This window comes from Gordonia sp. NPDC058843 (genome assembly GCF_042743165.1).
Classification (GTDB): Bacteria; Actinomycetota; Actinomycetes; order Mycobacteriales; family Mycobacteriaceae; genus Gordonia.
The window spans coordinates 1-45,994 of sequence record NZ_JBHYNC010000041.1 but is presented as its reverse complement, the minus strand read 5'-3'; the positions used below and the strand labels follow the sequence as shown (position 1 = coordinate 45,994).

40 protein-coding genes and 1 tRNA gene are annotated in these 45,994 nt (G+C 67.9%); 20 read left to right on the top strand and 21 right to left on the bottom strand.

Features of this window, described 5'->3' with window-relative positions:
• Nucleotides 1-162 precede the first annotated feature (162 nt).
• The 5 genes from ACFW3F_RS20820 to ACFW3F_RS20800 form a co-directional block, all read right to left on the bottom strand.
• Nucleotides 163-1,392, bottom strand: coding sequence for an ABC transporter permease (locus tag ACFW3F_RS20820; RefSeq protein ID WP_388060775.1), 1,230 nt, complete (start codon nucleotides 1,390-1,392; stop codon nucleotides 163-165).
• Nucleotides 1,389-2,285 carry an ABC transporter ATP-binding protein gene (locus ACFW3F_RS20815; RefSeq protein WP_388060773.1) on the bottom strand — a complete coding sequence of 299 codons (897 nt, stop codon included), beginning with the start codon at nucleotides 2,283-2,285 and terminating at the stop codon, nucleotides 1,389-1,391. Before ACFW3F_RS20815 ends, ACFW3F_RS20820 begins: the two co-directional genes overlap by 4 nt.
• Nucleotides 2,282-2,926, bottom strand: coding sequence for a hypothetical protein (locus tag ACFW3F_RS20810; protein ID WP_388060771.1), 645 nt, complete (start codon nucleotides 2,924-2,926; stop codon nucleotides 2,282-2,284). Before ACFW3F_RS20810 ends, ACFW3F_RS20815 begins: the two co-directional genes overlap by 4 nt.
• Nucleotides 2,923-3,255: a helix-turn-helix transcriptional regulator gene (locus ACFW3F_RS20805; RefSeq protein WP_388060769.1), complete on the bottom strand. Its 333-nt coding sequence runs from the start codon at nucleotides 3,253-3,255 to the stop codon at nucleotides 2,923-2,925. The genes ACFW3F_RS20810 and ACFW3F_RS20805 overlap by 4 nt, the downstream gene beginning before the upstream one ends.
• Before the next feature lie 63 nt (nucleotides 3,256-3,318).
• A complete protein-coding gene (locus tag ACFW3F_RS20800) occupies nucleotides 3,319-4,461 on the bottom strand; it encodes an NAD(P)-binding domain-containing protein (protein ID WP_388060767.1) in 1,143 nt (380 codons plus the stop codon).
• A gap of 86 nt (nucleotides 4,462-4,547) precedes the next feature.
• On the opposite strand from ACFW3F_RS20800, the gene ACFW3F_RS20795 reads away from it, so the two are divergent.
• Nucleotides 4,548-5,279 (top strand): enoyl-CoA hydratase, encoded by a 732-nt coding sequence (locus ACFW3F_RS20795; protein WP_388060765.1) that lies wholly within the window; start codon nucleotides 4,548-4,550, stop codon nucleotides 5,277-5,279.
• Nucleotides 5,280-5,293: 14 nt separating this feature from the next.
• Here ACFW3F_RS20795 and ACFW3F_RS20790 read toward each other — a convergent pair whose 3' ends face one another.
• From ACFW3F_RS20790 to ACFW3F_RS20775, 4 genes are read right to left on the bottom strand one after another with little or no spacing between them, the layout of a single operon-like run.
• Nucleotides 5,294-6,388 (bottom strand): XdhC family protein, encoded by a 1,095-nt coding sequence (locus ACFW3F_RS20790; protein WP_388060763.1) that lies wholly within the window; start codon nucleotides 6,386-6,388, stop codon nucleotides 5,294-5,296.
• A gap of 59 nt (nucleotides 6,389-6,447) precedes the next feature.
• Nucleotides 6,448-7,779, bottom strand: coding sequence for a D-arabinono-1,4-lactone oxidase (locus ACFW3F_RS20785; RefSeq protein WP_388060762.1), 1,332 nt, complete (start codon nucleotides 7,777-7,779; stop codon nucleotides 6,448-6,450).
• Nucleotides 7,767-9,056 carry an amino acid deaminase/aldolase gene (locus ACFW3F_RS20780; RefSeq protein WP_388060760.1) on the bottom strand — a complete coding sequence of 430 codons (1,290 nt, stop codon included), beginning with the start codon at nucleotides 9,054-9,056 and terminating at the stop codon, nucleotides 7,767-7,769. Before ACFW3F_RS20780 ends, ACFW3F_RS20785 begins: the two co-directional genes overlap by 13 nt.
• The gene (locus ACFW3F_RS20775; RefSeq protein ID WP_388060758.1) at nucleotides 9,040-9,663 is read right to left on the bottom strand and encodes a TetR/AcrR family transcriptional regulator; all 624 of its coding nucleotides are present in this window, start codon (nucleotides 9,661-9,663) and stop codon (nucleotides 9,040-9,042) included. Before ACFW3F_RS20775 ends, ACFW3F_RS20780 begins: the two co-directional genes overlap by 17 nt.
• A 105-nt stretch (nucleotides 9,664-9,768) precedes the next feature.
• On the opposite strand from ACFW3F_RS20775, the gene ACFW3F_RS20770 reads away from it, so the two are divergent.
• The 3 genes from ACFW3F_RS20770 to ACFW3F_RS20760 are packed head-to-tail and all read left to right on the top strand — an operon-like array spanning nucleotide 9,769 to nucleotide 13,753.
• On the top strand, nucleotides 9,769-10,953 hold the full coding sequence (locus ACFW3F_RS20770; RefSeq protein WP_388060779.1) for an MBL fold metallo-hydrolase: 1,185 nt from the start codon (nucleotides 9,769-9,771) through the stop codon (nucleotides 10,951-10,953).
• The gene (locus ACFW3F_RS20765) at nucleotides 10,950-13,448 is read left to right on the top strand and encodes an HAD-IC family P-type ATPase (protein ID WP_388060756.1); all 2,499 of its coding nucleotides are present in this window, start codon (nucleotides 10,950-10,952) and stop codon (nucleotides 13,446-13,448) included. Before ACFW3F_RS20770 ends, ACFW3F_RS20765 begins: the two co-directional genes overlap by 4 nt.
• Nucleotides 13,449-13,501: 53 nt before the next feature.
• A complete protein-coding gene (locus ACFW3F_RS20760) occupies nucleotides 13,502-13,753 on the top strand; it encodes an antitoxin (protein ID WP_388060754.1) in 252 nt (83 codons plus the stop codon).
• On the opposite strand, the gene ACFW3F_RS20755 is transcribed toward ACFW3F_RS20760, so the two are convergent.
• Nucleotides 13,750-14,379 (bottom strand): DNA-3-methyladenine glycosylase, encoded by a 630-nt coding sequence (locus ACFW3F_RS20755; RefSeq protein WP_388060752.1) that lies wholly within the window; start codon nucleotides 14,377-14,379, stop codon nucleotides 13,750-13,752. The two genes, ACFW3F_RS20760 and ACFW3F_RS20755, sit on opposite strands and share 4 nt — an antisense overlap.
• Here ACFW3F_RS20755 and ACFW3F_RS20750 point away from each other — a divergent pair.
• The 6 genes from ACFW3F_RS20750 (at nucleotide 14,357) to ACFW3F_RS20725 (ending at nucleotide 20,276) form a co-directional block, all read left to right on the top strand.
• Complete coding sequence (locus ACFW3F_RS20750) at nucleotides 14,357-14,794, top strand: SRPBCC family protein (protein WP_388060750.1); 438 nt, start codon at nucleotides 14,357-14,359, stop codon at nucleotides 14,792-14,794. The genes ACFW3F_RS20755 and ACFW3F_RS20750 overlap by 23 nt on opposite strands.
• A gap of 110 nt (nucleotides 14,795-14,904) precedes the next feature.
• A complete protein-coding gene (locus ACFW3F_RS20745) occupies nucleotides 14,905-16,641 on the top strand; it encodes a substrate-binding domain-containing protein (RefSeq protein ID WP_388060748.1) in 1,737 nt (578 codons plus the stop codon).
• 68 nt (nucleotides 16,642-16,709) lie between these two features.
• Complete coding sequence (locus tag ACFW3F_RS20740; protein WP_388060746.1) at nucleotides 16,710-17,258, top strand: FMN-binding protein; 549 nt, start codon at nucleotides 16,710-16,712, stop codon at nucleotides 17,256-17,258.
• A gap of 38 nt (nucleotides 17,259-17,296) precedes the next feature.
• Nucleotides 17,297-18,142: an FAD:protein FMN transferase gene (locus ACFW3F_RS20735; RefSeq protein ID WP_388060777.1), complete on the top strand. Its 846-nt coding sequence runs from the start codon at nucleotides 17,297-17,299 to the stop codon at nucleotides 18,140-18,142.
• Entirely contained in the window at nucleotides 18,139-19,719 is a 1,581-nt protein-coding gene (locus tag ACFW3F_RS20730) for an oxidoreductase (protein ID WP_388060744.1), read from the top strand. Before ACFW3F_RS20735 ends, ACFW3F_RS20730 begins: the two co-directional genes overlap by 4 nt.
• An 8-nt stretch (nucleotides 19,720-19,727) precedes the next feature.
• Nucleotides 19,728-20,276: a molybdenum cofactor biosysynthesis protein gene (locus ACFW3F_RS20725; protein WP_388060743.1), complete on the top strand. Its 549-nt coding sequence runs from the start codon at nucleotides 19,728-19,730 to the stop codon at nucleotides 20,274-20,276.
• 82 nt (nucleotides 20,277-20,358) lie between these two features.
• Here ACFW3F_RS20725 and ACFW3F_RS20720 read toward each other — a convergent pair whose 3' ends face one another.
• Both ACFW3F_RS20720 and pruA read right to left on the bottom strand, forming a co-directional pair.
• The gene (locus ACFW3F_RS20720; protein WP_388060741.1) at nucleotides 20,359-21,309 is read right to left on the bottom strand and encodes a proline dehydrogenase family protein; all 951 of its coding nucleotides are present in this window, start codon (nucleotides 21,307-21,309) and stop codon (nucleotides 20,359-20,361) included.
• Nucleotides 21,309-22,955: an L-glutamate gamma-semialdehyde dehydrogenase gene (pruA, locus tag ACFW3F_RS20715; RefSeq protein WP_388060739.1), complete on the bottom strand. Its 1,647-nt coding sequence runs from the start codon at nucleotides 22,953-22,955 to the stop codon at nucleotides 21,309-21,311. Before pruA ends, ACFW3F_RS20720 begins: the two co-directional genes overlap by 1 nt.
• Nucleotides 22,956-23,029: 74 nt before the next feature.
• On the opposite strand from pruA, the gene ACFW3F_RS20710 reads away from it, so the two are divergent.
• Together ACFW3F_RS20710 and ACFW3F_RS20705 are read left to right on the top strand one after the other, a co-directional pair.
• A complete protein-coding gene (locus ACFW3F_RS20710) occupies nucleotides 23,030-24,652 on the top strand; it encodes a PucR family transcriptional regulator (protein ID WP_388060737.1) in 1,623 nt (540 codons plus the stop codon).
• Between the two features lie 24 nt (nucleotides 24,653-24,676).
• Nucleotides 24,677-25,588: an SDR family NAD(P)-dependent oxidoreductase gene (locus ACFW3F_RS20705; RefSeq protein WP_388060735.1), complete on the top strand. Its 912-nt coding sequence runs from the start codon at nucleotides 24,677-24,679 to the stop codon at nucleotides 25,586-25,588.
• A gap of 109 nt (nucleotides 25,589-25,697) precedes the next feature.
• On the opposite strand, the gene ACFW3F_RS20700 is transcribed toward ACFW3F_RS20705, so the two are convergent.
• The 4 genes from ACFW3F_RS20700 to ACFW3F_RS20685 all read right to left on the bottom strand — a co-directional run bounded on the left by ACFW3F_RS20700 (nucleotide 25,698) and on the right by ACFW3F_RS20685 (nucleotide 32,480).
• Complete coding sequence (locus ACFW3F_RS20700) at nucleotides 25,698-27,194, bottom strand: SulP family inorganic anion transporter (RefSeq protein ID WP_388060733.1); 1,497 nt, start codon at nucleotides 27,192-27,194, stop codon at nucleotides 25,698-25,700.
• Between the two features lie 233 nt (nucleotides 27,195-27,427).
• A complete protein-coding gene (locus ACFW3F_RS20695) occupies nucleotides 27,428-29,599 on the bottom strand; it encodes a glutamine synthetase III (protein ID WP_388060731.1) in 2,172 nt (723 codons plus the stop codon).
• A 199-nt stretch (nucleotides 29,600-29,798) separates the two neighbouring features.
• Nucleotides 29,799-31,736 carry a gamma-glutamyltransferase family protein gene (locus ACFW3F_RS20690; protein WP_388060729.1) on the bottom strand — a complete coding sequence of 646 codons (1,938 nt, stop codon included), beginning with the start codon at nucleotides 31,734-31,736 and terminating at the stop codon, nucleotides 29,799-29,801.
• A gap of 48 nt (nucleotides 31,737-31,784) precedes the next feature.
• Nucleotides 31,785-32,480 (bottom strand): TetR/AcrR family transcriptional regulator, encoded by a 696-nt coding sequence (locus ACFW3F_RS20685; protein ID WP_388060727.1) that lies wholly within the window; start codon nucleotides 32,478-32,480, stop codon nucleotides 31,785-31,787.
• Between the two features lie 128 nt (nucleotides 32,481-32,608).
• Here ACFW3F_RS20685 and ACFW3F_RS20680 point away from each other — a divergent pair, with 128 nt between their 5' ends.
• Both ACFW3F_RS20680 and ACFW3F_RS20675 read left to right on the top strand, forming a co-directional pair.
• Nucleotides 32,609-34,174 carry an MFS transporter gene (locus tag ACFW3F_RS20680; protein ID WP_388060725.1) on the top strand — a complete coding sequence of 522 codons (1,566 nt, stop codon included), beginning with the start codon at nucleotides 32,609-32,611 and terminating at the stop codon, nucleotides 34,172-34,174.
• Between the two features lie 33 nt (nucleotides 34,175-34,207).
• Nucleotides 34,208-34,654, top strand: coding sequence for an SRPBCC family protein (locus ACFW3F_RS20675; protein WP_388060723.1), 447 nt, complete (start codon nucleotides 34,208-34,210; stop codon nucleotides 34,652-34,654).
• Nucleotides 34,655-34,664: 10 nt separating this feature from the next.
• Here ACFW3F_RS20675 and ACFW3F_RS20670 read toward each other — a convergent pair whose 3' ends face one another.
• Nucleotides 34,665-36,278 (bottom strand): MFS transporter, encoded by a 1,614-nt coding sequence (locus tag ACFW3F_RS20670; protein WP_388060721.1) that lies wholly within the window; start codon nucleotides 36,276-36,278, stop codon nucleotides 34,665-34,667.
• Nucleotides 36,279-36,330: 52 nt separating this feature from the next.
• Entirely contained in the window at nucleotides 36,331-36,996 is a 666-nt protein-coding gene (locus ACFW3F_RS20665; RefSeq protein ID WP_388060719.1) for a TetR/AcrR family transcriptional regulator, read from the bottom strand.
• Nucleotides 36,997-37,144: 148 nt separating this feature from the next.
• On the opposite strand from ACFW3F_RS20665, the gene ACFW3F_RS20660 reads away from it, so the two are divergent.
• A complete protein-coding gene (locus ACFW3F_RS20660; protein WP_388060717.1) occupies nucleotides 37,145-38,368 on the top strand; it encodes an oxygenase MpaB family protein in 1,224 nt (407 codons plus the stop codon).
• A gap of 7 nt (nucleotides 38,369-38,375) precedes the next feature.
• Here ACFW3F_RS20660 and ACFW3F_RS20655 read toward each other — a convergent pair whose 3' ends face one another.
• Nucleotides 38,376-39,704, bottom strand: coding sequence for an acyltransferase (locus tag ACFW3F_RS20655; protein ID WP_388060716.1), 1,329 nt, complete (start codon nucleotides 39,702-39,704; stop codon nucleotides 38,376-38,378).
• A gap of 183 nt (nucleotides 39,705-39,887) precedes the next feature.
• On the bottom strand, nucleotides 39,888-42,386 hold the full coding sequence (locus ACFW3F_RS20650) for a LuxR C-terminal-related transcriptional regulator (protein ID WP_388060714.1): 2,499 nt from the start codon (nucleotides 42,384-42,386) through the stop codon (nucleotides 39,888-39,890).
• A 95-nt stretch (nucleotides 42,387-42,481) separates the two neighbouring features.
• Here ACFW3F_RS20650 and ACFW3F_RS20645 point away from each other — a divergent pair, with 95 nt between their 5' ends.
• Both ACFW3F_RS20645 and ACFW3F_RS20640 read left to right on the top strand, forming a co-directional pair.
• Nucleotides 42,482-42,697, top strand: coding sequence for a hypothetical protein (locus ACFW3F_RS20645; protein ID WP_388060712.1), 216 nt, complete (start codon nucleotides 42,482-42,484; stop codon nucleotides 42,695-42,697).
• A gap of 80 nt (nucleotides 42,698-42,777) precedes the next feature.
• Nucleotides 42,778-42,853: transfer RNA gene (locus ACFW3F_RS20640), tRNA-Arg, on the top strand.
• A 49-nt stretch (nucleotides 42,854-42,902) separates the two neighbouring features.
• Here the strand turns inward: ACFW3F_RS20640 and ACFW3F_RS20635 are convergent.
• Nucleotides 42,903-43,865, bottom strand: a complete 963-nt coding sequence (locus ACFW3F_RS20635) for a GlxA family transcriptional regulator (protein WP_388060710.1) — start codon at nucleotides 43,863-43,865, stop codon at nucleotides 42,903-42,905.
• 82 nt (nucleotides 43,866-43,947) lie between these two features.
• Between ACFW3F_RS20635 and ACFW3F_RS20630 the strand changes: the two genes are divergently transcribed.
• From ACFW3F_RS20630 to cobF, 3 genes are read left to right on the top strand one after another with little or no spacing between them, the layout of a single operon-like run.
• Nucleotides 43,948-44,172 (top strand): hypothetical protein, encoded by a 225-nt coding sequence (locus tag ACFW3F_RS20630; protein WP_388060708.1) that lies wholly within the window; start codon nucleotides 43,948-43,950, stop codon nucleotides 44,170-44,172.
• A 54-nt stretch (nucleotides 44,173-44,226) separates the two neighbouring features.
• Nucleotides 44,227-45,036 carry an SDR family oxidoreductase gene (locus ACFW3F_RS20625; RefSeq protein ID WP_388060706.1) on the top strand — a complete coding sequence of 270 codons (810 nt, stop codon included), beginning with the start codon at nucleotides 44,227-44,229 and terminating at the stop codon, nucleotides 45,034-45,036.
• A gap of 2 nt (nucleotides 45,037-45,038) precedes the next feature.
• A complete protein-coding gene (cobF, locus tag ACFW3F_RS20620; protein ID WP_388060704.1) occupies nucleotides 45,039-45,800 on the top strand; it encodes a precorrin-6A synthase (deacetylating) in 762 nt (253 codons plus the stop codon).
• The last annotated feature ends 194 nt before the right edge of the window (nucleotides 45,801-45,994 follow it).

The window sequence follows — 45,994 nt, the reverse complement described above, 5'->3', positions numbered from 1 at the left end:
TCACCAGGCCCTTCGAGGCTCGTCGACCTCGACGCGCTCCTTCGTCGCTTGCTCGGCCCGGCGGCTTGCGCTCCTCGCACCTCAGGGAGCAGGGGCTATGCGGTTCTTTCGGATGGAAGCAGAGGCGGAGGCTTCGCTCGCACCTCAGGGAGCAGGGGGTGCTCAGCGCGCGAGCTTGAGCACCTCACCCCAGCCGATGCGCGAACCGGTGCGCAGGATGGACCTCTGGTAGATCCGCGCTGCGATCCAGGTGGCTGCCGCACACGCAGCGCCCATCAGGCCGAAGGTCACGATGATCTGGACGGCGTCGGTGTCCCCGGTCGCGATGCGCATCGGCATGAGTGCCGCACTGAACGGCGGTATCCAGCTGAGGACCTCGATCAGCGTCGAATCCATCGCCTGCACTCCGAAGATGCCCGAGTACAGCACGGCGACCGCGAGGAACGTCAGCGGCGCCGACGACGAGTTCAGTTCTTCCTGCCGGGAGACGATGGCCCCGGTCGCCGCATAGAGCGAGGAGAAGAACAGGAAGCCGAGGAGGAACCAGGCGATGACCGCAGCAAACATCCCGATGGCGGCGCCGGGGAGGGTGAGGATTCCGGTGGCGGTGCCCGCGATCAGGGCGGTGGCGCCGAGTAGGACCACCTGTCCGAGGGCGACGACTCCGATGCCGATGATCTTGCCCCACAACAGATGCAACGGTTTGATCGTTGCCAGGAGTAGCTCCACGACGCGCGATGTCTTCTCTTCGACGACGCCGACGGCGACCATCGTGCCGCCCATCATGATCGCGGTGACGAGCAGCACCACTCCGACCATCGCGATCAACAGGCGCTGACCCTCGTCGGGTTTGTCTGGTTCGGTTTGCGAGACCGTGATGTCGACGGTGGGCAGCGCCGTGGCATCGATGCCTCGCTCGGCCAGCGCAGCCGACAGATTCGCCTGTGACACGGCGGTTCTGATGGGACCCTCGACGGTCGGGTCGGGACTGCTCTTGCTGATGATCACATACGAGCCGGGTGTCTCGCCGGGGACGAGTGCGGCCGCCACGTCGCCGCTGGTGACTCGTTCTCGCGCCTGCTCGACGGTGTCGGCCGGTTCGGTGGCGATGGTCGTGCCGGACGCTTCGCCGACCGCCACGATGGACTCGGTGACGGCCGATGGCTGGCCGACGACGGCGACCTTCTCGGTGTCGTCGCCGCCGGAGAACAGGTTGATGATGATGGCGCCGGCGACGATGACGATCATCAGCAGGGCGGTGCTGACGACGAAGGACTTCGTCTTGGCGCGAGTGGCGATCTCGCGGCCGGCGACGAGTCGTATCGCCTGTGCGGCAGAGGCTCTGGGATCGGATCCGGTGGCGGCCACCGGGGTGTCGGGTAGCGTGGTCATGCGGATACCACCTCTCGGAACAGGTCGGTCAGGGAGGGTGTCGAGGTCGCGAACCGGTGCACCGGCCCGTTCTGGAGCGCGGTCGACAGGATCAGCTGATCGTCGGCGACGTCGGGATCGATGAGGAGGCGGGTGGTCTCGCCGTAGTCGACGCGACGCACACCGGGGAGGGTGTCGGCCCACGCGACATCGGCTCGCGGCCCGGTGATCTCGAGGGTGATGCCCTCACGCGCGCGCAGGTCGTCGACGGTGCCGAGCGCACGCATCTCGCCGCGCGCGATGATGCCCACACGATTGCAGAGTCGCTGCACGAGGTCGAGCTGGTGCGAGGAGAAGATGACCGGGATGCCCTCGGCTGCCTTCTCTTTGAGCACGTCGCTCATCACGTCGACGGCGACCGGATCCAGCCCCGAGAAGGGTTCGTCGAGTACCAGGACGCTGGGGTCGTGGACCAGGGCTGCGGCGAGCTGGACGCGTTGCTGGTTGCCCAGGCTGAGGTCGGCGACGTTGTCGTCGTAGCGGGTACCCACGCCGAGGCGGTCGGTCCATCGCTTCACGGAGTCCTGGGCCTCGGCGGCCGACATTCCGTGCAGCCGTGCGAGGAAGGTCAGCTGCTCGCCCACCTTCATCTTGGGATACAGGCCGCGTTCCTCGGGCATGTACCCGATCCGTCGGCGCAGGTCGAGGTCGATCGGATCGTTGCCCAGGCGGACCTCGCCGGCATCGGCCGCCAGTACGCCGAGGATGATCCGCATGGTCGTGGATTTGCCGGCGCCGTTGCTGCCGACGAAGCCGAAGATCTCGCCGGGATCGACGGCAAAGGTCATGTCACGCAATGCGACGAGGTCTCCATAGCGTTTGTGGAGCCCGTCGACGATCAATGGTGCGGTCACGGCGCACTCTCCTCACTCTCGGTGGTCGTGGTCGTTGCTGACGTGGTGGGACGGGTGGTGTGTTCGCGGTGCAACGCTTCGAGATCTTCCGGATCGGGATCGGCCATCCACCAGGCGGTGAGCATGGAGGGCACGCAGATCGCCGCCAGGACGAGCGAGATGAGCAGGACGGCCGCGCCGTAGACGGCCTGCCCGGGCACCTCGTCCCGGAAACTGAGGACGATCAGTATCGCGTATGGGATGAACATCAGGCAGTACAAGACGGTGAAGCCGATGGAGCGCGCCGAGTTTCGTTGTGCCACTTGCATCTCGTCGAGCGCGGTGACCGGAGTGTCGGCGATCGATCCGGTCACGACGCGGAGCAGGTAGAGCGTCGTGATGATCCCCAGCAGCCCGATGATGAAGGGGACGAGGAACCATTTGTTCGTGAAGAAGGCGATGACCGAACTGATGAGGAGGAGAATTGCGAAGAACGTCTGGATGAGCACCAGTCGGCGGAACGTGCGCCGGGTTCGCCACGAGGTGAGGCGATGGGCGTTCTTGTCGTTGAACTCCTGGTGCCGCTGCCCACGCCACTCCTCGTAGCGGCGCCACAGGGCTGGCGTGGCCTCTTCGGGGATGGCCGAGTACGGATCGGTCATCGTTCACCTCCGGTGTCGTCGGTGTGGATGCTGGGGACGGGTTGTGCGCCGGGCGAGGTCGGGGACGGTTCGCGCCGGTAGAGCGCTGCGGACATGGCGCCGAACTCGCGCCGACTGAACACTGCCTCGACCGGCAGGTCGAAGACATCGCAGATGCGGAATGCGAGATCGAGGCTGGGGTAGTTGTCGCCGCGTTCGAGTGCGCCCACCGACTGAACGTTGATGCCGACGGCCGCCGCGAGTTCTGCTCGCGACATCCCGCGTTCCGCGCGCAGCACGCCGATGCGGTTGTAGATGGGGAGCTTTTCCCCACGGCGTATTGGACTCACCTGATCTAGTGTTGTGAAAACACAACATCCTGTCAAGTGCTGGCAATGAAACGATGTCCAGAGTCAGCGCGCCGTCACTCCCAGGAGTTCCGCGGCGACCCGGGCGGCCTCGCGCCCGGCGCGATTGGCTCCGATCGTCGACGCCGACGGGCCGTAGCCCAGCAACTGAATCCGCGGGTCGGCATCGACGACCGTCGCGAGGCGACCCGTCATGGTGATGCCCCCGCCCGGCGCCCGCAGGCGCAACGGGGCGAGGTGGTCTATGGCGCTACGGAATCCGGTGTTCCAGAAGATGACGTCGACGTCCAAGTGGGTGAAGTCGTCCGAGTGTCCGGATGAGGCGGAGCCGCAGTCCCAACAGACGCCGGTCTCGGTGATGCGGGTGAACATCGGACGCCACGACAGGATTCCGTCCCGCCTTGCCGCTGCTATCGAGGGTGTGAGCGCCAGCCCGGTCACCGACACCACCGACGTGGGCGGGAGGCCGGCGCGTACGCGGCGTTCGACACGTGCGACGGCCTCGCGACCCTGCGCCGGAGTGAACGGTTCGGGGTTGAAGACCGGCTCTCGGCGGGAACACCAGAAGGTCTCACTGTCGTGCGCCTCGCGGGCGATCTCGATCAGCAACTGGATCGCGGAGATGCCCGCGCCGACCACCAGGACGCGCTTGCCCGCGAAGTCGCCGGGCGTGGTGTAGTCGTGGGTGTGCAACTGCCGGCCGCGGAAGTCGGCGGCCCCGGGGATGTGCGGGATGAACGGTCGGTCCCAGGTACCCGTGGCGTTGACGATCAGGTTCGACGTGACCGAACTGCCGTCGCCCAGCTCGGTACGGAAGCCGTCCCCTTCGCGACGCACCGAGCGCACATGCACGGGACGATGGACGGTCAGGCCGAACTTCTCTTCGTATCTGCCGAAGTAGTCGGGGACGGCGGTGGCGGCGGGCAGCTCGTCGCAATCCAGTCCGAGCGCCTCGACCAGGCCCCAGCCCGGCAGGTCGTGGACGCGGTTGGCGGTGGCGAGGGTCAGCGTCGGCCACCGGAACTGCCACGCACCGCCGGGTCCGGGGGCGTGGTCGAGCATCTGATAGCGATCACCGAGACCGAAGCGATGGAGAAAGTAGGCCGCCGACAGGGCGGCTTGTCCGCCGCCGATGATCAACACATCCGAATGTCGAGCGGGCTGTGCGCCGGTCCGGGAGATCTGCACGTCACCACCTTGTCACGACCGACCGCGTTCACGCCGTGCCGCTGTCACGACCAACTGCGAGGGTGCGGTCGGTAGGGTTGGGGCCCATGATCCACTCCACCACCGACGGGTCGGTAGTCACGATCGAGCTGGACCGGGTCGACAAGCGCAACGCCCTGAACGACGAGATGCTGTCCGGCCTGTCCGGCGCGTTCGTCGCCGCGCTCGACGCCGGTGCGCGCGCCATCGTGGTGACGGGGCGGGGACCGGTGTTCAGCGCCGGCGCCGACCTGTCGGGCCCCGTGTACGACAAGGGTTTCCTCGACAATCTGGTCGCGACGCTGCAGCGGATCGAGGCCGCGCCGGTGCCCGTCATCGCGGCGCTGAACGGCTCGGCCATCGGGGCGGGTCTGCAGCTGGCGATGGCCGCCGACCTCCGGGTCATGGCGCCGGACGCGATCGCCGGCATCCCCGCCGCCAAAATCGGTGTTGCCGTGGATGAATGGACGATCCGGCGGCTGGTGTCGCTGGTGGGGGCAGGCCAGGCGCGCGGGATGCTGATCGGCTGCGACCCGTTGACCGCCGACCGCGCGCACACGCTCGGGTTCGCCAACCGCATCGGCGATCTCACGGATGCGCAGCACTGGGCGCACACCATCGCCGACCTCGCCCCGCTCACATTGCAGCACTACAAGCTCGTCCTCAACGGCGACGGTGCCCGCGATGTTGCCCCGGAGGACAGGGCGGCGGCGATGCTGCGCGCGTGGGAGAGCGACGATGTGCAGGAGGGCCGGGCGGCCCGCGCCGAGAAGCGCGCGCCCCGGTTCGTCGGGTCCTGAGCCCGGCTCGGCGCCTACCGGCGGTGAATGGGTCCGTCGCCGGTGTGAAGGGGCTTGGCGGTCGCGCGGTGCCGCTCGGCGATCAACTGTGCCGCGATGGCCACGGCTGCCTCGCCGGGGGTGTGCCCACCGAGGTCGAGGCCCAGGGGTGAACGCAGGCGCTCGAGCTGTTCGTCGGTGATGCCCGCATCGCGAAGGCGCTGGTTGCGGTCGTCGACCGTCCGCCGTGACCCGAGTGCGCCGATGAAGCCGAGCGTCGGTGACGCCAGCGCGATCGCCAGCGTCGGGACGTCGAACTTCGGATCGTGCGTCATCACGCAGATCGCGGTCGATGCGCCGATTCGGCCCTCCCGGATCTGGGTCGCCAGGTAGCGATCCGGCCACGCGACGACGACCTCGTCGGCATCGGGGAAGCGTGCGCGGGTCGCGAACACCGGTCGAGCGTCGACGACCGTCACCCGCATCCCGAGACTCGTCCCAAGCGAACTGAGTGCGCGCACGAAGTCGTTGGCGCCGACCAGGATCAGCCTGGCTGACGGCCCGAAGGTCTGCACGAAGGTCCGGGGACGGTCGTCGGACGGGGCATCGCAGTCGTCGACCCCGATCAGTCCGCTGCGGCCGGTTGTCAGGAGGTCGGCGACATCGCGGTCGAGCCGGCGCCACGACGGCTGGGACGCCGGAGTCGCCAGATACCACTCGGGATCGTCGGTGAGAGTCGTCGCCCAGGAGATCGGTTCGTCGTCGTCGAGTGCCGTGATGAGGCGTCTCAGGTGCCGACGGCGCTCGGCGGTCGGCGCCACACGCTCGACGAGGACCTCGATCTGCCCACCGCAGGTGAGGCCTGGCGCGGGATCGTCGGGATCGTCGACCCCGTAGTGTTCGACCACCGCAACCCCGCTGGTCAGGACGTCGCGTGCACTGTGAACGAGTGCGGATTCGACGCACCCGCCCGACACCGAGCCGATGACGGTGTCGTCCTCGGTCACGATCATCGCGGCGCCCAGCTCGCGGGGTGCCGATCCCGACGTGCCGACGACCCGGCAGAGCGCGACAGGACGCGCGTCATCGCTGTCGAGGAGGTCGATCAGGGACCGCAGGACGTCGCGCATGTACTCCAGTGGACCAGACGATCACGGTCCCGGCCAGGTTTGCCGTGCAACGCCCGGCGCTAGTCGCCCAGCACCCGGCGGAGGTAATCGTTGGTGAACACCCGGGACGGGTCGTAACGCTCACGCACTGAGAGGAATTCGTCGAATCGGGGGTAGACGCCGCTGAGATACTCGGCGTCACGGGTGTGCATCTTGCCCCAGTGCGGACGTCCGCCGAAGCCGGTCAGGATTGCTTCGACGTCGGCGAAGTAGGCGTCGGAGTCGGCGGGATCGTCGCGATGGTAACGGTGGACAGCGATGTAACCGCTGGTGCGTCCGGATGCGGTGGAGAGCATGAGGTCGTCGGCGGCGGCGGCACGGACCTCGATGGGGAAGCTGACCAGGTATTCGCGCCGGTCGAGCAACGCGCGGATCTCGCGCAGCGCCTCCGGGACGGCGTCGAGGTCGATGGCGTACTCCATCTCCCGGAACCGCACGTCGCGGTCGGAGACGAAGATCCGGGTCGAGGAGTCGGTCAGCTCGCGCGGCGACAGTGCGCGACCGATGACACCGTTGATCGCCGGGACCAGACGCGGTGCCCGAGAGCCGATCTCACACAGGAGCCGGAGGGTCTTGTTGCTCAGCAACTCGTCGTCGATGTAGCGCTTGATGCGGGACGGTCCGCTGACGGGTGTGTCGGCGCCGACCCGTGTGTTGGTCTTCACCAGAGCGCAGTCGGTGTGCGGGAAGAAGTAGAACTCGTGGTGGTCGGACGCCTGCACCCGATCGAGGAACGCGGCGATCGCGGTATCTGCCGTCTCGGGACCCTCGACGGCGTGCAACCGGAACTCGTCCACGCATTCGATGGTGAGCTCGACGACGACCCCGAGCGCCCCGAGTCCGAGCGCGACTGCCTGCAGGTCGGAGTCGGCGGAGGTGAGGGTGACGAGATCGCCGGTGCCGGTGACCAGTGTCGCGCCGACGATCTGGGTGCTGATGCCGCCGAAGGCGAGTCCGGTGCCGTGCGTTCCGGTGGAGGTGGCGCCGGCGATGGTCTGTCGGTCGACGTCGCCGAGATTGGTCATCGCGAGCCCGAACGGTGCGAGCAATCCGGGGATCTCGTGAAGATGGGTGCCGGCGCGCAGAGTCACCCGATGACCGTCGACCGCAACCAGACCGCGCAGGCCCGAGAGTTCGAGTTGCACGTCGTCGGCCACGGCGATGGGGGAGAAGCTGTGTCCCGCACCGACGGTCTTCACCGTGCCGCCGCGTGTGGCCACCTCGCCGACGATGTCGGCGATCTCGGTGGCACTCGACGGGCTGAGCACGCGGTTCGGCGTGCAAACGGCAGTACCGCCCCAGTTGCGCCAGGCGTGCGTCGAGCGCGCAGCGGTCGCGTTCACAGGAAGCACTTGCCCTCTCCTCGGTAGGTCGGCACGACCTCGCTCACCACCGCGCGCCCGGCGTCATCTCGGTCGATGATCGCGACCTCGCGGGCTCGTTCGCACACCTCGCCGGATTTGGTGTGCCGGAACCACACCCGGGCACCGATGGCGATCTCGTCGGCGGCCGCACCCCGCAGCGGGGTCTGCACCTCGCCGGCCGCCTCGGTGCCGACGTAGGTGAGTCCTTGCGGCCACACCGGTTTCGGCAACCGGTCGGCGGCAGGCGGGCCGGACGCGATCCAGCCGCCGCCCGCACAGGTCACGATCCCGGGAGCCGGACGCCGGACGACGTCGAGACCGAAGGACAGTGCCGGAGCAGGTCGAAACCGTGCATAACCGTCGAACAGGTGGCCGCCGAACAGCCCGCTGCCCGCAGCGATGTCGGTGACCGCGCGGTCGCGTGCGGTCTCCTCGAGGGACCCGGTGCCGCCTGCGTTGACGAACTCCAGATCGGCGAGCCGGCGCAGTTCGGTGATCACCTTGCCGCGTCGCCTGCGCAACTCGCCCATCGAGCGGCGCTGCATCGCGCGGACGGCGCGGTTGGCCGGCGTCCGGCCCGGCACCGCGTCGGCGACGCCGGCCACCTGCGCTTCGTAGGACATGACCCCGACGAGGTCGAAACCGGGACGCGCCACGATGATTCGAGCGAGTTCGAGTGCGTCGCGGCGCGAGTGCACCGGGGAGCGGCGCACGCCGATGTGCACTCGCCCGCCGAGCAGGCGGTACGACGCGTCGAGGTCGATGGCGACGCGGATCGGCGGTCGGGTGCCGGCGGGGACGACGGCATCGATGATGTCGAGCTGGTCGACGGAGTCGACGAGCACGCTGACCCGACGCGTCGCGATCTCGTCGGCGGCGAAGGCCGCCAGCGCATCCCGCCGCACGCTGGGATAACCCATCAGCACGTCGCCGATCCCCGAACTCGTCGAGAGCCAGTGCGCCTCGGCGAGATCGTAGGCCAGTACGCCGGCGAAACCGGTGCGCCCGACGATGTCGTCGATGATCGACCGCACCCGAACGGACTTCGTGGCCAGCCGGATGGGGACACCCGCCGAACGCCGGGTGAGGTCGGCGACGTTGTGCTCCAGGGCGGTCCGATCGAGCGCGAGGACCGGCGCGTCGAGGCCCGCCTCGCGGACTGCCTGGTCCAGTGCCGCCCAATGGGATTCGGGATCGGTCAGCCACCTGGTGGGCGTCGTCCGGTTCACCGGGGACTCGTCGGGGGCCTCATTCGAAACTGACATAGGTCATGAGTTGATCGCAGATCGAGCGGATGATCGCGTCGACGACCTTGTCGTCGGCGGTACTCAGGTAGACGAGGGTGATGGAGTTGGTCGCCGCGATGATCAGCGGGCCGAGATCCTCGACCGGCGTGGTCCACACGATCGGTGTGAGGTCGGCCATCGACTGCAGCCCCGCCGAGGCCACCCGGTAGAGCTGCTCGTACATGTGCCTGCCGATCTGCTGCAGCTCCGGGTGGTTGTGGGCATAGATGCCGAGGGCGATGGCCGCCTGCATCCGACCCGGATCGGCTTTGAGCAGGTCGTAGAACGCCTCGAACTGGCGCACCATGCTCAGCCGGATCGTCTCCAGACCCGGTTCGGGTCCGTAGTCGGCGGCCGGCAACACGGCGTGCAGCATGCGCTCGATGTCGATGGGGACGGCCGTCTCCATCACCGCGCACAACAGTGCGGTACGGCTCTCGAACGCGTAGTGGAAACTCGCCAGCGGCATCCCGGCGTGGGCGCAGATGCGACGGGTCGTCGCGCCCTCGACCCCGTGATCGGCGATCACGCGGTACGCCGATTCGATGAGCGCGCTTCGACGTTGGTCGACGGACATCCGTGCCACTGCGGTAACTTTCTGACCACATGCGCCGGCGCATGCTCGGTGGACAATGCTCGCCGCAGCCTATCAGTGCCGGTGAGGCGCACAATGCGCTTCACGCACTACTGTGTGAACGTGACCTCCACGACCGGCAGTAAAGGTACCAACCACCTGCGCCGCGACGTTCTCGCGCGCATGGGCTCGGCGGGAGTCGCGGTGACCGACGTCGTCGTCGGGCGGCTCGCCGCCGAGGGACTCGGCCCCGCCCGTGCGCTCGGCGCCTCCCGCGCCGAGATAGCGCCGCACGTGCGGCAGAGCCCCCACCTGCGCGACGGCGCCTTCGACAACCCGGAACCCCCGTCGCCGGCCGATCCGAGCCTGCAGGTCCTCACCGACATGGCGCGGCGCCCCGGCCGCCCGCGCCGGCCGATCATGGTCACGGTCCCGCGTTTCGACGCGCCGGCCGACCTCGCCGTCACCTGGCTCGGTCATGCCACCGCCGTCGTCGAGGTCGACGGCGCGCGCATCATCACCGATCCTGTTCTGAGCCGTCGCTGTTCGCCGAGCCAACTCGTGGGTCCTGCGCGGATGCATGAGGCACCGCTGTCTCCGTCGGAGTTGCCGCCCCTCGACGTCGTCCTGATCAGTCACGATCACTACGACCACCTCGACATGACCACCGTCACCACCATCGCGGCCGAGCAGCCCGACGCCGTGTTCGTCACGACGATCGGGGTCGGCGCGCACCTCGCCTCGTGGGGTATCGCCGAAGATCGCATCCGGCAGGCGGATTGGTGGGATGAGGTGGTCGTGACGACCGGTGCGGGCGAGCTGCGGTTCACCTGTGGTCCGGCGCGGCACTTCTCGGGCCGGAGGCTGGAGCGGAACCTCACCCAGTGGGGCAGCTGGGCGATCGCCGGCCGGGATCACAAGGTCTTCTTCTCCGGGGACACCGGCCACAGTGAACGTTTCGAAGAGGCCGGCGCCCGCCTCGGCCCGTTCGACCTCACCCTCATCGCCGTCGGCGCCTACGACGTGATGTGGCCGGACATCCACGTGAACCCGGAGGAGGCGCTCGCGGTGCACCGGATGGTCTCGCCCGGTTCGGGATCCGACTCGGTTCTGGTCCCGATCCACTGGGGGACGTTCACTCTCGCCCGCCATCCCTGGGGGGAGCCCATCGCGCGGCTGCTGGCGGACTCACGACCGGATACGCCGACCATCCTGGTCCCGCAACCGGGCGGCTCGATCGACCTCACACACCGAACCGGTAGCGGTATGGCACACCCCGGTTGGTGGGAGGCCTCGGCGTGAGCGCGTCGACGGGGATCGCCAGTCCCGGTCTCACCGCGGCCCAGGTCGCACAGCGGGTCGCCGACGGTCAGGTCAACGCGTTGCCCGACCGGTCCGGACGCAGTGTGTCGGACATCGTGCGCGCGAATGTCTTCACCCGGATCAATGCGATCCTCGGGGTCTTGTTCGCGATCGTCGTGTTCACCGGATCGCTCATCAACGGACTGTTCGGTCTGCTGATCATCGCCAACTCGGGCATCGGCATCATCCAGGAGATCCGCGCCAAGCGCACCCTGGACAAGCTCGCGATCGTCGGCCAGACCCGGCCACGGGTTCGGCGCGACGGCACGGTGAGCGAGGTGCCGCCGGACGAGGTGGTGCTCGACGACATCATCGAGATCGGTGCGGGCGACCAGATCGTCGTCGACGGCGAGGTGGTCGAGGCGACCGCGCTCGACGTCGACGAGTCGCTGCTCACCGGCGAGGCCGACCCGATCGACAAGGACCCGGGTGCCGCGGTGCTCTCGGGCAGTTTCGTGGTCGCAGGCGGCGGTGCCTACCGCGCCACGAGAGTCGGGGCCGACGCCTACGCGGCCCAACTCGCCGCCGAGGCGTCGAAGTTCACCCTTGTGTCCTCGGAACTGCGGTCGGGGATCGACCAGATCCTGCGGGTCATCACCTGGTTGCTGATCCCGGCCGGCGTCCTGACCATCGTCAATCAGCTCTTCATCAGCGACAACGGGTTGCGGCGGTCGCTGTTGGGAATGGTCGCCGCGCTGGTGCCCATGGTGCCCGAGGGGCTCGTCCTGATGACCTCGATCGCCTTCGCGGTGGGCGTCGTGCGTCTCGGTCGGCGGCAGTGCCTGGTCAACGAACTCCCGGCCATCGAGGGACTCGCGCGCGTCAACGTGGTCTGTGCGGACAAGACCGGCACCCTGACCGAGAACGGGATGCGGCTGGCCGAGGTACGGACCCTCGGGGCGGTGCCGGCCGAGGCCGCGGCGCAGGTGCTGGCCGCGCTCGCCGCTCACGATCCGCGCCCCAACGCCAGCATGATCGCCGTCGCCGAGGCCCATCCGGTGGCTCCGGACTGGACGGTGACCGCCATCAAACCGTTCACCTCGGCCACCAAGTGGAGCGGGGTGTCGTTCCGCGGAAAGGGCTCGGGCCCGGCGGCCGGGACCGACAGCGGGCACTGGCTGATCGGTGCGCCCGATGTCCTCCTCGACCCGCAGGGCGAGACGGCCCGCCTCGCCTCCGACATCGGCGCCACCGGACTCCGCGTACTGCTGCTCGCCTGCACCGACGTGCCCGTCGACACCGAACCCGCGCCGGGTCAGGTTGCGCCGGGGACAGTGTCGCCGGTGGCCCTCGTGGTCCTCGAACAACGGGTCCGGCCCGATGCTCGCGGCACGATCGAGTACTTCGACCAGCAGCATGTGGCGGTGAAGGTCATCTCCGGTGACAACGCCCGCTCGGTCGGTGCGGTGGCCGCGTCCCTCGGCCTCGGATCGGCCGAGACCTCGGTGGATGCGCGTGAGTTGCCCTCGGACACAAGCGCACTCGCCGATGTCGTCGAACACGGTGTGACGTTCGGGCGGGTGCGGCCCGATCAGAAGCGCGCCATGGTCAAGGCGTTGCAGTCGCGGGACAACACTGTCGCGATGACCGGCGACGGCGTCAACGACGTCCTCGCGCTCAAGGACGCCGACATCGGCGTCGCAATGGGTTCGGGCAGCTCGGCGGCCCGGTCGGTGGCCCAGATCGTGTTGCTGGACAACAAGTTCGCCACACTTCCGTACGTGGTGGGCGAGGGCCGGCGGGTGATCGGCAACATCGAGCGCGTCTCCAACCTGTTCCTCACCAAGACCGTGTACGCGGTCCTGCTCGCCTTGTTCGTCGGTATCGGCGGACTGCTCGGCGCGGTGTTCGGGTCCGATCCGCTCAGCTATCCGTTCCAGCCGATCCACGTGACGATCTCGGCATGGTTCACCATCGGCATCCCCGCCTTCGTGCTGTCGCTGGCCCCCAACAACGAGCGTGCTCGTCGGGGATTCGTGCGCCGGGTGCTGCTGAGCGCGGTACCCAACGGGATCATCGTCGGTCTGTGCACCTTCGCGACGTATGTGCTCGTCAACCCCGGTGGTGCCGGTGTCGAGGTGGGCGGGGATGCCGTCGAGATGTCGCCCGCGCAGACGCAGGCCGCCACCGCGGCACTGATGACGCTGATCGCCATCGCGGTCTACGTGCTGGCGGTCGTCGCGCGCCCCTACAACTGGTGGAAGGTCGTTCTGCTCGCGGTCTCCGCCGGTGCCTACGTACTGATCTTCGCGTGGCCGTTCACCCAGGACCTCTTCCGGCTCGACTCGTCGAACTGGGGGATGAACTCGGTGGCCCTGGTCTCGGCGGCGGTCGGTATCGCGTGCGTCGAGGTCGTCTCGCGAGTAGCGCCCCGATGGATCGCCGCGCATGGGGACGAAACGCAGCGCGACGGGGCGCTCACGTCGGACGGATAGAATCTGCGGCAAGCCGCCGGAAGACTTCCGGCGCGTCGATCAGAGGAGACATCATGGATCTCAAGGGACTCGTCAACAAGGCCAGGGCCACGCTGCAGAAGAACCCGAACCTGATCGAGAAGGGCGGCGACGCCATCGACAAGGTCACCAAGAACAAGTACTCGGGTCAGGTCGACAAGGCGCAGGACGCCGTGCGCAAGGCCGTCGGTTCACCCCAGCAGAACCCGGGGCACCAGAACCCGGGTCACCAGAATCCGGGTCACCAGAATCCGGGACACCAGAATCCGGGTAACCCGCAGCGCTAGAACGGCTCACGCACCCGCCGTGGGTGTCGGCGATACGCCGACACCGTCGGGTCCCCGTCGATCCAGAACCGCCACTGGCGATCGGCGGCCCGGCGGACGCCGACCCGCGGACCCGCGACCACGCGTTCGCCGGGGTGCGGCGCACCGGATTCGAGGGTGACCGGCGTCGATGCGTCGGTGAGGTCGGTGTCGAGGTCGGCCATCGTGATCCCCAGGGCACGGCACAGGTTGCCGGGGCCGCTCGCCAACCGGTCGTCGGGGATCGCCCCGGTGCGGGTCGCGACGCGGCGGAAGCGGGCCAGTTCGGTGCCGTCGACCACCACGCCCGCGCGCAGCAGGATCGCCGCCGCAGGGCCGGGACCGGCGACGACGACGTTCGCGCAGTGGTGACCGTGGATGCGATAGACATACAGCCGGTCCGGCGGTCCGTACATGATCTCCGAGCGAGCTGTTCTGGTGAAGGCATGCGAGGCCGGGTCGTCGGGACCGGCGTAGGCCTCGACCTCGGTCAGGCGGATCGTCACCCCGTGCCCGGTCAGGTGCGAGCCCAGCAGTGAACGTGCCTGTTCGGCAGCGGAGGGCCGGGCACTACTCTCTTGGATCATGGCAAAGACGAGTGACTCCATCGACGTTGATCTGTCACCGGAAGATACCTGGGCCGCGGCGTCGGATCTCTCGCGGTACGGCGAGTGGCTGGTGATCCACGAGGCGTGGCGCAGCCCGATCCCGGCAGCCGCCGAACTGGGCAAAGGGACCGAGATCTCGTCGATCGTGAAGGTCAAGGGCACCCGTGTCCGCTTCGACTGGGTGGTCGAGAAGTTCGAACCGTTGTCGCACGTCCGCCTCAAGGGGAACGGCAAAGGCGGGGTCAAGGCCAAGCTGGATCTGGGCATCACTCCCACTTCGAGCGGATCGGAAGTAACCTTCACTGTTGATCTGGGTGGGCTGCCGCTGATCGGGCCCGTGGGCAAGACCGCGGCCATGGCGGTATCGGGGGATCTGCGTAAGTCACTGCTGAAGTTCCGCGAGGTGTTCGGCTGAGCCACGCGTGAGCGTGCAGGCCGCGACCGCCGATGCGTCGATGCGTCGCGCGGCGGCCACGCGAGAGGCAGGTCTGCAGACCGCCGTACGAGGGGAACGGAAGAAAAACCATGGGGCGACACAGCTCCGGTGCCGATCGCGCCGGAAACGAGTGGAACGAGAACGACCGGACAGGTGGGGAGGTCTCGCCGCGTGCCCAGTCGCCGTCGGACAACTCCCGATCGGGACGCGATGACGACTTCGGTTTCGAGCATCGCAACACCGACGGGGGTCATCGCGGGGGATGGCTGTGGGCGGGTGCCGTTCTGCTGGTCGTCGTCGCCCTGGTCACCGGCGTCATCATCTGGCAGACGGGTTCGGGTGGCTGCGGTGAACGGACCCGGGTGGCCGTCGCGTCGGACTCGGCGATGACAGGTCCCCTTCGCGAGGTGGCACGTCAGGCGTCCGCGGATTCCTGTTTCGACTACGACGTGCAGACGGCGGCGGGCGCGGATGTGCCCGGGCTGCTCACGCAGGGCGCCGCCGCGCCGGATCTCTGGGTCGCCGACTCGCAGGTGCAGGCCCGCCGCGTGACGACCCAGGTGCGTCGTGAACTCGACCTGGTCTCGCCGTCGATCGCATCGACCCCGACCGTCGTCGCCGGCACCGACGTGCCCGAACTGGGTACCTGGGTCGAGGTCATGAAGCTGCCGAATCTGCGGACCGGGAGCCCCGTGGACACCAGCACCGGGGACGCGCCGATCATCGGCGCGCTCGCTGCGGTCGACTCCGGCGAACTGGCCGACGAGGACTTCACCGAGGCGATGACCATCCTCGCCATCCAGCAGAACAACGCGCGTCTGGCCAACGACAACGAGGGCACACGACTCAACCTGGCCAACACGTCCGAGGTGCCGGTGGTCACCACCGAGCAACAGTTCGATCTGTTCATGCGAACCCATCAGGGTTCCCGGCTGACCTCGACGATCCCCGCGGCCGGCACCGTGATGCTCGACTACCCGCTGGTCAACACGGCACCCGCGGCCCGACAGCAGGCGTCCGCCGACGCGGGGGCAGCCCTCGTGGCCGCTCTGGACACCGACGCCGGACGGGCGGCGCTGGCCGACTCGGGATACCGCGACGCCGACGGGAACGGCGTCGGTCAGCCGGTCAAGGAACTCGAGCTGCGCGATCCGTCCTCCGTCGACAAGGCGCTGCGGCAGTGGCAGGTGCTGGGCGTGCCGATCCGTTCGCTCGTCGTGCAGGACACCTCCGGATCGATGGAGACGCCGGCCGGCGGGACCACCCGGGCAGGCCTGCTGATCGACGCCTCGCAGACCGGCCTCAAGCTCTTCCCCAACAACACGATGATCGGCGGCTGGGCGTTCAGCGTGAACAAGGGCGGGCCCGGGCAGGACTGGGAGGAACTCGCCCCGATCCGTCGCCTCGACGCCCGCTCGGGGAGCGGGACGCATCGTGACGCGCTCGGCCGGGCCGTCGAAGAGGGGCTGTCGGACCTCGGTGGCGGTACCGGGCTGTACGACACCACCCTCGCAGCGTTCAAGAAGGTTCAGGACACCTACGACCCGAACTACTCCAACAGCGTCATCATCATGACCGACGGACAGAACGAGGACCCGGACAGCATCACCCTCGACAATCTGCTCGCCGAGCTGAAGCGACTGGAGGATCCCGCCCGGCCGGTGCTGGTACTGACGATCGGTATCTCCGACGACGCGGATTCCGATGCGCTCAAGCAGATCGCGGAGGCCACGGGTGGCACCACCTATGTCGCGGAGAACGCCGCCGACATCCGCACCGTGTTCGTCGACGCCATCCAGGCGAGGGTCGCGGCGGCCGGACGCTAGAAGGCCCGTTTCGGGTGCGCCTGCGCCGTCGCCGGGACTAACGGGCTCGCGATCGGCACAATTGGTGCATGACGTACACAACAATGACGCCCGAGACCCTCGAACCGAGCACTATCACCGACTCCGATTCCCCGCGTCCCGTTCGTCCATCCCGGGGTGCGTCCGCGCTGGCCCGCACCGGCGGGGTGGTCGCGGCCATGGCTGCGGTCGGACTGGTCGTCGGTGCGTGTTCGTCCGACGACTCCGGGTCGGGCGAATCGACCACCGGCACCACAGCTGACAGCTCGGCCGCCACCGAGACCGCCGACGCCGGCTCCGGGGAGTACGAGGACGGTGAGTACACCGCTCGCGGTGAGTACATCTCCCCGGGCGGTCCGCAGAGTGTCGGCGTGACCGTCACGCTGTCGAACTCGGTCATCACCGCGGTGTCGGTGGACACCAGCCAGACCAAGGGCCCGTCGCTGGAGTACCAGGGCAAGTTCGCCGGCGGGATCTCCGATGTCGTGGTGGGCAAGAACATCGACGAGATCGAGGTGGACAAGGTGTCCGGCTCGTCGCTCACCTCCGGCGGTTTCAACGAGGCGATCACACAGATCAAGGAAGAGGCCCAGGCCTGACCTCCCTTGCCGCGGCCCATCATTGGGCCTTCGACGCGATCGGCACCCGGTGGACGATCAGCACTCCGGAGCCGCTGCCCGCCGATGTGGTCGACGCGGTGCACGCCGAGATCGATCGGATCGACCGGGCCTGGTCCCGGTTCCGGGACGATTCGATGGTCGCGCAGATGGCCAGCCAGGTGGGGCGATATCCGATCGCCGAGTCCGACCAGCCGCTCGTCGACTGGTACCGCCGTCTCTACGATCTCACCGGTGGTGCCGTGTCGCCGCTGGTGGGTCAGACCCTCGCCGATGCCGGCTACGACGCTGCCTACACCCTGCGCGCGTCCGCCCGGGTGCCGGTGGCTCCGGCCTGGGATGCGGTGATCGGTGAGCACGTGGGTGCGCTGGAGATCCGCGAACCCGCATTGCTCGACGTCGGCGCTGCCGGAAAGGGCTTCGCGGTGGACCGGGTGGCGGAGATCGTCGGCAGCAGCGTCGACGACTTCGTGATCGACGCGGGTGGCGACATGGTGATCTCGCCACGCTCCCGCGGACTGCGGGTGGCGCTGGAGCACCCGTTGGACACGACGAAGGCGATCGGCGTGGTATCCGTCGCGGATGGCGCGATCTGCGCGTCGGCGAGCAACCGCCGGGTATGGGCGGACTGGCATCACATCGTCGATCCGCGCACCGCCTCGCCCGCGCGAGAAGTGCTGGCCACGTGGGTGATCGCACCGTCGGCGATGGAGGCCGACGGGCTGGCAACGGCGTTGTTCTTCACGCCCGCGGCGTTCTTGCGCGGCGACTTCGACCACCACCGTGAGGGCTTCCATCACGTGACCATCCGACGCAACGGGAGTGTCGAGCACACCGCGATCCCCGGATTGGAGTTGTTCCTGTGACAACGGTTGTCCCACGGCTGCTCTCGCCGATCGACGCCGCGCGCAGACACCTGACCCCGTATCGAGCTGTCCTGTGCGGGTTGGTGGTGTTGGCGGCGGCCGCTTTCGTGGTGTCTGCGACCGATTCCGAGTTCGGTTACGGGCCCGACGAACTCGCAGTCTGGCTCGTGATGGCGGTCGGTGTGAGCGCTGCGGTGAGCTATCTGTGCGCGGGTGTGTTACGTGTGCCGCCGAACTCGGATTCGTGGCTCATCACCGGCCTGATCCTGTTCTTCGTCCTGCCCGGCGGCTCCGAGGACACTGCGGTGGCCACCGTCGCGGTGGGTGCCGCCATCGCCGCGGCGTCGAAATACGTTCTCGCGTGGCGTCGTCGGCTGTTCGTCAATCCCGCGGTTGCGGGTGCGATCGGGTGCTATGCGCTGGCCTACGCCGGTGTCGAGGGCATCAGTTTCCCGTTCTGGTGGGTGGCCGCCGAACCGCTGCTCGTCCCGATGATCGTGGTCGGTGCGGTGGTCGTGACCCTGATCCGCGAATGGCGGTTGGCTCTGGTGTTCATCGCCGCCTCGCTGTTGACGATCGGTGTCGTCGAACTGTTCCGGGGTGGACAAGACCTGTCGACGTGGATCGTGTCGAGTCCCATGCTGTTCGTGGCCGCCATCATGCTGCCCGAGCCACTCACCTCACCTGCCACCGAGCTGCACCGGCTCGTCTACGCGGCGCTGGTGGGTGTGCTCATGCACTGTCAGTACACGATCGCGATCACCGATTCGTACACGCTGGCTTTCGTGCCCGAGGTCGCGCTGCTCGTCGGATGTCTGTACGCCTTCGTCGTGCGACTGGTCACCGGGACCGCCCGCCGTGTGCCACTCGACCTGGTGACCATTCCGGTCGCTGACCGGACCTATGCGGTGCGCGGCGAACCGGTTGGTGGCGCGGCGTCGTTCCGGGCGGGTCAGTGGTCGAGTGTCAGCGTGCCGCGGTGGTCGGCGCCGGTGTGGGTGGGTTCGCGGCGGGTCTTCTCGTTCGTGTCCGCACCACGTCAGCAACCGGTGGAGTTCGGTTTCACAGCTGCCACGAAGCCGTCCGCCTACAAGGCGGCGCTGGTCGAGGGAACCGCGCGCCGCGCCTACGTCGACGAGGTCGGTGGCGACTTCGTTCTGCCGCGGACTTTTCCGTCGAGGGGCTCGGTCGTGCTGATCGCGTCCGGGATCGGGATCACGCCGTTCGTGTCGATGGTCCGGGACGTGCTGCAGTCGCAGGCGGCCGGTGATCTGTCGGGACTGACCGTCGTGCACGTCCTTCGGGACCGCGGACGGGTTGTCTATGCCGATGATCTGGAGAGTGCCCGGGCAGCGGGAGCACGCGTGGTGACCGTCGAGGCGCCCGAACTCGCCGACGGGATCGACGATCCGGCCCGGCTCGCCGAACTGGTCGGCCCGGGCGCGCTCGGCACACACTATTACGTGTCGGGCGCACCGGCGTTCGTCGAACGGACCTCGGCGGCGGTCCGCAGCCTCGACGGCTCCACGAGAACACGTCCGTGGCGTGTTCACACCGACTCGTTCTCCGGGTACTGAGCTGTCCCATGTCGTTTGAATACCCCTGCGAGATAGTGACGTTCGTGGTCTCGCCGAAACACGCCTACTTCGGTAGGCCCAAGGACGGTCCGGCCGACGAGGTCGAGACCCGCACGCCTGATTCCGTGGAGGTGGTCGCCGACAGAGGTATTCGCGGTGACCGCTTCTACGGGGTCCGGGCTCATACCGAGGCGGCGGTGACGTTTCTGGCACTCGAATCCTGGGTTGCCGCAGCCGGGGACGTCGATCCCGTTCTGGCTCGGCGCAACATCGTCGTGCGCGGTCTCGAGCTCGATCCGCTGCGGGGCCGCGAGTTCGAGCTGAGCACCGGGTCGGGTCCGATCCGGTTTCGCGGCGGCCGGCCCGCGCATCCGTGCTCCTGGATGGACACCGTCGCCGGGGACGGGGTGCGTAAGGCGCTGATCGGACGTGGCGGATTGCGAACGCAACCGCTGACATCGGGAACGCTGACTGTCGGAGCTGCGGTGCTCGTCACCGACGTCGAACTCGACGCTGCTCGCGCTGCCGATCAGGTGCGGCGGGCGCAGCCGCTGTAGCCGTTGTCACGACTGCCGCACCCGAGAAACTCGACGCACACTCAACGAAAAACGATGCACGGTCGACGTAGGTCAGGGGCGCTCATCCGCGCAGCGCTCGAAGGAAGAACACGAGGTTGGCCGGTCGTTCGGCGAGGCGTCGGACGAGGTAGCCGTACCACTGCTCGCCGTAGGGGAGGTACACGCGGACCCGGGCGCCGGTGGTGGCGAGGCGACGCTGTTCGTCGACGCGGATGCCGTACAGCATCTGGTGTTCCCAGCTGTCCGGGGTTCGTCCGAATTCGCCGGCGAGGATGGTCGCGGCGTCGATCATCGTGGGGTCGTGAGTGGCGACCATCGGGTATCCGGGCCCCTTCATCAGCGTCCGCAGGCAGCGCAGGTAGTTGTCGTCGACCTGTCGACGCTCGGTGAAGGCGACCGCCGCCGGTTCGGCGTAGGCGCCCTTGCACAATCGGATTCGGGCTCCCGACGACGCGAACTCGGCGCAGTCGTCCTCGGTGCGTCGAAGACAGGCCTGCAAGACGGTCCCGGTGTCGGGGAAGTCGTCCCGCAGTGATCGCACGATCGTCAGCCGCTGGTCGACGGTGGTGTGGTTCTCGGCGTCGACGGTGACGAGGATGCCCAGACTGTCGGCAGCCTCGACGATCCGCCGCGCGTTCTCCGCGGCGATCTTCGCCCCGTGCTCCGGCAGGCCCAGGCCGAGTGCGGTGAGTTTCAGGGACACCTCCAGCGACCCGAACGATGCCGGGCGGAAGCTCGACATCGATTCCAGCAGTTCGAGGTACGCAACAACGGTGGCTTCGGCCTGGGATTCGTCGAGGGTGTCCTCGCTCAGGAAGTCGACGGTGACGGCGAGTCCGTCGTCGAGTTCGTCTCCGACGGCGGTCATGGCGGCGTCGAGCGATTCGCCCGGCACGAACCTGCGGACCACTCGCTCGGTCACCGGCCACCGCTGGGACGCGTTCTCGATTCGTTCGCTGCGTGACGCCGCGACGATCGCGGGCCGCAGCACGGTGTCGAAGACGGGGCCCATCAGATACCCGTCCAGTCGGCCACCATGTGCGGGTAGGTCGATGTGGTCGGCGGGGTGAAGGTCTCCTTGATCGTCCGGGTCGAGGTCCAGCGCATCAGGTTCTGCTTCGAGCCGGCCTTGTCGTTGGTGCCCGACGCCCGGCCCCCGCCGAAGGGCTGCTGTCCGACCACCGCACCGGTCGGTTTGTCGTTGACATAGAAGTTCCCGGCGGCATTGCGCAGACGGTCGGACGCCGATGCGACGGCCGCGACGTCGGTGGCCATGATCGAGCCGGTCAGGGCATACTGTGCCGTCGAATCAACCAGCCCGAGAATGGCATCGAACTGCGCATCGTCGTAGACGTGCACGGCGAGGATCGGCCCGAAGTACTCGGTGGCGAACGCCTCATCGGTCGGATCGTCGGACAGCAGCACCGTGGGCCGCACGAAGAATCCGTCGGTGTCGTCGCAGTCGCCTCCCACCGCGACGGTCAGCGATGCCGACGACTTGGCCCGGTCGATGGCCGTGACCTGTTTGTCGAAGGCGCGTCGATCGATCACCGCACCGCCGAAGTTCGTCAGGTCGCGAACGTCTCCATACGCCAGGTCGGCGGCTTCCCCGAGGAACTCGTCGCCCATCCGGTCCCACACAGATCTCGCGATGTAGGCCCGCGATGCCGCCGAACACTTCTGGCCCTGATATTCGAAGGCGCCACGGGTCAATGCAGTTCGGAGGGCGTGCGGTTCGGCCGAGGCATGCGCGACGATGAAATCCTTGCCACCGGTCTCGCCGACGAGTCGCGGATAGTTCCGGTAGTGCTCGATGTTGGCCCCCACCTCACGCCACAGGTACCGGAACGTCCTCGTCGACCCGGTGAAGTGGATGCCGGCCAGATCGGGGTCGGAGAGCACCACATCCGAGACGGCCACGCCGTCGCCGTGGACGAGGTTGATCACACCGGGTGGCAAGCCCGCCGCCTCGAGCAGTGCCATGATCAGCTGTGCCGAATATGCCTGGGTGGGAGAGGGTTTCCACACCACGGTATTGCCCATCAGGACCGGTGCCGTGGGCAGGTTCGCGGCTATGGCGGTGAAGTTGAACGGGGTCACGGCGTAGACGAAACCGTCCAGCGGGCGATGGTCGAGCCGATTCCACACGCCCGGTGACGATTCCGGTTGCTCGGCGAGGATCTCGCGGGCGAAGGTCACGTTGAACCGCCAGAAGTCGACGAGTTCGCACGGGGCGTCGATCTCCGCCTGCTGCACCGACTTCGACTGACCGAGCATCGTCGCGGCCGCGATCCGCTCGCGCCACGGCCCGGCGAGCAGTTCGGCGGCGCGCAGGATGACGGCCGCTCGGTCGTCGAAGCTCGTATGTGCCCAGTCGGCGGCAGCGGCCCGCGCGGCGTCGACAGCAGCCCGGGCGTCGTCATGCGTGGCGTTGGTGATGAAGCCGAGGACCTCGCGGTGCGCGTGGGGTTGGACGACGTCGATCGGTTCGCCCTGCCCGAGGCTCAAGTGGCCTCCGATGATGTGGGGGAACTCGCGCCGGCCGGCATGCGACTGCCGAGTCAACTCGTCGACGATGCGCGCGCGTTCGGGGGAACCGGGGGCATAGGTGTGGACGGGCTCATTGGCCGGTCGAGGGGGAGTGGTGATGGCATCCATGGATTCAGTGCATCGTGCCGCTCGTCCCCGCGATATGGCCGGTCGGCAAAGCGGGTCGCCGTATTGTTGTCGATATGGACAAGCCGGCGGGTATCGCACTCGGACGGCTGGTCCTGGCCCTCGATCAGACTCTCGCGACACTCGTCTCGTCTCCGCGAGGGCTCGACGCGCCGGTGGCGACGCTGGCGATGGTCGACACCGACGACATCCGCTACGGACTCGGACATGCCGCGCGATCGGCCGACCTGTTTCTTCTCGTCGGATTGGCCGACGAGGCCGGTGTCGAATGGCTCGGCGGCCTCGGTGCACACCGCCCGGTAGCCGTGCTGAGCAAGCAACCGACACCGACGCTGATCGGCCTCGCCGAACGGCTGGGGATCGCGGTCATCGCCATCGACCCGCACGCGCGCTGGGAGCGCATCTACAACCTCGTCACCCGGGTGCTCGAGGCCGGACGCCCCGCGACCGGGGACGGCGAGTCCATGGAGTCGGGAAGCACCGGCGACCTCTTCGAGCTCGCGGCTGAGGTGGCCCGGCGGACCGGTGGCCTGGTGAGCATCGAGGACGAGCACGCGCACGTCCTGGCCTACAGCTCCGCGGGCGAGGAGGCCGACGAGTTGCGGAGACTGTCCATCCTGGGGCGCGAGGGGCCGCCGGAGATGCTCGCCTGGTTGCGGGAGTGGGGTGTGATGGACGCGGTGCGGAGGTCCCCGGGCGTCGTGATGGTCGACGCCCGGGCCGACCTCGGATTGCGGCCGCGGCGCGCGGTGGCCATCCGGCCGGCATCGGTCCGCGAGGGTGGTCCCGGCGACGTCCCGCTGGGCGTCATCTGGCTCCAGGAGCGATCGCGTCCGCCGGCCCGCGACACCGACGAGGTCCTCGTCGGCGCCGCGGCGGTTGCGGCACGGGTGATCTCCCGACGTCGTTCCGCCGGCTCCGACCACGATGAGCGGGTTCGGCGACTCCTCGGGGTGGGCGGCGACCCGGTCGACACAGATCACCTCGCCGCCGAACTCGGCATCGCGCCGACGGCCACCGTGACGATCGTTGGCCTCGCGACACCCGACGGTATCCGCGCGGGACAGGTGTCGGCACTCATGCTGCACGCCAGCGCATTGAGCCCGCTCTCGGTGACGGTGACCATCGGTGACCGCGCCTACGTGGTGTTGCCCGGCGTCGCGCTCGACGATGCCGTCACCTGGGCGCGAGTCTCCGTCGACGCCGCCGACCGCCAGTTCGCGGTGCCGGTGCGTGCCGTGGTCGCCGGGCCCGACAAGATCTCCACCGCAACCGATCTGCGCCGGTCGATCGACCGGGTCCTCGATGCCGCCGAGCGGGAAGCCGAGCTGATCGACGATGTCACCACCGTCGAGCGATCCCGCACCGGTGTGCTGCTCGGTGAGATCGTCGGATTGCTCTCGGAGAACCCGGATCTCGTCGACAGTCGGGTCGTCGGACTCGCAGATCTCGACGCCCGCAGCGGCAGCGCGTTCACGGCGTCGCTGCGCGCCTACCTCGACCACTTCGGTGATGTCCGTGCGGCGGCCGCCTCGCTGCACGTCCACCCGAACACCTTGCGCTACCGCATACGTCGAATCCAAGCCCTCACCGGAATGGACCTCGACGAACCGGCGACGCGGCTCGTGGTTGCGCTGTCACTGCGCGTTCGCTGGGTGCCGGGACGTCCGCCGGACTGAGTGCGACACCGACCCGCGCATCCGATGGGTACCGTGGCGTCCATGCCCTCATCGTCGAAGTCCCTCTCCGACCTGGCAGGCTCGCGGGTCGTCGTCACCGGTGCGACCAACGGTATCGGGATGGCCACCGCGCGCTCGCTCGCCCGGGCCGGTGCTCGGGTGGTGCTGGCCGCCCGCGACACCGAGCTCGGCGCACGTCGCGCGCGAGAGTTCGGTGGTGACTGCGAGGTGCTACAGCTCGATCTCGCCGACCTCACCTCGGTGCGGGCATTCGTCGGCGAACTCGACGGTCCGATCGATGTGCTCATCAACAACGCCGGGATGTTTCCCCACCAGCGCAGGACGACGCGGGACGGTTTCGAACTCGGTATGGGCACCAATTTTCTCGGGCCGTTCGCACTGACCAATCTGCTCCTGCCGCGTATCACCCGGCAGATCGTGACGGTGGGCTCCGAGGGGCATCGCCGCGCGCGCATCGATCCCGCCGATCTCGACTACCGACGCACACGCTGGTCGTCACCGCGGGCCTACACCGCCTCCAAACTCGCGGTGATGCTGTGGGGCCTGGAACTCGACCGACGGTTGCGCGACGGCGGGTCGCCGGTGTCCTCGATGCTCACCGACCCGGGTTGGGCCGCGTCGAACATCTCGAACAAGCCCGGCCTGGGAGTCCTGCATCAGGCGGCCAAGGGGCTGGCGGGAGTGGTCGGCAACGATCTCGACGCCGGCGCGGCACCCACGCTGCACTGTCTGACCGAACCGATCCCGCCGGGCAGCTACGTGGGGGTCGACGGCCCGTGGGGACTGCGCGGCCGGCCCGTGCTGTCGGGGCGGGCCCGAACGGCGTGCGACTACGATGTGGCCGGCCGGCTGTGGACCGAGGCCGAGATTCTCACGGGCACCCGGTGGCCACTGGGGGTGTCACCCGCCGGGTGACGAGCAGCCGCTCGATGTCGATCCGTCTACAGCCGGAACCCTCCGGCCGAACGGGCGGACGGGACCACCAGGCCGACCCCGTCGGCCACGACGTGTCCTCTCCACCCGGTCAGTCGTCGCCGAGATGTCCGCTGAGGCGTCGATGGCGCTCGGCGCTGTGGTCGTCGAGCCCGACGATGGTCGCGGTCTTGCCCTTGGCTGCGTACTTGGTGGTGACGGCATCGAGCGTGGCGACCGTCGACGCATCCCAGATGTGTGCGCCGCTCATGTCGATCACGACGTTGTCCGGGTCACCGACGTAGTCGAACTGGTAGACGAGATCGTTGCTGGACGCGAAGAACAGCTCGCCCCGAACGGCATAGACGCGGGTCCCGGGGTCGGGGTCGGCGACATCGACCACCTCGGTGACATGTGCGACCCGGCGCGCGAACAGCACCATCGCGGTGAGGACGCCCACGATGACGCCGTATGCGAGGTTGTGGGTGGCCACGGTCACGACGACGGTCGCGAGCATCACCGCTGTCTCGCTCTTCGGCATGCGGCGCAAGGTCTTCGGGTTGACGCTGTGCCAATCCAGAGTGCCCACCGACACCATGATCATGACGGCGACGAGCGCGGCCATGGGGATCAGGGCGACGATGTCGCCGAGCCCGACGACCAGCACGAGCAGGAAGAGGCCGGCGAGGAACGTCGAGATGCGGGTGCGGGCCCGGGATTCCTTCACGTTGATCATCGTCTGGCCGATCATCGCGCACCCGCCCATGCCACCGAACAATCCGGTCACGATGTTGGCGATTCCCTGACCGGTCGCCTCCCGCGTCTTGTCGGAGTGGGTGTCGGTGAGGTCGTCGACCAGTTTCGCGGTCATCAACGACTCGAGCAGCCCCACGAGGGCCATGGTGAATGCGTAGGGGGCGATGACGGTCAGCGTGTCCCAGTTCAGCGGGACGTCGGGAAAGATCAGGCTGGGCAGGCTGTCCGGCAGTTCGCCCTCGTCGCCGACGTCGGGGACCGAGAACCCGACGGCGAGAGTGACCGCGGTGAGCAGCACGATCGCCACGAGGGGCGACGGGATCACCGAGGTGAGCTTCGGCAGGCCGACGATGATGGCGACCCCGACCGCGACGAGTGGATAGACCAGCCACGGGACGCCGAGCAGGTGGGGGAGCTGGGCGGTGAAGATCAGGATGGCCAGAGCGTTGACGAAACCGACCATCACGCTGCGCGGGATGAAGCGCATCAATCGAGCGACCCCCAGCGCGCCGAGCGCGATCTGGATGACACCGGCGAGGAGGACGGCGGCGATCAGGTGATCCAGACCATGGCTGGCGACCAGTGGTGCGACGACCAGTGCCACGGCACCGGTGGCCGCTGAGATCATCGCCGGACGGCCGCCGACGATTGCGATCGTCACCGCCATCGTGAACGAAGCGAACAGGCCCACCCGAGGGTCGACGCCGGCGATGATCGAGAACGAGATCGCCTCGGGGATGAGCGCGAGTGCGACCACGAGCCCGGCGAGAACCTCGGTGCGCAACCTTCGCGGGGAGCGCAGAGTGGACAACACCGACTGTTGTCGGGCAGGCGTCAGCACCTCGGCAGTCACGGCGGCTCCAACTTCGCGAGCGATCAAGAACGATTGTCGCGCAGAGGGTTACACGCCTCGCCGGATCGTCGGCGACGATGACTGCCGCGGCCGGTCCTACGGACGCGGCACACTCTACCCGCACGGGATGGTGGATGTGCAAACGGGCGAGGCGCACCGGTGGGACGCCGTGGCCGCCACGCCGGCCACACTCCCCCACGACGTACGCGGGGGAGTGTGGCCGGCGTGTGGGTCTAGAGGATCGTGAGCATTTCGTTGTAGGTCGGCAGCGGCCACAGATCGTCGGCGACGATGGATTCGAGGGTGTCGGCGACTTCACGGACTGCGGCCATGGCCGGGATCAGCGTCTCCAGCGCGTATTTCGACTCCACGAAGGTGGACTCACCGTGCATCCCGGCGATACCGGCATCCAGTGCTGCCAACCCCTCGTGCAGAGTGCCGATCAGTCCGGTCAGTTCCTCGAGCAGCGGTGTGGGAGCGTCGATGCCGGCCATCTTGAGCGACGCCGCGGTCCCCGCGAGCTCGCCCTGGTAGCGGATCGCGGCGGGCATGATCATCGTTTTGGCGATCTCGGCGGTCTCCTTGGCCTCGACGAGGAGGGTCAGCGCGTAGTACTCGAAGATGACGTCCTCGCGGGCCTCGAGTTCGCGTGCCGACAGCACGCCGTACTTCTCGAAGATCTCGACGACCTCCGGTGAGGTGTACTCCGTCACCGCGTCGACCGTCGTCCGCAGGTTCTTCAGGCCGCGGGCTGCGGCCTCCTCCTGCCATTCGTCGGAGTAGCCGTTGCCGTTGAAGATGACCGCGCCGTGGGTGTTGACGATGTCCTGCAGCACCTTCTGGACGGCGTCGGCGAGCTCCGACCCATCGGCGAGGAGTTTCTCGAGGTCCGCGGCGATGTGGTCGATGGAGTCGGCGAGGATCGTGTTGATGGCGACCATCGGATCCGAGATCGACTGGTTGGAACCCGGTGCGCGGTACTCGAACCGGTTGCCGGTGAATGCGAACGGGCTGGTGCGGTTGCGATCACCCGGATCGGCCTTGAGGGGCGGGAGCGTGTCGACGCCGAGTTCGATGACTCCCGCGGCCTTGGACCCGGTGGCGCCGCCCTTGGCGATCTGCTCGAACACGTCCATCAGCTGTTCGCCGAGGAAGATCGAGATGATCGCGGGCGGGGCCTCGTTGGCGCCGAGACGATGGTCGTTCGACGCCGACGCGACCGCCGCTCGCAGGAGCCCGCCGTAGAGGTGTACCGAGCGGATGATCGCTCCGCAGAAGGTCAAGAACTGCATGTTCTCGTGCGGGGTGTCCCCGGGATTCAGCAGGTTGCCCTGGTTGGCGTTGCCCAGTGAGAAGTTGACGTGCTTGCCCGAACCGTTCACTCCGGAGAACGGCTTCTCGTGCAGCAGGCACTTCATGCCGTACTTCTCGGCGACGGCCTTCATCGTGGTCATCATCAGCTGCTGATGGTCGTGGGCGAGGACCGACCGTTCGAAGACCGGTGCGATCTCGAACTGCCCGGGCGCGACCTCGTTGTGCCGTGTCTTCGCCGGGATGCCCTGTTTGAACAACTCGCGGTCGAGTTCGATCATGAACGACAGCACGCGCTCCGGGATGGCGCCGAAGTAGTGGTCGTCGAACTCCTGGCCCTTCGACGGTGCCGCGCCGAACAGGGTCCGGTTGCAGGTCATGAGATCCGGTCGCGCGTAGAAGAAGTGTTCGTCGATCAGGAAGTACTCCTGCTCGGCGCCGGCGTAGGAGACGACGGTGTCGACGTCGTCGTGACCGAACAGCCGGAGCAGTCGCATCGCCTGCTTGCTCATCGCCTGCTGACTGCGCAGCAGCGGGGTCTTCTTGTCGAGGGCCTCACCGGTCCACGAGATGAAGATCGTCGGAATGCAGAGGGTGTTGCCGTTCGGGTTCTCCAGGAGGTAGGCGGGACTCGTGACATCCCAGCCCGTGTAGCCGCGGGCCTCGAACGTCCCGCGCAGGCCGCCGTTGGGGAAACTCGACGCGTCGGGCTCGCCCTGCATCAGGGTCTTGCCCGCGAACTCGGCGAGCGATGCACCGGTGGAATCGGGTTCGAGGAACGAGTCGTGCTTCTCGGCGGTGAATCCGGTGAGTGGATAGAAGACGTGGGCGTAATGGGTGGCACCCCGCTCGATGGCCCAGTCCTTCATCGCCACCGCGACGTAGTCGGCGAGGGTGGGGTCGAGCGCACAGCCGGTGTCGACGGTCGCGGCGACCGCCTTGAACACGTGCTTCGGCAACCGCTTCTTCATGACCGAGAGGCTGAACACGTTGCGCCCGAACGTATCTGCCAGCGGCTCGGTGAAGCCGGGTGCGGACACGTCGTAGGTCGTCACGGCCTCGATCGCCTGACGGCGGGACATGCTGCCACTCATGGTTACTCCTGGATGATCTCGGCCCCCACGTGCGCGGGGGTCGCACGACGACGTCGCTACGCCGTTGTCGCAGATGCGAGCGATTCGACGCTATGAGCTGGGTGTATGCGTCCGATTGCACCCATGTGACGCTGAGGAAAACTAGTGATCGGGAGACCGGTTGACGCAGTGTCGTTCCCGAGGCCCGCGAGCGGGACGGTCAGCGCAGCGTCGCGTCGTCTCCCATGACCGCTCCCTCGCGACGCGGGTCGGCTCCGCCGATCCACCCGCCGTCCTGTCGCAGCAGCGCGCTGAGCCCGCTCGACTGCTCCTCCACGGACACCTCGGCGCCGCGTTCCCGCAGTCCTCGGACGAGAGGATCCTCCGCCCCGTCGTCGGTGGTGTCGACGAGGGGATGTTCGCCGCCGACGTTCGAGGTCGGGGTGTTGGCGGAGCCGAAGTCGATCATCGACACGGCTTGCTGGGGATCGAGCCCCCAGTCCAGCATGCCGACGATCGTCTTGATCACGAACTGGATGATCACCGACCCGCCGGGGGAGCCCAGAGCTGCGACCACCTCGGCCGGGGCTCCGTCGGCGCCGGGCTGCATGATCAGGGTCGGCGCCATCGACGATCGTGGTCGCTTGCCCGGCGAGACCCGGTTGGCGAGCAGGACACCGTTCTCGTCGCGGGCTTCCGCCGAGAAGTCCGTCAGCTCGTTGTTGAGCAGGAACCCGTCGACCATGTGGTAACTGCCGAAGGCGGATTCGATGGTGGTCGTCATCGTGGCGACGTTGCCGTAGCGGTCGGCGACCGTGATGTGACTGGTCCCGTGTTCGGTACCCGGGTACGACCCCAGGGGCACCGGTCCGAGGTCGCCCGCGGGTGCCTCGCCGAGCGAGGAATCGGGTGTGATGAGTGCCGCGCGCGACCGGAGATACGCCGGGTCGAGGATGGTCGCAACCCCGCGCCCGGGCAGGGGGACGAAGTCGGGGTCGGCCACGTACTTGTCGCGATCGGCGTAGGCGAGGCGCTCGGCCTCGGTGATGAGATGCACGGCGGCCGGATCCGGACGCCCGCCGTCGGCGTCGACGTCGGTCGGCGGCATCGACGGAAGGTCGAAGTTCTCCAGGATGCCGAGCGCGGACGCGACGGCGATCCCACCCGACGACGGTCCGGGCATGGCCACGATCTCGCGTCCGCGATAGGTCGTGACGACCGGATCCCGGGCGATCGCACGGTAATCACGAAGGTCCTCGACCGTCATGAGGCTCGGCGTCATCCCACCGGCGGTGCTGCCGGCCTCGGCGACGATGGCCTCGGCGATCGGCCCGTCGTACATGGCCCCGGCCCCGTCGGCGGCCAGCGTGCCGAGCGTCTTCGCGTACGCCGGGTTGACCAACCGGGTTCCGGCCGGTTTCGCGGTGCCGTCGCCCGTGAGGAAGTAGGCGCGGGCCTCCTCGTCGACAGCGAGCTCGGCCGCCGAGGCGGCGATCGCGGTCGCGAGTCGCGGGCTGATCTCGAAACCGTTGTCGGCCAGCTGTACTGCGGGACCGAACAGGTCGCGCCACGACTGCTCGCCGAACTCGCCGTGGACCATCTCCAGCATTCGCAGCGCGCCCGGCACGCCGATGGACCGGCCCGAGGCCCGGGCGCTCGGTACGGGCGGTGCGGGGTCGGTGGGACTGATCCGGGTCAGGTAGGTCTCGGTGGCGGCGGCCGGCGCGGTCTCTCGCCCGTCGAACGCGCGCACCGTTTTCGACGTCGCGTCGTAGTACAGGGCGAAGGCGCCGCCGCCGATGCCCGAGGACTGCGGCTCGACGAGACCGAGCACCAGCTGCGCGGTGACCAGGGCGTCGGCGGCCGTACCGCCGTCGCGCAGGACCTCGCATGCCGCGCCGGTGGCCAGGGGATTGGCGGTCGCAGCGGCGAAGGTCCCGGTGGTGACGGGTCGCATGCCGGTTCGGTAACCGGACGCGACCTCGGGCCGCGTGGCGATGTCGGTGGGGGCCCCGGACTCATCACCCCGGGCGGCGATCATCTCCCCGTTGGGGATCTCGGCGCACGTGACCGACCCGGCAGTCGGCTCGTCGGCGCCGCCGCCGCACGAGGTGAGCACGAGAGCGGTGGCCATCAGGCCGGCTACCAGTCGTACCATCACCCCACGCTATGTCGTCCACGGCTGCCGCGTGCGGTCCACGCGAACTCACGCGTGTCGAATCTCCCACCATGCGATCGCCGTGGTCGCGGACCGCTGTGCTCTGTCCCTGTCGTCACCCATCCCGACCAGGTGGTTGACCGCCATCGAGGCGAGAACATCGGTGACGGGATGCGGAAACCGTGTGAAGTGTCCGGCGATCTCGAGGGTGACGAACCCGTGCACAGCGCTCCATAGTTCAGCGGCCACCACGTACCCGTCGACGATCGTGATGCGCCCGGCGCGAACGAGTCTGTGACAGGCGTCGGCGAACACGGTGTAAGCGTCGACAAACGCCGCGACCGGTCCGTCCTTCGGTGCATCGGCCACGTAGCGATACGTCCCCCGGGTCGACAGGCCGAACATCATGTCGTACAGATGAGGGTTGCGCTGCGCCAATTCGCGACAGGCCAATGCCATCGCGAACAACTGGGCGCCCGGGTCGGGATCGGCGTTCGAAGCGTTCTCGAGGGCGGCCTTCAGTGCGCGGTATCCGGTACCGACGACGGCTTCCAACAACTCGCGCACCCCACCGAAATGGTGATACACCGCGACGGTGGATACGCCCGTTACATCGGCGATTCGACGGACTTTGATCTCAGCGGGCCCCGCGTCGGCCAGCAACCTGATGGTGGCCCCGATGAGCCGATCGCGGACGGACTCCGACCGGGGTTCTCCGGTGAATGTGTCGTACTCGTCGCTCATGACGTCATGCTCTCACGTTCACGAGCGCGCTGTCTGGTCGGCGTTAGAAGCGAAATCGATTGCAGCCGTGGTATAACTTCGTTATGCCATCCGTTGGGACGCCATCCCGTCACAGATTCGGCAAAGGCGTGGTACTGGCTGTGCTCTGCAGCGCGGTCTTCGTGGTCAACGTGTCGACGACGATCGTGAACATCGCCCTCCCGTCGCTTGTCACAGACCTCGGCGCCTCGACGCGCGAGCTCCTCTGGATCGTGGACGCGTTCAACCTGGCGTTTGCGACGCTGGTGTTGGCCGCCGGGTCACTCAGCGACCGATTCGGTCGTCGGCGGTTCCTCATCGGTGGCCTGGCATTGTTTCTGGTGAGCTCGGTGGCCGGTGCGTGGAGTCAGGAACCCGACACGCTGATCGCCTGGCGTGCGCTCGGGGGTGTCGCGGCGGCGGTTGTCTATCCGGTGACACTGTCCATCCTGACCAATGTGTTCACCGAACGCACCGAACGAGTCAAGGCGATCGGGCTATGGGGCGCGGCGACGGGAATGTCGGTGGCGGTCGGGCCCGTCGTGGGCGGCGCGCTGCTCGAAACCTTCTGGTGGGGTTCGATTCTGCTGTTCCTGGGCGCAGCCGCGCTGGTGACACTCGTCGCCGCCTGCTGGGTTGTGCCGGATTCACGCGACCCGGCAACGCCCCCGCTGGATGTCGGCGGATTGCTGCTGTCGATGATCGCTCTCGGTGTGCTCGTCTACACGATCATCGAAGCGCCCGACCATGGTTGGGCGTCGGCGCCGACCATCACAGGCTTCGTTCTCGCGCTGGTCGCGCTCGCGGTCTTCGCCGCCAAGGAGTTTCGTACCCGATATCCGATGCTCGACGTCCGGCTCTTCGGCAACCTGCGGTTCACTGCCGCGAGCGGTGCAATCACCGCGGCCTTCTTCGCGCTCTTCGGGTTCATCTTCCTCGTCACCCAGTATTTCCAGTTCGTCCGCGACTACGGAGCGCTCGAGACCGGAGTACGGATGCTTCCGGTGGCGGGAACGATCGCCGTGTCGTCGCTGATCGGTCCACGCCTGGCAGTTCGGGTTGGTTCGAAGGTCGTGGTCGCGCTCGGACTGCTCTCGCTGAGCGCCGGGTTCGTCTGGGCGGCGACGATGGGCGTGGGTACCGGCTACCACGAGATCGTCGGTACGATGATCTTCCTGGGCACCGGCATGGGGCTCACCAGCGCACCCGCGACAGAGGCGATCATGGGTGTGGTCTCGCCGGACAAGGCGGGGATGGGGTCGGCAGTCAACGACGCGACCCGTGAACTGGGTGGAACTCTCGGAGTGGCGGTGATCGGATCGATCGCGTTGTCGGTGTATCGAGACCGGCTCGACTCTGCTCAGATTCCTGAACCTGTCGCCGAACCCGCACGTGAGTCCGTCGGTGCCGCGCTCGAGATATCCCGGGCGGCCGGGGCGACGCTCGGGGACGCGGCCACAGGCCTCGCAGAGGCGGCTAGGTCGGGATTCATGGACGGCTTCTCCACCGGCTGCCTGGTGGCCGGTGCGGTCACCGCGGTGGCGGCGGTTCTCACGTTGATCTATCTTCCCGCGCACCCCGGCGAACCGGCCTCGAAGTCAGGCCCGCACGGTGTCGCGCAGGCCCCGGCCCCCGCCGACCGCATAGGCTCGAGGGGAAACGGGCCGGACGTCTGAACGGACCGGCACAAGCGACGAACGGGGATCAGCGTGGGAGTGGTACGGCATCAGGCGATAATCGACGGGCCGCGCGACAAGGTCTTCAGCTATGTCGACGGATACGAGAACGTCAGTGAGTACCTCTTCGGGGTCACCCGCTTCGAGCCCACCACCGAGCAGACGAGCGGACTGGGTGCGGAGTTCGCGGTCTCGATCGACGTCGGTCCCAAGACGCTGAAGTCGGTCGTCAAATGCACCGAGTACGTCGAGAACGAGCTCATCACGCTGGAGGCGATCGAGGGTTTCGCGGCGAACACCACGTGGCGATTCGCCGACGCCGACGGCGGCTCGGCAACCGATATGAACGTCGAGGTCAATTACACGTTGCCGGGCGGGATGGCGGGCAAACTTCTCGGCAAGGTCGTGGGACCGTTTGCGGCACAGGCTGTTCGCCAGACCGAGGCCACCATCGGCAAGAAGGTGCGCGCCGCCGGCTGAGCCGGCCGCCTCAGCCCGCCGCCCGGTCGGCGGGCTCGGGTATCCGACTCGGCAGGTGCCGCGAGAACAACAGCGCCAGGACGAGCAGTCCGAACACGACGAACAGGGACTGCTGCAGGGCCGCGATCTGCGAGTCCGAGTAGGCCTGCGATACCGCCTGCGCCGACTCCTCGGAACCGCCCGCGTCGAGGATGAGGGTGCGGGCCTCGTCGGCGGAGATGATCGGCACACCCGCATCCTCCACGGCCGCGACCACGCTCTGCCGGTCTGCGGGGGAGAGGTTCTCGGTGTCGTTCACCGCCGACACGAAGCCCGACGACAGCATGAGGAGGAAGACCGACCCGGCGACCGCGGTGCCGAACGACGACCCCAGATTCTGGAACGTGCCCTGGAGTCCGCCGACCTCGGAGGTGTCTTTCTCCTCGACTGCGGACATGTTGACGTTGCCGAGCTGGGACGCGAGGAGTCCGAAACCCGCACCGACCACGAACATGCCCGCGCCGAACACGACGCTGCGCAGGTCGGTACCCACCGAGGCGATGACGAGAAGTGTCCCGGCCGCCATCGTGATCTGTCCGCCACGGGCGATGAATCGAGCGGAACGTCGTGCGGTGAGCCAGGATCCGAGTATCGAGAAGACGACGAGACCCACCGAGAGCGGCAGGATCTTCACCCCGGTCTGCAGTGCGTCGCGTCCGAGCATCGTCTGCAGGTACACCGGGACCACGAAGAACAGGGCCGCGATGGCGAAGTACTGGGCCAGGAAACCGCCGAGTCCGCTGCGGAGTGCGGAGATCCGGAACAGCTCGACGCGAAGCAGCGGCTGTCGGCCGGAGTCGGCGAGCGCTCGTTGCCGCAGGACGAACAGCCAGAGGACGACGACTCCGAGGAGGAGCAGATAGGCGACGGGCGAGACGCCGAGCGGAGCGATCTCCGTGCCACCGATCTCCGGCGGATGCTGTGGTTTCAGCCACCCCCACGTCTTCGACTGCAGGACGCCGTAGACGATCAACGACAGACCGCCCGCGGATGCCAGGACACTCAGCGGATCGATGCGCACGCTCGGGTCTCGGGGAACGTCATGAATCAGTCTGGCCGCGAACAGGACAGCCACCATCACCACGGTCTCGGCGACGAACACGTAGCGCCACGACAGGTACGTCGTCATCACGCCCCCGAGCAGCGGGCCGATGGCGGCGGCCAGTCCGGTCACCGCACCCAGTATCGAGAACGCGGTGACTCGCGCCTTGCCGGTGTAGTTGATGGCGGCCAGCGACGCGATCGCAGGGATGACGAGTACTGCACCCAGGCCTTCCACCAGCGACCAGCCGATCAGCAGAACGGTCAGGTTGGGACTCAACGCCGTGGTCAGCGAGCCGATGCCGTAGATGACGGCCCCGATCTTGAAAGCCTTTGCGCGGCCCATCAAGTCACCGAGCTTGCCTCCGGTCAGCATGAACGCGGCCATCGTGAGCGCGTAGAAGGTGATCGCGGCCTGCATGCCGGTGATCGACGTCCCGAGGTCGTCGGCCACAACCGAGATCGACACGTTCATCACGGTGCTGTCGAGCACCATAACGAACTGTGACACTGCCAGGATGATGATCACAGACCAAGAGCGCATCGTCAGTCTCCTCAGATGTGGTGAGCGCTCTGATCTTTGCAGGTCCGACGCGTTACTGCGCGGGATTGAGCATCGGTACGAGGAACTGCCGCGCCACCGTGGCGAGCTGGGCGTCGTCGGTGATGTCGACGACGCGGCTGGGGACGGTGAGGAACGACGCCGAGACACGGACCATCATCTCGGCCACGAGATCGACGTCGAGCTGATCGGAGATGTTGCCCGCCAACTGTTCCCGACGCAGCTGCGCGGCAACGAAGTGCTGGACCGTCGCGAGCAGCATGCCGTCCCCGCCGATCATCGATTCGATCAGCATGCTGGGCTCGGCATCGGTGATCTCGCCGATCAACGGGTTGCCGGAGATCGCACGCAGCGAACCGACGAATCCGAAGACGACGCGGTCGGCGACGGTCTCGGCGCGGGGGATCTCCGCGCGGAACCGGTCGAAGTACCGGCGGAACTCGCGGAGCACCACCTGGTCGACGAGGGCGTCCTTGGTGGCGAACTTGCGGTAGAGGGTGACTCTCGTGACGCCCGCGCTCTTGGCGACCTTCTCCATCGGCGTCCGTTGCACGCCCAGTCGGCAGAAGAGTTCGAAGGCCGCGTCGAGGAGGCGTTCGGCGGTGGGGTCGGCCACCTCGTCGGACGGCGTCGCCGACTCGAGGAACGCACGCTGGAGCAGTGAACTCGACAGCGAAGCGCCGGACGATTGCGTGGTCACGTGTCCCCCCTCTCTCGACATGATGACGGCGCGAGCTTCCATGATCGCAAACTTCGCGATTTCGGTGTGTTCTGGACCACTCGGTGGTATCAATGATACAAGGATACGTTGTTTGTCACATTGATACATGAGAGTGATGGGACGGGGCATGGAAGATCTCAGTAGGCGCAATCTCATACGTGCGGGCGGTGTCGTCGGCGCCGCTGGTGCGGTGGCAGCGGTGTCGCAGGCGAAGCCATGGACATGGTCGCCGGCGAACTCGGTGCCCGGCCGAGGTCGGGGCGCGGATCCCCGGCAGCTGTGGGACGACGAGGCGGATCCGGTGATCGCCAAGGTCATCGACAGCGGGCAGGTGCAGAAGGTCAACCGACTGCTGCGCACCTGGCATCGCAACTCGCAGCCGCTGCCGGCCGGACTTCCCGCGGAGCTGCGCGACTTCATGGAATACGCGCGCCAACTGCCGTCGTGGACCGATCACGCCAAACTTGCCGACGCGGTGCGCTTCAACCAGAAGCGCGGAACCTACCTCGGTGTCCTGTACGGCTTCGCCAGCGGCATGATGAGCACCGTCATCCCGCGCGAGGCCCGGTCGGTCTACTACTCCAAGGGTGGATGGGACCTCAAGGACCGCATCACCAAGACCGCGAAGCTCGGCTACGACATCGGCTCCCTCAACGCCTATCAGCCCGGTGGCGAGATGATCGTGACCTGTGTCAAGACGCGAATGGCGCACGCAGGTGTGCGCCACCTCCTGCCGCAATCGCCGCACTGGGCGCACGGGGCCACGGAGAAGAAGCCGATCAGTCAGGCCGACATCATGGTGACCTGGCACAGCCTGCCGACCACCGTCATGCGCAACTTCGACAAGTGGAACGTCCCGATCGCGGCCGACGAGTCCGCTGGATTCCTGCATTCGTGGCAGATCACCGCTCGCCTGCTGGGCGTCCAGGACGAGTACATCCCCGCGTCGTGGGCCGGCGCCGACTCGCAGGCGCAACAGGTGCTCGATCCGATCCTGGCCCCGACACCGGAGGGCCGCAAGCTCGCAGACATGCTGCTCGATCTCGGCATGAACCTCGACCTCTCGCTGATCTCACGCGGCGTGCTGGGTGCCCTCACGCGGTTCGTGCTCGGCGACCAGGTCGCCAACTGGTACCAGATCCCGCGCGAACCGGTATGGAGCCCGCTGCTCGAGACGGCGTGGGGTCCGTACGTGCAGATCCGCGAGGGCCTGCTCAACGTCGGCATGCCGCGCGAGGCGTACTGGCTGTTCGACGAGTTCCTCCGTCAGTTCGTCCTGTTCTACATGTCCGAACTGCGGATGCCGATCAACATCGAGATCCCGGTGATGAACAACCCGAAGTACAAATAGCCCGCGTCTAGTCGGCGGACACCTTCTCAGCCCCCGCCGGCTCCCTGACCTCCACCGCCCGGTCCTGCTCCTTCGTGTTCCGCTTCGGGAACACGGGGATGCGGGGTCGGGCGGTCAGCCATTTGCTGAACGGTAGGCGCAGGAGAAGATCGACGAGCGCCAGTGACGCCGCGAGCACCACGGTGATCAGGATGATCGACCGCAGGACCGCCGAGTGGGGGAACCAGTCGAACAGGCCGCTGAGGAATCCGACGCGACCCAGGACGTCGAGGATCAGCGGGTGGACGGCAAAGACTCCGAACGCCCGCAAGGTGGCCTGGGACACCAGCTTTCCGCCGGCCGGCCGCCCGGCCGCGCGCCGGTCGTCCCAGACCAGACCGATCAGCCACAACAAGACGAAGCCGCCGATGTACCAGGGCAGCGACACCGGGTTCCAGGCCGTGTTGGCCTTCCAGGGCACGTTGCCCGGCGAGGTCGCCAGCAGGTAGCCCGCGACGCTGAACGCCGCGCACCCCGCCGCGACCAGAACGACGGTGGCCATGTGTTCGCGTAGCCATCGGTCGACGGCCTCGCGGTGCTGCGCGGCCAGCACGCCCATCGCGACGAAGAGCGCGTACATCGGAAGCGTCTTCCACAGGTGCTGGTAGGCGACGTCCCAGGCGTGACCGGACGGCCGGGGGAGGTATTGGTAGACCACGAACACCAGCAATTGGATCGCGGAGCCGCCGGCCAGCAACAGCCATGGGCGGTTGCGGCCTCGCTCGAACACCCACGCGATGAGTGGGAAGAACAGGTAGATCTGCATCGAGATCAGCAGGAAGTACAGCTGGTACTTGCCCTCGCCGACGAGGAGGTCGTGCGCGAGGTGGGGCAGCATCTCACCGATCGGCGGGAACGGGTTGTCGGCGAGGACGATGTGGTCGGTGATCGTGTAGATCAGCGTCCACGCGAGGTAGGGGCCCACCACCAGACCGAAGCGGCGCCGCCAGAACTGCCACGGTGACATCTCCCGGCCCTGCATGCTCAGCACCAGGACGTAGAGCGTCACCGCGACGAACCCGTAGCGGGTGAGGTGACACAGGGTTCCCACGAGATTCGCGCCACGGACCTCGTCGACCCCGCCGTTGATGGCGTTGACGCTGTGCGCGACGACCACGAAGGTGAACAGCACCACCCGGACGAAGTCGGCGGTGTGCGCGCGTCCGCGGGGTTTGGCTGCGGGAGCGTCAGTCTCGGGGGTACGAGGTGCTGCGACGGCTGCGGAGTCCGGCGACTCGTCAGCGGTTGTCGTGGTCTCGTCGTCGGCGGTGCGCGCCGATCCTGATGCCGCGTGCACCAACGAAAAGACCTCCCCGAGTGAAACGGTAGAACGTATGCGGTAGGCAGTGTACGGACACAAGCTGGCAGCAACCTCAACGCCGGGGTGTGCTCAGTGACGACAATCACAGCCGGAAATGTCCGTTTCTTGCTGAGTCCCGATCCTACCGAGGTCAGTGATCGGCCGCTGAGGGCGGCGGCGTCAGACGTCGTCGGGGATGTCCCGGCGATTGCCGATGCCGAGTTTGCGGAAGCCCCGGGCCACGTGATTGCGCACAGTCGTCGTGGCGAGCCCGAGCTCGGCGGCGATCTCCGCGGCGGACAGGCGGCGGGCGTACATGCGCAGGATCTCGCGTTCGCGAATTGTCAGGCCGGCAACTCGCGGTTCCGCACCGCTCTGCTCGCGAAGGCGTCGCACGATCCGCTCACGTCCCGCGGTGCAGGCGGCCGCGCGCGACCTGTCCCGGTGGTCCTCGGGCGTGACGAGCGCAGCCACCACCGAGAGCGACAGATCATCGGAGATCGTGTGGCGAGTGGCCCGGTCGTATCCGGTCGCCACCCACTCGGCGGCAGTTGTCGTTCGTCCCCGGTGCCACTCGATCAGTGCGCGGGCCGCGTCGCCGTGGTGATCGCCGATGACCGCGGCCGGTGGCAACTGCTCGGCGTCGTCGAGGGCGGTCCCGGCGCCGTCGATGTCGCCGGAAGCAGCCCGGGTCAGCGCCAGCCAGTGCCGCGCGATGCGTTCGTCGCTGAGGTGTCTGCTCCGGGCGAGAAGCTCCGACGCACGCAGGGCCCACGTCGCGGCGGCGGCGAAGTCCGCGTCCCCGAAGTTGAGCTCCGAGCGGATGGTCGCCAGCCATGCGCGCATCCGGAGGTCGCCGAGTGGCGTCGACGCAGCGGCGAGCGCGAGGTGCCGCCCCGCCGGTTCCGGATTACCGGTCGACAGCAGAGCGCGGGCGCGCATCGCGTGGAGCTGCGCGAGCGACAACCCTTCGTCGGCGGCCCGGTCGGGGTCCGGCAGCAGGGTGTCGATACGTGGATCCGCTGTCAGGTCGGACGCGAGGAACCATGTGGCCCACGCAGCACCGCGCACGTCGGGGTCGGCGTTGCCCTGCAGCACGCGCCACGGTGTCTCGGCGTCCGGCCGGCCCGTGTAGGTGTCGATGAGGGCCTCGGCCACTTCGACGAGCGGGTGGTCCGGTTCCCGGACCGTCCGTAGCCGCCGTCTCGCGCCGTCCGGATCGGCATCTTTCAAGAATGTCGACACGGCGGCGGCGACGGTGATCGCAGGCGTGGCGAGCGGAAAGCGCGCGCGTACTGCGGCGAGCCGGGAACCGATCTCGTGGCCGGGTCGAGTGCCCAGGGCGAGGGCCTGTGCCCACGCGAACCCGGCGTCCGGCGTCGGGTCCGATGTCCAGGCGGCGGCAGCGAACCGTTCGGCTGCATCGGGGTCGCCCGACCGCAGATGAAATGCGCTGGCGGCCAACAGGTCGGATGTGGCCACCGGTTGTCCGACGTCGAGGCCCCACGAGGCACGCATGACGGGCGTCGCGGCGGCGGCATGGAGACGCTCGGCGAACCGGCGACGGCGCGCGGGCGTCGTCGATCGCTCGACCGCATCGGCGACGAGTGCGGACGCAGGCCGGACGCCGGTCGCATCGGTGGCGACGAACTCGTGGTCCTCGAGCGTGACGATCGCGTCCAGTGCGCCGAGTCCGACGACGCACTCCCAGTCGAGCAGGCCGGCGAGGACGACGAGCGCGAGGGCGTCCGAGCAGTCCCGGGGGAGGGCCGACAATCGACGCCGAACGGCCTCGACGACTCCGAGCCCGGATGCGTCCGCGCGTGCCAGTGCGCAGATCAGCTCGGGGTTCCCCTCCGCCTGCGCGACGTCGGATCGCGCCCCGACCATCCCGGCCAGGACGGCCGAGGCTGCCTCGTCCAGTGGTCCCAGCGTGAAGGTGGTCCATCGATTCGTCCGCAGGCTTTTCGTGATCGATTCCGGCACAGCGCTTTCTGACAGAGCGGCGGTGAGCAGTCGCACCGGGCCGAGGTCGGTGAGCGCCACCAGGTATTCCAGGATGGCGGGGTCGGCGCGGTGGATGTCGTCGACGACCACGAGGGTCGGCGGCCGCCCTCCGGTGACCAGGTCACGACGCAGGGCGTCGACGGGACCGTCCGTGCCGGAACGTGCGTGGAGCTCGTGGAGGGACGGCGGGAGGATCACGACCTCACGACGATGCGGATGTCGGCCGCCGATGCGGGACGACACCTCGGCGAGGAGGCGGGACTTCCCGACACCGAAGGGGCCGGTGACGAGCACCGCATCGTGTACGTCGAGCATGCGGGTGATCTCGTGGACCTCGGCGTCGCGGCCGACGAACGGGGGCGGCACGTGACCGGGGCCGGCCAGTCCGGTGAGGCGGACGCCATCGGAGGTCCGCTGAAGGCAGTCCGCGGGAAGACGGTCGCGAAGTCGGCTGAGGACGGTCCGGAGCGCAGCCTCGGGATGGTGCGGTCTGGTCGAGGGCCAGATCTCGGCGATGAGATCCTCCGGGGTGATCCCGGTCCGGCGATGTCGGAGCAGCACGATGAGGGCACGTTGTGCGGTGGGGCGCAACGGGATCGGCCGCCCCTCGGCGTCGAGCAACGCCACGACCGGAGCCGACGTGTACGCAACAGCCCGGCGGTCGGTGGCCATGAGTGATCCGTTTCTCCAGTGCGTTTCCGCTTCGAGTTTCCAATTGATCAATTATTGATCATGACGCGCCGGTGGATGTCCGCGAGGGTGGCGACATGAGAAAAATGGCGGTTTTGATGGTGTGTGCGGCGTTCTGCGCGGTTGGCTGCATTCTCGGCGCGGGTCTGGCGCTCACCTGGAACACCGGGCCGTCGGCGTTGACCGCTGGGGTCGGCGCCGTGGCGGCCGGGGGTGCCGCGGTAGTGCTGGTGGGTCGGGTGCGCGCCGAGAACCGGCGCCACGGGACGAACTACACGATCTTCACCATCTGAGGCGCGTGTATCGTCGGCGGCTGCGGCTCGCGTAGACTCCCGCTGTCGGGAGCCACGCCTGCGTGGGCCTCTCGCGGTCCGCCTTCGTAGCTCAGGGGATAGAGCAACCCTCTCCTAAAGGGTAGGTCGTAGGTTCGAATCCTACCGAGGGCACCACGACATCTGTGCAGTTCACGGGCCGAACCCGCGTGCAGCGCGGGTCGGCCTATGAGCCCGCGGCGGACTTCGCGAACCGCCGGCGATAGACCAGCGGTGAGACACCGACGCTCGCGGCGAAGTGGTGACGCAGGAGCGTGGCCGACGTGAAGCCGACCTGCCGTGCCACCTCGTCGACGCTCGCGGTGGTCGACTCCAGGAGATTCTTCGCCGACAGCACCCGCTGTTCGGTCAGCCAGCGGCGCGGCGAGATGCCGACCTCATCGACGAAGCGGCGGGCAAAGGTGCGTCCCGACATGTGCATGCGGGACGCCATGTCGTCGATGCTGATGTCGCGGTCGAGGTTTGCTGTCAACCAGGCGAGCAGTTCGCCGAACCCCTCGTCGGTACATGCCGGCACCGGTGCGTCGACGAACTGACGCTGGCCGCCGTCGCGGTGCGGTGGCACGACCATCCGGCGCGCGATCCGATTGGCGACGGCTGATCCCCATGCCTCACGAACCAGGTGCAGGGACGCATCGATCCCGGCTGCTGTGCCCGCGCTCGTGGTGACGGGGCCATCGTCGACGAAGAGGACGTCGGTGTCGACCCGGGCGCGCGGGAACATGCGCGCGAGATCGGTGCCGTAGCGCCAATGGGTCGTGCACCGCCGGTCGTCGAGCAGACCTGCCGCGCCGGCGACGAAGGCGCCCGAACAGACGGTGAGCACCCGGCCCCCGCGGTCGACGACCGTTCGCACGGTGTCCAGGATCTCCTCGGGGTACTCGCCGCTGATGCTGCCGCCGGGGATCACCACGAGATCGACATCGCGACACTCGGCGAGGGTGTGGGACACCTGGAGCGAGACCCCGTTGCCCACGCCGAGAGACGAACCCGGTTGCGGCGACGCGACCCGGAAATCGAAGGCCGGGACACCGTCGTCGGTGCGATCGAGGCCGAACACCTCATGGACGACTCCGAACTCGAACAGCGCGACGCGTCCGTAGAGGAGGACGCCGACGGATTTCAGCACCGACCCAGTATGGCAGATAATTTGCGAACAATGGCTTTGCTGCCACTGTTGGCGGGAAACCTGCGGGCAGATCATTACTGCCATGATTCTTGTTTTCGTTCTCGCCCTCGTCGTTGTTCTCTCGGTCGCCGGTGCCGCCGGTGTGTTGGCGTTCCTCGGGCGTCGTACGCAGGCCGGCGTCCGCACGCCCGGCCAGCGGTTTGCCGACTGGCTCACGCGCGATCAGCGACGCCCCTACGGTCCCGACACCGACCGCGTCGCCGCGGAACTCAGCATTCTCACCCGCCGGTACGACAAGCTCGTCTGACGCGAGTGCCGCGGTCCATCGGAACCGCGCGTCCGCTGCGCTACCGTTGCGGTCGTGAGTTCACAGACCGTCCTCGTCACCGGCGCGACCAGCGGCATCGGAGCCGAGGTGGCCCGCCAGTTCGTCGCCCGCGGCCACCGCGTCTACGGCACCACCCGCAATCCCGATCGCGTGCGGACGCCGATCTCCGGTGTCACCTATGTCCGCCTCGACAACGCCGATTACGAGTCCGCGGCAGCGTGTGCCTCGCTCGTGGGCGAGGTGGACATCCTGGTCAACAATGCCGGTGAGTCCCAGGCCGGTGCGCTCGAGGACACGTCGATGTCTGCGATCGAGGACCTGTTCCGGGTCAACGTCTTCGGGCCGATCGCACTGACGAAGGCGGTGTTGCCGGGGATGCGTCGGCGCCGTCGGGGGACGGTCGTGATGGTCGGGTCGATGCTGTCGAGCTTCCCGGTCGCCTTCCGGTCCAACTACGCCGCGACCAAGTCGGCGCTGAAAGCCTTCGCGCTCGCGTCGCGTCGCGAGGTGGCGCCGTATGGAATACGGATGATCAGTGTCGAACCCGGCACGATCGCCACCGGCATCGGTGATCGCCGGAGCATCCACATCGGCGACGAGTCGCCCTACCGCGCTGAGTACGAGACGCTCGCGGCCGCCACCCGGCGCAACGAGGACGCGGGCATCAGCGCGGAGGACATGGCGACCCAGATCGTCGACGCCGCTCTCGCCGAACATCCGAAGCCATTCTACGCCAGGGGCAATCAGGCAGGCGTGGTCTTCCTGCTCCGGCGCCTTGCGCCGAGGCAGCTGATCCTGGACATGACGGCCCGCAAGCACGGGCTGCCGAAGGTGAAGATCTGACCGTGCGAATCACGCTGCGCGTCATCGGGATCGGTCCCGGCGGACCGCGCCAGATCACGCTGCAGGCGATCGACGCGATGGCCGATGTCGATGCCTTCCTCGCGCTCGAGAAGGGCGACTCCAAGAGCGGTCTGCTCGATGCTCGGCGGGCGATCCTCGACGAGCATGCGCGGCAGGGGCATTCGCTGGTCGAGATACCCGACCCGCCGCGCGACCGTGAGCCGGCGGACTACGACGCGGAAGTGCGGCGCTGGCACGCCGCGCGCGCCGACCTGATCGCCTCGGCGTTACGCGACGAGGTGGGTGACGGGGGGGTGGCCGCCTTCCTCGTCTGGGGCGACCCCGCGCTCTACGACAGCACGCTGCGCATCGTCGACGATCTCGCCGCCCGCGACGACCTCGAACTCGGCGTGGAGGTCATCCCGGGGGTGACCAGTGCGAGCGCACTCACCGCGGCACACGGCATCGTCGCCAACCGTGTCGGCGAACCGATCCACACGACCACCGGCCGACGTCTGCCGGATACACCCGCGGGCGCCGACGCAAACCAGATCGTGATGCTCGACGCCGACCTCACTTTCCGGCGCACCGCCGACCCGGACGATCACATCTGGTGGGGAGCCTACGTCGGCACCGACGACGAGATCCTGATCAGCGGCAGGGTCAGTGAGGTCGCGGACCGGATCGTCGAGGCGCGTGCCGAGGCACGGGAACGCATCGGCTGGATCATGGACATCTACTTGCTCCGGAAGAGTCGCCGGTAGCCGGACCCTTCGTGGCTCGTCGCTATCGCTCCTCGCACCTCAGGGGGCAAGACGGCGGTCGCTATCGATCCTCGCACCTCAGGGGGCAAGGGGTGGTCGCTATCGCTCCTCGCACCTCAGTATCTGCGGCCTGGCGGCCGTCGTGGACCACGAAAGAACACTCGTCAGTGTCTGAAATCCATGCTCCCAGAAGA

What these genes read in the sequence shown, in the direction of transcription:
- ACFW3F_RS20760 (WP_388060754.1), top strand. Translation starts at nt 13,502, where the DNA reads ATGGATCTCAAGGGACTCGTCAACAAGGCCAGGGCCACGCTGCAGAAG.
- ACFW3F_RS20820 (WP_388060775.1), bottom strand. Translation starts at nt 1,392, where the DNA reads ATGACCACGCTACCCGACACCCCGGTGGCCGCCACCGGATCCGATCCC.
- ACFW3F_RS20695 (WP_388060731.1), bottom strand. Translation starts at nt 29,599, where the DNA reads ATGAGTGGCAGCATGTCCCGCCGTCAGGCGATCGAGGCCGTGACGACC.
- ACFW3F_RS20710 (WP_388060737.1), top strand. Translation starts at nt 23,030, where the DNA reads ATGGACAAGCCGGCGGGTATCGCACTCGGACGGCTGGTCCTGGCCCTC.
- ACFW3F_RS20745 (WP_388060748.1), top strand. Translation starts at nt 14,905, where the DNA reads ATGGGGCGACACAGCTCCGGTGCCGATCGCGCCGGAAACGAGTGGAAC.
- ACFW3F_RS20755 (WP_388060752.1), bottom strand. Translation starts at nt 14,379, where the DNA reads ATGGAGTCACTCGTCTTTGCCATGATCCAAGAGAGTAGTGCCCGGCCC.
- ACFW3F_RS20650 (WP_388060714.1), bottom strand. Translation starts at nt 42,386, where the DNA reads ATGGCCACCGACCGCCGGGCTGTTGCGTACACGTCGGCTCCGGTCGTG.
- ACFW3F_RS20670 (WP_388060721.1), bottom strand. Translation starts at nt 36,278, where the DNA reads ATGCGCTCTTGGTCTGTGATCATCATCCTGGCAGTGTCACAGTTCGTT.
- ACFW3F_RS20630 (WP_388060708.1), top strand. Translation starts at nt 43,948, where the DNA reads ATGATTCTTGTTTTCGTTCTCGCCCTCGTCGTTGTTCTCTCGGTCGCC.
- ACFW3F_RS20705 (WP_388060735.1), top strand. Translation starts at nt 24,677, where the DNA reads ATGGGTACCGTGGCGTCCATGCCCTCATCGTCGAAGTCCCTCTCCGAC.
- ACFW3F_RS20810 (WP_388060771.1), bottom strand. Translation starts at nt 2,926, where the DNA reads ATGACCGATCCGTACTCGGCCATCCCCGAAGAGGCCACGCCAGCCCTG.
- ACFW3F_RS20740 (WP_388060746.1), top strand. Translation starts at nt 16,710, where the DNA reads ATGACGTACACAACAATGACGCCCGAGACCCTCGAACCGAGCACTATC.
- ACFW3F_RS20780 (WP_388060760.1), bottom strand. Translation starts at nt 9,056, where the DNA reads ATGTCAGTTTCGAATGAGGCCCCCGACGAGTCCCCGGTGAACCGGACG.
- ACFW3F_RS20750 (WP_388060750.1), top strand. Translation starts at nt 14,357, where the DNA reads ATGGCAAAGACGAGTGACTCCATCGACGTTGATCTGTCACCGGAAGAT.
- ACFW3F_RS20690 (WP_388060729.1), bottom strand. Translation starts at nt 31,736, where the DNA reads ATGGTACGACTGGTAGCCGGCCTGATGGCCACCGCTCTCGTGCTCACC.
- ACFW3F_RS20660 (WP_388060717.1), top strand. Translation starts at nt 37,145, where the DNA reads ATGGAAGATCTCAGTAGGCGCAATCTCATACGTGCGGGCGGTGTCGTC.
- ACFW3F_RS20645 (WP_388060712.1), top strand. Translation starts at nt 42,482, where the DNA reads ATGAGAAAAATGGCGGTTTTGATGGTGTGTGCGGCGTTCTGCGCGGTT.
- ACFW3F_RS20720 (WP_388060741.1), bottom strand. Translation starts at nt 21,309, where the DNA reads ATGGGCCCCGTCTTCGACACCGTGCTGCGGCCCGCGATCGTCGCGGCG.
- ACFW3F_RS20725 (WP_388060743.1), top strand. Translation starts at nt 19,728, where the DNA reads ATGTCGTTTGAATACCCCTGCGAGATAGTGACGTTCGTGGTCTCGCCG.
- pruA (WP_388060739.1), bottom strand. Translation starts at nt 22,955, where the DNA reads ATGGATGCCATCACCACTCCCCCTCGACCGGCCAATGAGCCCGTCCAC.
- ACFW3F_RS20790 (WP_388060763.1), bottom strand. Translation starts at nt 6,388, where the DNA reads ATGCGCGACGTCCTGCGGTCCCTGATCGACCTCCTCGACAGCGATGAC.
- ACFW3F_RS20685 (WP_388060727.1), bottom strand. Translation starts at nt 32,480, where the DNA reads ATGAGCGACGAGTACGACACATTCACCGGAGAACCCCGGTCGGAGTCC.
- ACFW3F_RS20795 (WP_388060765.1), top strand. Translation starts at nt 4,548, where the DNA reads ATGATCCACTCCACCACCGACGGGTCGGTAGTCACGATCGAGCTGGAC.